This window comes from Pseudomonas sp. AM4(2022) (assembly GCF_036346515.1).
Classification (GTDB): domain Bacteria; phylum Pseudomonadota; class Gammaproteobacteria; order Pseudomonadales; family Pseudomonadaceae; genus Aquipseudomonas; species Aquipseudomonas paracarnis.
Genome location: NZ_JAOTNW010000001.1, coordinates 342551 through 396853 on the forward strand (window position 1 = coordinate 342551; position 54303 = coordinate 396853).

Here is a 54303-nt window from a genome sequence, read left to right on the forward strand (position 1 = left end):
AAAGCGGTCCGAGGGCAACCCGGCGGCCGATAATGCCGCAATCAGCGCGCAGGCTCCTGGAACAGGCACTACATTGATACCAGCGGCGCGCGCCTGGCGGACCAGGTGGTAACCAGGATCGGAAATCAGGGGCGTGCCCGCGTCGGAAATCAGCGCCACGTCATCACCCGCCAAGAGACGCGTGATAAAGCGGCTACCCTCTTCACGTTCGTTGTGTTCGTGGCAGGCCGCTAATGGCGTGCTGATACCAAAATGCTGCATCAACCGTTGGGAGTGCCGCGTGTCTTCTGCCGCGATCAATTTCACCTCGCGCAACACCTTCAGCGCCCGGGCACTGATGTCGTCCAGGTTGCCAATGGGCGTCGCCACCACAAAAAGCGAGCCAGCAGTGGAATTCAAAGGACCTGGAGCAGTCAAAGCGCACACCTCGATGGTTGGCAAAAGCCACATTGTAGCGCGTAGACGCCTTGAAAATATGCCATCACGGCCGATGCCGTTTCAGCCAACGTCAGCTATTGGCAACATTTGCACGACCTAAATCCACGGTTTAACGCCATGAACATCGCGCCTGGGCCAGTGCTTGGGTACACTTCCACGCTAATTTGATCGGTATCAGGAACACTTACATGATCGCTTGCCTGCGGCTGCTCTCCGCCCTCTGCCTCGCTGCCTTGCTGGCCGCTTGCGCCAGTTCGCCCTCCTCCAGTCTTGGCGAACTGCCACGCACGCCCGATGCCAGTATCGAGCAACTGCTCGAACAGGCGACGAACGCCAAGACGCCAGAAAAAGCCGCGTTGCTGCGCCTGAGCGCGGCGGACCTGGCCTACCAGCAGAACAATCCCGGCCGCTCCTCGCAGATCCTTGCGCAAGTGCCCCTGGATGCCCTGAAGCCAGCCGCGCAAGTATTTGCCAGCACCCTGGCCGCAGAACTGGCCATGGGGCGTAACCAGCCCAAGGCGGCCTTGGCAGCGCTGAACCACCCTAGCCTGCAAAACCTGAAGGAACTGCCGACCGACCAGCAGATCCGCACCGGCACCGTGCATGCTCGCGCCTATGAAGCCGACGGCCAGACCCTCGCCGCCGCTCGCGAGCGGGTGGCCATGGCGCCCCTGCTGACGGGTGAGGCTGCCAGCAACAACCACGAGGCCATCTGGGTATTGATTGCCGCGCTGCCAGCCGAACAGCTGCAAGCTACCGGCAACCCGACGCTCGATGGCTGGATCACTCTGGCCCAGGCGGTCAAGGGCGCCGGTACGCTGGAGCAACAACAAGCCGCCATCGACACCTGGCGCGCGCAGAACCCGGGCCACCCGGCGGCTGTGCAACTGCCAGCGCCGCTGACCAAACTCAAGGAACTGGCCAGCCAGCCCCTGAACAAGATCGCCCTGCTGCTGCCGCAGGAAGGCCCGCTGGCTGCTGTGGGCAAAGCGCTGCGCGAAGGCTTCATGGCGGCTCACTACCAGGCCGAACAAGCCGGGCAGAAGCCGCCAGTCATTGAGTTCTATGACAGCTCGCGTCTGACCTCCCTCGACGACTTCTACGCCAAGGCCCAGGCCGCCGGTGTACAACTGGTGGTCGGCCCGCTGGAAAAACCGCTGGTCAAGCAACTCAGCGCACGCCCGCAGTTACCGATCACCACCCTGGCCCTGAACTACAGCGAGACCGATCAAGGCCCGGCGCAGTTGTTCCAGTTCGGCCTGGCCGCTGAAGACGAAGCCCGCGAAGTGTCGCGCCGTGCCCGTGCCGATGGCCTGCACCGCGCAGCCGCCATGGTGCCCCGTGGCGAATGGGGTGAGCGTGTCTACAAAGCGTTTCGCCAGGATTGGGAAGCCAATGGCGGCACCGTCATGGGCGTTGAATATGTCGATCAGCCTGTGGCCCTGGCCCAGCAGATCGCCGATCTGTTCCAACTGCGCAAGAGCGAAGGCCGCGCCAAGAGCCTGCAGAGCACAGTCGGCACCGACGTAGCCGCCCAACCTTCGCGTCGCCAGGACATCGAGTTCATCTTCCTGGCCGTCACGCCGCAACTGGCCCAGCAGATCAAGCCGACCCTGAACTTCCAATACGCCGGCGATGTGCCGGTGTATGCAACTTCCCACGTGTTCAGTGCCAGCGGTGACCGTAACCAGTACCTGGACATGACCAACGTGATGTTCTGCGAAACCCCTTGGCTGCTTAATACCACCGACCCACTGCGTAACCAAGTGGCCGCGCAATGGCCGCAAGCCAATGGCAGCCTGGGCCGCCTCTACGCGATGGGCGTCGATGCCTACCGCCTGGCGCCACGCCTGGGCCAGCTCAAGGCACTGCCGGACACCCGTGTCGACGGCCTCTCGGGCAACCTGGGCATCAGCGCCAACCAGCGCGTCGATCGCCAGATGCCGTGGGCGAAGTTCGTCGGCGGCGACATTCAGCGCCTGCCCGATACCCCACGCTGATGCCCGAGCGGTCCAGCGCACAAAGCGGCAAGGATGCCGAACTGCATGCACTCAACTACCTGCAACAACAGGGTCTGCGCCTTCTGGCGCAGAACTGGTTATGTAAACGCGGCGAGCTTGATCTGGTCATGCTTGACGGCGATACAGTAGTATTCGTCGAAGTCCGCTACAGAAAACACGCACAATGGGGTGGCGCGCTCGCCAGTATCGACGGGCGCAAGCGTCAAAAGCTGATACTCGCTGCGCAGTTTTTTCTGCAAAAAGAGCATCGCTGGGCTGACTGCCCCTGCCGTTTCGATGTGGTTGCCATGAAAAGCACCCCGTCAGGCACAGCTGATCTGACCTGGCTTAAAAATGCCTTCGACAGCTGATTCGCCGGGCACCTTCACCACTCACTTTTGCTCTTTGCTTTGCGGGCTGCACATTACCTGTGCCAAACAGCCGCGCTACTTAAGGTCACACAGATGGACATGCAATCCCGAATTCGCCAGCTTTTCCAGGCCAGCATCGACACCAAGCAACAGGCGATGGACGTACTTGCACCGCACATCGAGCAAGCCAGTCAGGTCATGGTCAATGCCTTACTCAACGAAGGCAAAATGCTTTCGTGCGGCAACGGTGGTTCGGCCGGCGATGCCCAGCATTTTTCCTCCGAGCTGCTCAACCGTTTCGAACGCGAGCGCCCGAGCCTGCCGGCCATTGCGTTGACCACCGACTCGTCGACGATCACCTCGATCGCCAATGACTACAGCTACAACGAAATCTTCTCCAAGCAGATCCGCGCCCTCGGCCAGCCGGGCGATGTATTGCTGGCGATTTCCACCAGCGGCAACTCGGCGAATATTATTCAAGCGATCCAGGCCGCACATGATCGCGAAATGATTGTCGTAGCCTTGACCGGTCGCGACGGCGGCGGCATGGCTTCGCTGCTGCTGCCAGAGGACGTGGAGATTCGCGTCCCGGCCAATGTCACTGCACGTATCCAAGAAGTTCATCTGCTGGCGATCCACTGCCTGTGCGATCTGATCGACAGCCAACTGTTCGGGAGTGAAGAATGACCGTTAATCGCCTCAGTCTTTTAGCCATTACGCTGTGCGTCGCCATCAGCGGCTGCAGCTCGGCTATCACCGCTACACGGGACACCCCTATCCAGGACGACCGGGGCACACGCACCTTCGGCAGCACCATCGATGATTCGCTGATCGAAACCAAGGTCAAGGTCAACGTCGCCAAGGCTGCTACCGACCTGGGCAACGGTGCCTCGCGCATCGTGGTGACCAGCTTCAACGGCGTGGTCCTGCTCGCAGGCCAAACGCCCCGAGCCGATCTCAAGGCCCAGGCCGAGCAAGCCGCCGCCGGTGTGCAACGCGTCAAGAAGGTCCACAACGAACTGCAGGTCATGGACCCGATCACCCTCCTGGCCATCAGCAACGATGCCTTGCTGACCACCAAGATCAAGGCCCAGATGCTCACCGACAGCGCCGTCCCAGGTTCACGGATCAAGATCGTCACCGATAACGGCATCGTCTACATGATGGGCCTGCTGACCCAGGCAGAGGCCACCCGCGCCGCCAACCTGGTGCAGGGCGTGTCGGGCGTACAGAAGATCGTGAAGGTGTTCGAATACATCGACTGATGTAGACACACAGCCACAAAAAAGGGCGCCGTGCATTGACTGCACGGCGCCCTTTTTTGTGCCTAGCGTTTACTGGTATTGCTGGTACGGATTGCCTTGGAACTGGTTGTTCTGCTGTGGCGCCTGCTGCTGACCAGGCTGGCCGTATTGCTGGCCAGGGATCGGGCCGAGGTTGACCTCGACACGACGGTTCTGGGCGCGGCCATTCACGTCGGCGTTGCTGGCAATCGGGTTATCCGGGCCGGCACCGCGCGCGCTCAGGTTGGCACCGTTGACACCTTGGGAGGTCAGGTAGTTGGCCACGCTCTGCGCACGGCGCTGGGACAGGTCCATGTTCAGTTGACGGCTACCGGTGCTGTCGGTGTAGCCAACGATCTGGATGGTGTTCTGGTTGAACTGCTTGAGGGAGTTGGCCAGGTTGTTCAGCGGCTGATAGAAGCTGCTGGAGATCGCGTCCGAGTTGGTGGCGAAGGTGATGTTGCCCGGCATGATCAGCTTGATCTGGTCACCCTGGCGCTGCACTTCCACACCGGTGTTGGCCATGCTTTCACGCAGCTTTTTCTCTTGCTGGTCGGCGTAGTAGCCATAGCCCGCCGCACCGGCACCCGCAACGACTGCGCCAATCAGCGCGCCCTTGCCACGGTTGTTATGGTCGATGGCCGCACCGGCCAATGCACCCGCCAGCGCACCGAGGCCGCCGTACTTGGCGGTTTTGCTCATGCCGCTTTCGGAACCATTGCTGGCCTGCCCCTGGCTGCCGTCATAAGGGTTAGGTGAAGCGCAGCCAGACAACAGGGCTACGGCGGTAGCGACAACAAGCAGACGACGCGGAGTGAACATGAAGGAAGCTCCTACTTTTGCATTCTGTGATGCAGAGGACATTGGCAATGGACCTGTGCCGAGTTTGGAACGCGACAAACGGCAAAAATTCCGTGGTGAGGTGCGTAAAGCATAGCTGTCTTTGGCTCGGCCCTGTGTCTGTGGCGAGGGAGCTTGCTCCCGCTGGGGCGCGAAGCGGCCCCGCTTTTTGTTTATGGGACTGCTGCGCAGTCCAGCGGGAGCAAGCTCCCTCGCCACAGTCCTGACTGATAGGCCCGATCACGCACGCACGAACGGATTCTCGCGCATCTCATCCCCTAGACACGTATCCGGCCCATGCCCAGTGACCACCATCGCGCCTTCGTCCAGCGTATACAAGCGCTGCTTGATCGACCGCACGATCGTCGCCTGGTCGCCTCCCCATAAGTCCGTGCGCCCCACGCCGCGACGAAACAAGGTATCGCCGGCGATCAACAGCTTCGCGTCAGCAAACCAGAAACTCATCGAGCCCGGCGTATGCCCTGGGGTGTGCAAGGCTACGCCACAGCCGCAGGCCAATTCTTCGTCATGCTCCAGCCAGCGATCCGGCGATGGCACCGGGACGTAGGGCACGCGAAACATCTGGCATTGCATTTCCAGGTTGTCCCATAAAAATTGATCATCTTTGTGCAGGTGCAGCGTGGCGCCGGTCTTTTCTTTCAATTGGCCGGAGGCCAGGAAATGATCGAGGTGAGCATGAGTGTGGATAATGCTCACCACCTTCAGGCCCAGCGCATCAAGGCGTGCCAGGATCAACTCGTGATTGCCGCCGGGGTCGACTACGATGGCCTTTTTAGTGATCGGGTCGCCAATGATGGTGCAGTTGCACTGCAACGGGCCGACGGGAAAGGTTTCGCGAATCAACGGTTGTTTTTCAATAGTCATGGGTGTCCTGCAAGCTCTCTGGCGCGTTCCAAGTGCAGTATGGTGTAGCTTGCCCCTGCTCTGGAAGGAGTCGATTGCGCGATCTATCCGCTGCTAAGCTACACAAGCGCCATTGAAATCCCCTGCTGCAGTCAGTCGCATTTGGAGCAACACCCATGGCGAATCAACAGATCATCTGCGAACACTGCGACTGCGTGTACGAGAAAGTCACGCTCGCCAAACATCAAAAAGCCCTGTGTGTGCGTTGCTCTGGCGTGCTGCAGCGCTACAACGGCCTGTCGGTGCAACAACGCCTCGCCCTGACGGTGACCGCTGCAGTGCTGTGGACCTTTGCCAATTTTTATCCAGTGATGAGCATCAGCCTGCAGGGCTTGAAAAACAGCGCGACCCTCTGGGATTCAGTCGTTGCACTGAGCCTGGGGCCGATCACGTTCATTGCCTTGGTAGCGGCGATTTCCATCATTATCGCGCCGGTGTTTCAACTGCTGTTGCTGATCTGGGTGCTGAGTTTCGCCCTGGCCGGCAGGCGCTCGCCGGCGTTCAAGCTGTGCATGCGCTGGCTCGAAGCGCTCAGGCCCTGGAGCATGCTGGAGGTGTGCCTGTTGGGCGCGATGGTCGCGGTGTTCAAGCTGGCCGGTATGCTGGATGTGATCCCTGGCACCGGCCTGTTTGCCTTGGCCGCCCTGAGCCTGTTGCTGATCCGTATTGCCGGGCGCGATGTGCGCGACCTGTGGGACACCGTATGAATTCACCGCCCACCGCCAGCGAGCTGAACCTGTGCCTGTGCCACACCTGCGGCCAGCCCTGCGACATGCGCCTTGAGCCCACCGAGTGCGATCGCTGTGGCGCCGCGCTGCATCGGCGCAAGGTGCAGTCCCTGACCCGAACCTGGGCCTACATGCTCACTGCCCTCGCCTTTTATGTCCCGGCCAATTTATTGCCGGTGATGAACACCACCATGCTCGGCTCGGGCGCAGACAGCACCATCATGAGCGGCGTGCTGGAGTTCTGGCAGCATGGCGCCTGGGACATTGCGCTGATCATTTTCATCGCCAGCATTGCCGTGCCGGGCATCAAGTTCCTGTCGCTGGGGCTGCTGCTGGTCACCGTGCAGCGCAATAGCCAGTGGGCGCGCAAGGAGCGTTCGAAGCTGTTTCGGTTTATCGAACTGATCGGCTACTGGTCGATGCTCGATGTCATCGTGGTCGCCCTGGTGGCCGCGCTGGTGAAGTTTCAAGCCCTGGGCACGATAGAACCGCGCCTGGGCATTCTGTTTTTTGGCCTGGTAGTTGTGTTTACGATGCTCGCGGCCATGAGTTTTGATCCCCGGCCAATCTGGGAAAACCCACATAACGAGGAGACCTCGGATGAGCTCATCCAAGGCTGACACCCCTGCGGGGCAACCCGTGATCAAGACGCGTCGTTTCAGCGTTTCGCTGGTCTGGATCGTGCCGATTGTCGCCGTGCTGGTGGGGATCTCGCTGGTGATTCACAGCGTCATGCAACAAGGGCCGACCATCGTCCTCAACTTCAAGACCGGCAGCGGCCTGGTTGCCAACAAAACCGAGGTCAAATACCGCAACGTGGTGATCGGCCAAGTAACCGCCGTGGCTCTGAGTGATGACCAGAAAAGCGTCAATGCCACCGTCGAGCTGGTCAAACAGGCCGAAAGTTTCACCCGCGAAGATTCGAAATTCTGGGTGGTGCGCCCGCGCATCGGCGCAGGCGGCGTGTCGGGCATCGACACGTTGTTGTCCGGCGACTACATCGGCGCAGACATCGGCCAATCCGAGACCCGCGCCAAGCACTTCACCGGTTTGGAAAACCCGCCGCCCATCACCTACGGCGAGCCGGGCAAGCGCTTCACGCTGCACACCCAGGCCCTGGGCTCCCTGGACATCGGCTCCCCCGTCTATTACCGGAAGATCCCGGTGGGCCAGGTGGTGGCCTATGAGCTGGACAACGAGGGCAAGGGCGTGAATGTCGAAATCTTCGTGCATGCGCCCAATGACGTGTACATCACTGAAAACACGCGTTTCTGGAATGCCAGCGGCGTCGACTTGAGCGTTGGCGCCAACGGTTTCGCACTGAAAACCGAATCCTTGTCGTCCATGTTGATGGGCGGGATTGCCTTCCAGGCCCCGCCCTACAACCCCAATGACAAACCGGCCGAAGAAAGTCGCAGCTTTGAGTTGTTCGAAGACCAGCAAAGCGCCCTCGCCCCGCCCAACGGCAAGGGGCAATACATGGTCCTGCGCTTCGATCAGGCCCTGCGCGGGCTGAAAGTCGACGCACCGGTGGAGTTCCTCGGCGTCGAGTTCGGCAGGGTTGTATCGATCAACCTGGATTTCGATGCGAAGAAACGCACCTTCCCGGTCAACGTCGGCATCGTGATCTACCCGCAACTGCTCGGCGAGGCCCACACCAAGCTGCTCAAAGCCATGAACAATAACCCTGACGATGAGGCAGCCGGCGTACGCCTGATCGGCACCTTCATCGAAAACGGCCTGCGCGCCCAGGCCCGCAGTGGCAACTTGCTGACCGGCCAGCTCTACATCGCCCTGGACTTCTACCCCAAGGCGGAAAAAGTCGCGTTCGACCCGAACCAGCGCCCCGTGGGCATCCCAACGATCCCGGGCAACCTGGAACAACTGCAGGAGAAGTTCGAAGGCATCGTCAACAAGATCAGCCAACTGCCTGTCGAGCGCATTGCCGGCAACCTCGACGCCAGCCTGGTCGAACTGCGCAAAGGCCTGGCGCAATTCAACGCCAAGACGCTGCCGGGTGTGCAGACGACCTTGACCGACGTGAGCAAGACCCTGCAATCGGCCAGTTCCACCCTGGCCGAAGACTCGCCGCAGCGTGAGCAACTGACCCAGACCCTCGACGAGTTGGGGCGCATGTCGCGCTCCCTGCGCGAGCTTTCGGATTACCTGGGCCGGCATCCGGAGTCGCTGATTCGCGGCCGCCCCGATAACGCCGCACCGACGGACCTGCAAGGGCCACCCCGCAAATGACCATTGGAGCCGCCATGACAATGCCGCTGAAGATCACGTTGCTGAGCGCCCTGCTGCTGCTCGGTGCCTGTCGCAGTGAACCCATCGCTTTTCATACCCTGACCCCGGCGCACTGGAGCCCGAGCGCACGAGCAGATGCCGGCGGTGTGCGCATTGAGAGCATCAGCGTGCCGCCCCAGGTCGACCGCGCGCAGATAGTGATCCGCCAGGGCGACAGCGGCCTGGCGATTCTTGAAACCCAGTGGTGGGCCGCCACCCTCGCCGATGAGCTTAAGAGCGCCTTGGTGGATCAGTTGGCCAACAGCAATGCCCGGCAAGCCGTGGCTTTGCGCGTAGATGTGCAGCGTTTTGACTCGGTACCGGGGCAGTACGCGCTACTCGATGTGCGCTGGCGCCTGAGGCAAGTCAATGGTGATCGCCCCGCCTTGACCTGCCGCACCACCTTGCAATCACCCGCCGGGCTGAGCATCGACGAGTTGGTGGTGGCGCATCAGAACAACCTCAAGCGTTTTGCGGCGCTGATCAATCAAACCGTCGACACCTCGCTCAAAGGCTGCCCGACCACGCCATAAACCCTGGGCTCAGGCCAGCAAGCCCATGGACTTGGCCCGCGCCACCGCCTGGGTACGACGCTCCACGCCGAGCTTGCTGTTGATATGGCTGGCGTGGGTCTTCACCGTGTGCAGGGAGATGAACAGCTGGTTGCTGATTTCCTGATTTGAACAGCCTTGGGCAATCAGTTGCAGAACCGCCAGCTCTCGGGTGCTGAGGGTTTCCTGTTGAGGTGTGGCTTCAACTGTGCTGGCTTGGGGCAGCAACGCCAGCAAGCTCTGGTTGAGCAGCCCATGGGGATCTTTGCCCAACTGCTCGCGCATCCACTGCGGGTAACCCTCCAACAACCGTTGAAACGGCTGCAACGCACCGCCCGAACCGGCTTCCAGGGCACGGGCGAATACCGGCCTGGCCTTGGCCTCCTGGCCGTTCTCTAGAAGCAACTGCACCTGCTGGACCAGCGCCATCAGGGCAATCATCTGGCGCCCACTGTCATGGGCCTGCTGGGCCAGCGCTTCCAGGCGTTGCAGCGCGCTGTCGGGTTGATGGCGCGTGGCATCGAGTGCGGCTTGTTGCAGCTCGATATGTTGCGGCAGGTGTGGATGAAACTCGGGGGCGGCCGCGGCGTGCTCGCCGTTGTAGGTCTGCCCCAGGCGGGCCAGCCAGGCGTCGGCCAGGTCAGTGCGCCCTTGGGCCAGCCAGAGCTCGCATTTGATCAGGGTGATCATCGCCAGGTAATAGATCGGCGGCACATCCCAGATGTGCATCAAGCGTTCGGCCTCGGCCAGTTCGGCAAAGGCATTGGCAAACTCCCCTCGCCGCCCTTCGAAGCTGGCGATGACACAGTGCCCGATCAGCACGCTGATATCGCGGCAGGCGCGGGCCTCGGCCAGGCCGGCGCGCAAACGCGCCAGGCCGGCTTCGGGCTGGTAACGCACCAACAGCAGGTAGCCTTCGTAAAGCGACAGCCGTGCGCGCACGGCATACAGGCGCTGGGGCGCCAGCCCATGCAGGCGCTCAAGGCCCTGGCGGACTTCATCCAGGGAACGCAGGATCTCCCCCCGCGCCTGCAGCACCCGCGCCCGGTCGTAATGGGCCAAGGCTTCAAACAAGGGGTTACCAACGCGCTGCGCCAGTTCCAACGATTCGCGGTTCAGGCCACGGGCGCGCCACAGGTCGGCATCGACAATCGCCAGGTTGGACAGGGTCGAAAGGCACATCAGGCGCTGGCCGTAACGCTTTTGCGGCAAGCTTTCCAACGCTTCGTTGCAATAGCGCTGGGTCAGCTCACGGTCCCCGCGCCCACGGGCAATAATCCCGCTCAGCGCCAACCATTGGGCCAACATGGATTTTTGCGCGGTGGCCGATGGCGCCGGCAGGAAGCGGCTGAGGTAACTGGACAGCTCCTGCGCTGCATCCAATTGGCATGCCAGCCCAAGCGCCCAGCTGTACAGCACGATCAAACGCGGCGTGCTGATCAGCAGGCTGTCGGGCAGGTCCATCTTCCAGCGCAGCAGCATGCCGATGTTCTGCTCCGCCAACAGTTGCTCCTCGGACAGGTTCTGCACCAGGTTAGCCGCCACATCCAGATGCCCGGCCCGCAGCGCCTGCTCCACCGCCTCGTCGATCAAGCCCTGGGCGTTAAACCAGCGGCAGGCGCGCAGGTGCAAGCTGGCCGGCGGCAAGGTGGCGCTTTTCTCGCGGCGGGTGCGCAACAGGTCGGAGAACAAATGGTGATAGCGGTACCAGTGCCCTTGCTCATCCAACGGCACCAGGAACACTTGATGAGCCTGCAAATAGCGCAGGATTTCTACGCTGTCATGGGCCTCGCGGACGGCGTCGCATAGTTCGCTGCAAAAGCGCTCCTGTGGTGCGGTGTCGTACAAGAACGCTTGCACCTCCGCAGGCAGGCAGTCGATAACCTCTTCGAGCAGGTAATCGCGAATCAGCCCTTCGCCACCGTGCAGGCTTTGCGGCAAGGCGCCCTCACTGCCAGCTTCGGAGGCCGCCAACAGCCAGAAACGCAGGCCGGCGACCCAGCCCTCGCTACGGCGGATCAGGTTTTCCAACGCCTCACCGCGCAACGCATTGCTGTGCCCATCCAGCACCGCCAGGGCCTCGTCGTGGGTCAAGCGCAGGTCTTGCTCATGCAGTTCCAACAGGTGTCGCGACAGACGCAAGCGTGCCAGGTGCCAGTCCGGGCGCTGCCGGCTGGTGACCAGCACCACCAGGCCATCAGGCAAATGATTGAGAAAAAACTGCAGGCAGCGATCCAGCACCGGGCCCTGGGCCAGGTGATAGTCATCCAGCACCAGCAATAACGGCGAGCGTGCAGACAGGTGCACTGCCAGTTCGTCGAGCAGGCCATCGAGCCATTCTTCGAAGGCAAAGGGTTGGTGACGCTGGCGCATTTTCAGCAAACCCAGGGATTGGGCGCCGAGTTGCGGGAAATACTGTTGCAAGCCGTCGAGCAGCCGCTCCAGGAAACGGCCGGGGTCGCTGTCCCGAGGGCTCAGGCCCAACCACAGGCTTTGCCACTGGTCTGGCAAGCCCTGGCAAAACTCCACCGCCAACGAACTCTTGCCGAACCCCGCGGGCGCGCTGACCAGCAACAGTCGCCCATCGAGGCCCGCATTCAGCCGTTCGCACAGGCGCGGGCGCAGCACGTAGCCGTCAGGCAGCGGGGGCCGGTAGAAGCGGCCTTCCAGGGGCGGCATCACCACACTGGCAGGCCCATGGGTTCGGGACAGATCAGTCATCGCCGGGCTCTTGTAGAAGGCTGTTGTCGGCATTGCAGATGTCCGCAGACTAGCGGTAAAAGCGGCGGGATTGTAGATCTTTGCAACAAATGGCTGAAAAAGAACTGCGACAAGAAATATCCCGTCCAGCCGCCAAGCAAGAAGTAGGAGCGAGCTTGCTCGCGAAGCACTCAAAAAAAACGCGCCCATCCAGGATGGGCGCGTTCTCGTTGACGACCTTCGCGAGCAAGCTCGCTCCTACAGGTTAGCGAACACCATCCTGGCGCAGGGCCGCGGGGGTGAAGTCGCTGGTGCTGGCGGTGAAGCCGAAGTCATAGGCCTGCTTCTCTTCGTTCTTCATGCCCAGGGCCAGGTAGCGGCCGGACTGCAGGTCGTAGAGGGTTTCCAGGGCGTACCACGGCACTTGCTTGTCGTAGTAGTTCTCGCCATGGGCCTCGGCGACGCGCCACAGTTGGCCGCGACCGTCGTAGTGGTCGATCACCGCTGCTTGCCAGGTGTCTTCGTCGATGTAGAAGTCACGCTTGGCGTAGATGTGGCGCTGGCCTTCCTTCAAGGTGGCGACCACATGCCAGACACGGCGCAGCTCGTAGCGAGCCAGGTCCTGGTTGATGTGGCCAGCCTTGATGATGTCGGCGTACTTGAGCTTGGGATCGTCGATCTTGTAGCTGTTGGAGGCAATATAGATTTCTTTCTTGCCTTCCAGCTTCCAGTCGTAGCGGTCCGGCGCACCGTTGTACATGTCGAGGTTGTCGGAGGTGCGCAGGCCATCGGCGGCAGTACCCGGCCCGTCATAGGACACTTGCGGCGCCCGACGCACACGGCGCTGCCCGGCGTTGTAGACCCAGGCCGAACGCGGCTCTTTGACCTGGTCCAGGGTTTCGTGCACCAGCAGTACACCACCGGCCAGGCGCGCTGGCGCAGTCACTTGCTGCTTGAAGTAGAACAGCACGTTGCCTGGGTTTTTCGGATCGAAGTCCTTCATCTTGTCGCGGAACACGAACTGGTCGCGGAAATACACCAGGCTGTAGGATCCGTTGGTTTGGGGGGTGGCCTGGGTGACCAGACGGGTCACGCTGCCGCCTCGATAACGGGTGATGTGGTTCCAGATAACCTCAACGCCGCTCTTGGGAATCGGGAACGGGATGGCGGTTTCGAAGTTTTCCAGGCCGTTGCCGCCGGACACCAGGTTGGTGGTGGTGGCGTTTTTCTTGATCGAGGCAAACACCTCAGCCGGCACGGTGGCGCCGCGATGGGTTGGGTACACCGGCATCTTGAAACTGTCGGGGTAACGCTTGAACATCGCGTATTGCCCGGGGGCCAGCTTGTCTTTGTACTGCTCGACGTTCTGCGCGGTGATGGTGAACTGCGGTTGCTCGCTGGCATACGGGTTGGCGAGGAAACCACGGGCGTCCACCGCGCCGGCATTGGTCGGCAATGGCGACCATTTTGGAATGGTGCCGGCCGCGTTACCAGCCATCTCGGCGCCCATCGGGGTCAGGGTCGTGCCGAGCTTGGCGGCTTCATCTGCCGAGACTGCCGCCATGACGTTACTCGCCAGGATCGACAGCCCAAGCACACCCACGTGCAACAGACTTTTTGTTATTTTCATGCTCTGGTCTTCCTGAATACATGCCACTTGAAAAGAGTGTGCTTAGAAGTTGGCGCCGAAGCTCAAGGCGACAAAGTCGCGGTCATCCACGGTGCTGAACTTGCCACCAAAGAAGTTGGTGTACGCCAGGCTCGCGGTGTAGGTGTTCTGGTATTCGGCATCCAGGCCCAGGCTGACCGCCTTGCGACCCTCTTCAAAGTTGCCGCCAGGGCCTGGCGAGTAACCTTTGACGTCATGGGACCAGGCCACGTTGGGCTTGAGGTTCACGCCCGCGAACACGTCCGGGTATTCCCAGATGGCACGGGCGCGGTAGCCCCATGACGTTGCGGTGGTATAGCCGTCGTTATTGCAATTGGTGTTCAAGCCAGCAGCGTTGGGCAAGCCGGCGCCGTTGGCGGTGGAGTTGTTGAGGGCGTTGCAGAACCCACCTGGCAGCGTGCCTGGGCCGAATACCGGGTCGCGGCCATAACGAGCCTGGGATTTGCTTTCCAGGCCACCCACGTGGGTCACGCCGATTTCACCGACGGTGGTGAGGCGGCTGGCGCCCATGACCTGGTCGAAGAAGTGCGTGAAGGTGGTCTGGAACTGGGTGACTTCCTTGCGGTTGTAACCGTGCAGGTCCTGGCCCGGCGTGCCCTTGAGCACGGACGCATTGCCAAAGCCCGGGATCGGCGTGACACCGGCGAACAGAATGTCAGTGGTGCTCAACTGCACCGGTGCATTCGGACGGTAGCTCAACTCACCACTCCAGGCGGTGCCGGTAGGCAAGGTGGTGGAGAAGCTCAGGCCGTAGAGGCGAATATCTTCCGGGTACTCGACGAAGTAGTTCGAGCTGCCCGCCACGATCAACGGCCGCAAGGCCCCCAGTGGCCCCAGCGGACGCGTGTAGGCCGCCGATGGCGCGCCCTGCGCACTGAAAATCGGCGCACGGCTGTGGTAGTTCATGAAGTAGGCGCCGAATTCGGTATCCAGCGGTTCGAAGTTGTAGCGCATGGCCACGCCGAACTGGCCGCTGTCGCGGGCATCACGGTCCGGCCCACGGCGCACCAGCACGCCCTCGCTGTTCACGTCCACACCCAAGGCACCCAGAGTCGGCAGGGCGGCGGCAGGAATGGTGGAACGCTTGTTCAGTACCCGCAGGTTATTGCTGCAACCATCGGAGATCACGTCCGGCTGCGAGAAGAAGGTGCCGCAGTTATCGGTAACGGTTTGGTCCCACTCCAACTGGTAAAACGCCTCGGCCGACAGGTTGTCGGTGAGCGACTGGGACACGTAGAACATGTTCACCGGGATCAAGCCTTCCTTGATCTCGGCCCCCGGACGACGAAACGCCGACACGTCGATCGGGTTGATGGAGTTGATGCCGCCGCCGATGAAGGTACTTTCGCCCCAGCTCACGACCTGCTTACCAAAACGCACGGAACCCGGCGCATCGGCAATCGAGTAGTTGTGGTAGACGAATGCATCGAGAATCTGCCCGCCCGAAGACTTGGCGCCTTCCTTGCGGTTGTTGTCGCTGATGTCCTTGAACGGACGGCTTTCGTCCTTGAGTTCGAAGTCGTACCAGTATTTGCCCCGCACAAACACACCGGTGTCGCCGTACTTCAGTTCCAGGTCGTGGATGCCCTTGAAGATCTTCGAGAACGTCTCGCCGCGCTTGAAGTTCAGGTGGCCGTCGTCGGAGGTCTGGGACAAGCCCTTGCCGCCGTTGTTGGCACCGATCAGGTCACGATTGGGTTTGGCCGTGGACCAACTCGCCCCCACGGAAAGCGACGAGTCAAAGCTCCCTTCGATTTCACCAATGTTGAAACTGACGCCGAATGCCGGCCCGGCGAGCGTAGAAGCGAGGCTGACGGCCAGGGGCAGTCTTGCCCGGCGCCAGAACTGGTTTACTGAGGTCATCGACGCTACTCCATGTGCATATTTTATTGTTATGGCAGTGAGCCCTTTCTTCAGATGTAACGGCCGGGATACAACGATTCCAATGCCGAATCGCCACCGAGCCTCCATGGCTCGAAGCGCAACATCCGCGAAAAACTCTGAAAGGGACTATAGCCAGAGGGGGGGTAGTGCTTGATCCCTCTAAAGTGTGATTTGCATCACCAACCTGTCTGCCACAACCCTTTCGCCACGCCGACGAAGGTCGACGTCGGAAGAATGGCTGAAATTCGGCAAATCACAAGTAAAGGCTTGATATAGAGCATTGCCGCGCCCGAACGGGCGCGGCGAAAGGGTTTAGAGCGTGGACAGGAACGTGCTGTTGTTGGCCTGCCACTCGATGATGTCGACGCGGATACGTTTCTTGTCGAGCTTGCCGACACTGGTCTTGGGAATTTCAGTAACAACGGCGATCTGGCTCGGGATCGCCCACTTGCTCAAATGGCCCAGCTCGACAAAAGGCTTGAGGTGTTCCTTGAGCTCTCGCGCATCGATCACATGCCCTTCACGCACCACTAACAAGGCGAAGGGGCGCTCGCCCCATTGCGGATCGGCAATGCCCACCACCGCCACCTCCCGCACCGCCGGGTGGCGGCTGACCAGGTCTTCCAAGGCCAGGGAAGAGATCCATTCACCGCCGGTCTTGATCACATCCTTGATGCGGTCGCGGATATCAATCACGCCGAAGGCATCCAGCGTGGCCACATCACCGGTGTGCAGCCAGCCACCGGCCCATAGCTCGGCGCCCTTGTGCGGCTCGTTGTAGTAACCCTCGGTCAGCCACGGCGCGCGCAGCACCAGTTCGCCCTGGGTTTCGCCATCGGCGGGTAAGAAACGACCGTCGGTGTCCATGATTGCCGCCTCGACCAACGGGCCCGGCACTCCGGCCTTGATGCGGTAGGTGGTGCGCTCGTCTTCGCTGCCGGCCATCAACTCATCATTAAGGTGAGCGCAGGACACCAGCGGCCCGGTCTCGGACATGCCATACGCGGCGGTCAGTTGAATGCCACGGGCCTTGGCGGCTTCGTACAGCGAACGATTGAGGGCGCTGCCGCCGATGACGATTTTCCAACCGCCGAAATCCACGCTCTGCGCAGCCTTGGCGTTGAGCACCATTTGCAGGATGGTCGGTACGCAGTGGGAGAAAGTCACCTTCTCCTTGCGCCACAGTTCCACCAGGTATTCCGGGTCGTAGCGGCCGGGGTACACCTGCTTGAGCCCAAGCATGGTCGCCACATACGGCAAGCCCCAGGCGTGTACGTGGAACATCGGCGTGATCGGCATATATACATCGTTGGTGCCCAGCAGGCGCACACTGTCGACGCTGCCCATGATGGTCGCCACGCCAATGGTGTGCAGCACCAGTTGCCGATGGGTGAAGTACACGCCCTTGGGGTTACCGGTGGTGCCGGTGGTGTAGAAGGTGGTGGCGACCGAGTTTTCGTCGAAATCCTCGAAGTCATAGGTGGGGCTGGCGGCGGCCAGCAGGGTTTCATACTCACCCACCAGGTTGGGTAGCTCGGCGGTGTGGGTGTCACCATCGGTAATCAACAAGGTTTTGTCGACGGTGGTGAGCTGCCCGGCAATGGCCTGATAGAGCCCCACGAACTCACTGTTGACCAGCACAAAGCGGTCTTCGGCGTGGTTCATGGTGTACAGAATCTGTTCTGGCGACAGGCGCACGTTGATGGTGTGGATCACTGCGCCGATCATCGGGATGGCGAACATGCACTCCAGGTAGCGGTGGCTGTCCCAGTCCATCACCGCCACGGTATCACCAGCCTTGACCCCGGCTTCGGTCAGCACATTGGCCAGGCGCGCAACGCGCTCGATCAGCGTCGGGTAGCTGTAGCGCAGCTTGTCGCGGTAGATAATTTCCCGGGTTTTCTCGTAGCGAGTCCCGGACATCAGCAGACGCTTGATCAACAGTGGGTATTGGTACGCACCTTCGGCGGGCGGGATAACACGGGTCTGCAACATAAGAATCCCTTTAATGACTGCTCGGTCTTGGCTTGAAGACCTGCACTGTAGAGCGCTTATGTTTCAGCCAAATCAGCCAAAGGAATGATTTGCAGGGACCCGCAAATGCTAGCGTTACGCCACTACCGCGAACCTACTGAGACCCAATGTGGGAGCGGGCTTGCTCGCGAATGCGGTGATTCAGTCAACGATATACCGGCTGACACTCCGCATTCGCGAGCAAGCCCGCTCCCACATTTGGACTGTGCTTACTTGAGAAAAATGATTATTTCATGCTGGTAAAGGCCAGCTTCACCCCGATGGCAATCAACACCGCCCCCATGGTCCGATCAAACCAGTGGCCCATCTTCGCAAACCCGGCACGCACGCGTTGCTGGCTGAACAACATGGCCACCAGGCAAAACCATAAGGCCGTGGCCACCGCCAGGTACACACCGTAACCAGCCTGTACCGCCAGCGGCGTGTGGGGGTTGATCACCACGGTGAACAGTGACAGGAAGAACAGCGTGGCCTTGGGGTTCAAGCCATTGGTCACAAAACCTGCGGTAAACGCGCCGCGTGGGGTGCGCTCGCCCGCTTCACGGTGCAGCTCGCCCTCGGCGGTGGGCTTGGCCGGCTGCGCACGCAGGGCCTTGAAGCCGATATATAGCAGGTACGCCGCGGCAGCCCATTTGAGCGCATTGAACAACACGATGGACTGGGACACGATCAAACCGATCCCCAACAGCGAATAACCCACATGCACGAAAATCGCCGTGCCGACGCCCAGGGCCGTCCAGGTGCCGGCACGGCGGCCGTGGGTCACGCTTTCACGCACCACCACGGCGAAATCCGGGCCGGGGCTGGCCACCGCCAATAAGTGAATCAAGGCTACGGTCAAAAACTCGGCGACGTACATGCTCACTCCATTAAGTAACTGATTATTTCATCTGATAGGCTCGGCAGATTACGCCTTCGAACCTCGTCGCAAAAGGTACAGTTGATCATGAACAATCGCCGCGCCGTCTTCCTCGACCACCCTTCCCTGGACTTGGGCGACCTCGACCTCAGCGGTTTGCATGACTGCTTCAGCCAGTTGCAGTTGTTTGAACAGACCACGCCAGAAAATGTGCGGGAGCGCTTGCAGGGCGCCCAAGTCGCCATCAGCAATAAAATCCCGCTCACGGCCCAAACCCTGGCGGCCTGCCCCGAGCTCAAGCTGATCCTGGTATCGGCCACCGGCACCAACAATATCGACCTTGAAGCCGCCCGCGCCCAGGGGATTACCGTGAGCAACTGCCAGGGCTACGGCACGCCGTCGGTAGCACAACATACGATCATGCTGTTGCTCAACCTCGCCACGCGCTTGAAGGACTACCAACAGGATGTGGCCGCTGGCAAATGGCAGCAGGCCAAACAGTTTTGCCTGCTGGACCATCCGATCGTCGAACTGGAAGGCAAAACCCTCGGCCTGCTCGGCCATGGTGAATTGGGCAGTGCCGTGGCACGCCTGGCCGAGGCATTCGGCATGCGCGTGATGCTCGGCGCGATACCTGGGCGCCCTGCCCGCGCCGACCGTTTGCCGCTGGACGAATTGCTGACCCAGGTCGATGCGCTGACCCTGCATTGCCCACTCAATGAACACACCCGCGACTTTATCGGCGCTCGCGAACTGGCCTTGCTCAAGCCCGGCGCATTTGTGGTCAATACTGCGCGCGGTGGTTTGATCAATGAACAGGCCCTGGCCAATGCGCTGCGAAGTGGTCACCTTGGCGGCGCAGCGACTGACGTGCTGAGTGTCGAGCCGCCAGTCAATGGCAACCCGCTGCTGGCTGGAGACATTCCACGCTTGATCGTCACACCCCACAACGCCTGGGGCAGTCGCGAAGCACGGCAGCGCATCGTCGGCCAACTCACGGAAAACGCCCAGGGCTTTTTCAACGGCGCCCCGCTGCGCGTCGTCAGTTGATAAACTGCGCCCCTTTTCAAGGAGCAGACTATGGATCCGCGCAGTGAAGTACTGCTTCGCCAGGCCGAACTTTTTCAAGGCAACCTGCTGCTCGTAGGTTTGCCTGCCGACGATTTGCTTGGGCGCCTGCCCAATGCCCACGGCTGGTGCTGGCATGCCGGTGACCAGGCGGCGCTCAATGCGCGCTTCGCAGAGCGCAGCCAGTTTGGCGTGACGGTGCCCGAGCGCGCTTTTGATGCGGCGGTGATTTTCCTGCCCAAGTCCAAAGACCTCACCGACTACCTGCTCAACGCCGTGGCCGCTCGCCTGCCTGGCGCCGAGCTGTTTCTGGTGGGCGAGAAAAAGGGTGGTATCGAAAGCGCCGCCAAGCAGATGGTTCCGTTCGGCAAACCGCGCAAGCTCGATAGCGCACGGCATTGCCAGCTGTGGCAGGTCACCGTCGCCAACGCGCCGCAAGCCGTGGAGCTTGAGAGCCTGGCGCAGGTCTTCGACGTACCGCTGGCCGAAGGCCCGCTGAAGGTGGTGAGCTTGCCCGGTGTGTTCAGCCACGGCCGCCTGGACCGCGGCACCGAACTGCTGTTGGAACATCTGGACAAACTGCCCAGCGGTCATTTGCTCGATTTCGGTTGCGGCGCCGGAGTGTTGGGGGCTGCGGTCAAACGCCGCTACCCGCATAACACGGTGACGATGCTGGATGTGGATGCCTTTGCTGCCGCCAGCAGTCGCCTGACGCTGGCAGCGAACGGCCTGGAAGCCGACGTGTTGACCGGTGACGGTATCGACGCGGCGCCCATGGGTTTGAACGCTATTTTGAGCAACCCGCCGTTCCATGTCGGCGTGCACACCGATTATTTCGCCACGGAGAACCTGCTGCGAAAAGCAGCGAAACACCTGGCAAAAGGTGGTGAACTTCGCTTGGTTGCCAATAGCTTCCTGAAGTACCAGCCACTGATCGAAGAGCATTTGGGCATCTGCGCGATCAAGGCCGAAGGCAACGGTTTTCGCATTTACCGCGCCAAGCGCCCCTGACGGAGGTTTGAAAAAGAACGCTTGCCGAATGGGTTTTGCCTAGGCAGAATCCGCAGCGTCCTAGGGGAGTAGTCTCCCACGAGCCCATGCTCGTCCGGCATACGTCAACATACTTGGTCAGCAGACCATGGCGTATGCGACCCAGGAGTCCGCACAGACGGACCGGGGTTTGACAAGACCTATGACACGCACACCTTACCCGGGGCGGGAAGGCTGTACGTGTCATAGCCGTGTCGACCCGCCCCTGGAAACTAACCTGATGCTGGATTCACTACTCGTTCCTACCGCAATCGTTGCCCTGGCCGAAATCGGCGACAAGACGCAACTGCTCGCACTCATCCTTGCTGCTCGCTTTCGCAAGCCCTGGCCGATCATCGCCGGCATCGTCGCCGCGACCCTGGCCAACCATGCGGCGGCCGGTGCCGTGGGCGCCTGGTTCGGGAGTTTCTTCTCGGATGCGGTGCTGCACTGGATCCTCGCCGCGAGCTTCTGCGCCACGGCGCTGTGGACCCTGGTGCCGGACAAACTCGATGATGACGAAGCCAGTACCACCCGTAAGTTCGGGCCCTTCCTGACCACCTTGATTGCGTTCTTTCTCGCCGAAATCGGTGACAAGACCCAGATCGCCACGGTGATGCTGGCCGCGCAATACCCGGAATTGTGGCTGGTGATTATCGGTACCACCCTGGGCATGTTGATTGCCAACGTACCGGTGGTGCTGGCAGGGAATTTTGCCGCGGAGAAACTGCCGCTGACCTTGATTCGTCGATTGGCGGCAACAGCGTTCTTCATCCTGGCGATTATTGCGGTATACAAGGCCATGCAAAGCAGCGGCTGGCTGTAAACCGATCAGAACGAGAGGAGCGGGCTTGCCCTACATACGTGTAGGAGCGAGCTTGCTCGCGAAAAACTCAGCGGCGCCGCGTTTATTCAGGCAGCACGCGTTATCGTTGACGTTTTTCGCGAGCAAGCTCGCTCCTACAGGATCAGGACTTCTTGGCCTGCTGGTAGAGCGGCATCACCTTCGGAATCGCCGCCTGCAAGGACGCGATGCGGCTGTCGGAAGCCGGGTGCGTGCTCATGAATTCCGGCGGTGCGCCTTCCGAAGCCTTGGCCATCTTGTTCCACAACGTGATGGCCGCGTTCGGGTTGTAACCAGCGCGGGCGGCCAGTTCCAGGCCGATCAGGTCGGCTTCGTTTTCATTGCTGCGGCTGTTGGGCAAGGTCATGCCGTAGTTGGCCACGGTATCGGCCAGTGCCAGGCTGTCCTGGCCGAGACCGAATATTGCCCCGGCGCCCTGCTTGGCCATCTGGATACCGTAAGCCTTGGACATGGCTTCGCGGCCGTGCTCACGCAAGGCGTGGGCGATTTCATGGCCCATCACGGCGGCCAGTTCGTCATCGGTGAGCTTGAGGTTGTCGATCAAGCCGCTGTACACCAGGATCTTGCCGCCAGGCCCGCAGTTGGCGTTCATCTCATCGCTTTTGATCAGGTTCACGTCCCAGTTCCACTGGGCCGCATCCGCGCGGAAAGTCGGAGCCTGGGCGATCAGGCGCTTGGCAATGGCCTGCACGCGCTTGGCGTTGGCGCTGGTCTTGTCCAGCACCCCTTTGCTGCTGGCTTCACCCAGGGTCTGCTGATAAGACTGGGCATACATTTGGTCGACTTCCTGGCTCGACAGCATGCTGAACATGTACTGCTTGCGCTCCACCCCAACGGCGCCGCCGCTGGTGGTATTGACCGACTGACAACCCGCCAGCAGCATCGCTGCAACCAAACCGCTTACCACCAATGACTTCTTCATGAACACGCTCCCTGAAAACATGGCGCGTATCGTAGGCGGTCATTGGTATCTGCGCCAGATACACCAGACGTTTAACCGCTGAATTTCAGATACATCCGAACGCGACCGGACTGGCAAAGCTCACGCCGGGGTCAGGCACTCGGGCCCATTGAGCTTCGGATCGTTGACCATATTGGCCAGCACCCGCTCGCGCAGCACGGCAGGCTCAGCCGCCAGCAGGCCCTGCAATACATGCAGCGGTGTCTCGGGGTCGAGCCAGGCGGCCTGCCCTGCCGCGTCCAGAATCAACGGCCGGCGCTGGCTTTGCGCCGCTTGGGTAACCACCGCCGTGCTCAGCCATACCTGCTCCTGCACCGGATACGCTTCCCACACTGCGGCAAAGAACAACGTGGAGCCCTCCCCCGGTGTGAGCCAGTACGGGCGCTTGCGCTGGGTGCCGCGCCACTCATAAAAGCCATTGGCGGGCAGCAGGCATCGGCGCTGGCGGAATGCTTCGCGAAACATCGGTTGTTCGGCCAGGGTTTCAGCGCGGGCGTGGGCCGGGGTGCGCGACAGGTCTGTCAGCCAGGGCGGCGTCAGGCCCCAGCGGGCACGCGCCAGGGTGAGTTGGCCCTCGCTCAAGCGCTGGATCAGCACCGAATCATTGGGGGAGATGTTCCACTGGGCCTGCTGGTCGGCGGGGAAGCCGGGCAAGGCAGCAAAGGCAGGGTTCCAGCGAAACAGGGCATAACGTCCACACATGGGGCAACACGACTCTTGGGTAAACCGACGGACAGCCTAACAGACCAATACGTCGGGGAAGCTGTCGGGTTCGTCGCCGGGCAACGGTTGGGCGCCGATATAGGCGGTGATCAGCTCGCGGGCACAGGCGGCCTGGTCGTTGTCGACCTCCAGCCCCAGCAAGCCAAATATCGGCAACTCGCCCGTGCCCCCGAGCAAATGGCGCCCCACCAGATGCGCCTCGATGCCTTCACTGGCAAGCATCTGCTGCAGCAACTCGCCCTCCATGAGATTTTCCGGTTCGTAGATTCGCTGCATGGGCGTACCTGTTATTCATTTTCGCTACGGGTTTCAAGCATCCACTCATCACCATGGACTTGCAGGTCGAACGTGATCGGCCGGCAACACACTTGGCAGTCTTCTATATAGGTCTGGTCACCACCGGACAAATCCACCGTTGTCTCGACCGCTTCGCCACAATAAGGACAATCGTACAGCGCACTTTCGAGCATCGCAGTCTCCCAGGTGACTTGTGCGTATAATCGCCGGTCTATTTACAGGGCTATTCTTGGCCGGCCCCTTATTCGGACCGCACCCTGGCATTTCCTTTTACTTACCCTAGCCGTTTCTAACAAGAGAGCATGATGGGCGAATTCGATACCATCCGACCTTACAACGACAGCGAAGTCCCGGCAGTGCTGGCGCGTCTGTTCAGTGACAAGGCCTTTCTGGACATACTGACCCACTTCCGCTTCCCGCGCTTTGCCGGCGCCTTGGGCTGGCTGCTCAAGCCGATGATCGCGCGCAAACTACGCCGTGAGTTCGCCGGCGTCACCACCGTGGCTACGCTGCAAGACAAAGTCGAGTACTACGTCGACCACACCATTGACCGGGCGACCGACGGCGTGACCTATACCGGCGTCGAACAATTGAAATCCGGCACCGCCTATCTGTTCCTGGCCAACCACCGCGACATCGTGATGGACCCGGCCTTCGTCAACTACGCCGTGTACCACGCCGGCCTGCCGACGCCGCGCATCGCCATCGGTGACAACCTGCTGCAAAAGCCGTTTGTCAGCGACCTGATGCGCCTGAACAAGAGCTTCATCGTGCACCGTTCGATCACCGGGCGAAAGGAGAAGATGGCCGCTTACAACCTGCTGTCGGCCTACATCAACCATTCGATCCGCAACGACTGCCAGTCGATCTGGATCGCCCAGGCTGAAGGCCGGGCCAAGGATGGCGATGACCGTACCGAATCGGCGATCCTCAAGATGTTCCACGTCAGCCGCAAGGACGAGCCGTTTGCCGAGGTCATCCAGTCATTGAACCTGACGCCGGTGTCCATCAGCTACGAGTACGACCCCTGCGATGCCGCCAAGGCCCGCGAGCTGTATATCCGCGCCACCACCGGCACCTACACCAAGGCACCGGGCGAGGATGATGTGAGCATTGCCCTGGGCATCACCGGCTATAAAGGCCGGGTGCACGTGAACTTTGCGCCGCCGATCACCGAGCGTTTTGAAGACACCAAGCTGCTGGCAGTGGAAATGGATCGGCAGATCCTCGGTGGTTACCGCTTGTTTCCGGTGCATTACCTGGCGTACGCGCAGTGGAGTGATGCCGACCCACAACTGCAGGTGCCCAAGGCGGCGGACGTGTTCCCGGCCGATGAGCTGGCCAAGGCCAAGGCGGAATGGGAGCGGCGCTTGAACGAGTGCCCGGCGGAGCACCGACCTTATCTGGTGGTGCAGTATGCGACGCCGGTACGCAACCAATACCGAGTCAAGGCCGGGATTCCTCTGTAAGCATCCATCCAAAATATGTGAGCAGGCTTGTGTGGGAGCGGGCTTGCTCGCGAATGCGTTGGATCAGTTAAAGATGCGCGGGCTGATACACCGCCTTCGCGGGCAAGCCCGCTCCCACATTTGATTTTGCAGTGGAATTAGAAGTGGGTGCTCAGCCAGGAGATGGCCAGGGCCAGGCCAAGGCAGGCGAACCCGACGCGGTACGCCAGACGATGCGCCCGTTCGGTGCGTGTATCCAGAAACAACATCGGCTGGTCGATAGCGCGCTCTTCGCTGCGCAGGGCCAGGTCGGCCATCGCACGTTGCGCATGCAGGCGGGTGATGAACAACACCCAGGCGCCCGAGCAGGCAACCAACAGGGCAACAATATTGATGAGCAGTGCGGGCAGCGCCATCGCAAACCTCGGTGAACCAGTCTTCGGGTATCAGTCCAGATACATACCTGAACGACAGTCGCCTCCTGCGCCTTAGATGCTCCTTCCCCATTGACGGCTAATGTATCCAGTAATTTACGCCGTCACCTGAACGTCACCTTAACAAGCCACTCTGTTGCCCTTCGACGCTTGAGGAGCTTGTCATGTTGCATGCGCAAAACCAGGATCGGCTGTATCTGATCGCCCAGAGCGAGGAGCAGGAGGCGCTGATCGGCAGCCTCGCGTTCAACGTTCAGGACCGCCATTGGCTGGTGTATTGCGCCCTCGGCGGACACCAGCACGCCGACCTGCCGGAGCTGGATCTGCTTACCGGTGTGAGCATGCTGGATTTTTATGTCGATACAGCGGCATGACAAAACCACAGGCACAAAAAAACCGGGCTCAGCGATGAGCCCGGTTTTTTTGTGAGCGGCTTATTGCGCGCTGAGCAGTTGGCCGATGCTTGGGTCCTTGAACAGACGGGTCAAGGCATCGCTGAGCACGTCGCTGACCAGCTTGGTGTTGGTTTCCTGGTTGGGCGACATGCCGAAACGCTGGTTGAGCGAGGCAGCGTAGCGGCCACTGTAACGGCGGGTGCCGGCACTGACGTCAGACTTGAAGGTCGCGCCGATGGAAGCCTCGGTCACATACAGGCCGTCTTTGGGCGACTGGTATTTCAGCTCGGCCAGGGTCACGGTCAGTTGTGGCACGCCTGGGGAGTTGGTCGGCGTAAAGCCCAACAAACGCACGGCGGCTTCAGCCTGGGCCTGCAACTTGGGCAGCACATCCTGGCCGGTCACCGAAATCAGTGCGGTCTCCGGATACAGGCCGCCACGCGAGCCCAGGGTCGGCGACGGACGACCGTCAACCACGCGTACCGAGACCGGCTGGCCGTGGCCTACCGCAGCCAACGGCGCAGTGACTTTAGGTTGCGGGCTGAGTTGTTGCGGGCTGTTGGCGCAGCCGACAAGGGTCAAACTGGTCACAGTGATCAAACCGAACAACAGGCGTTGCAACATCGCATTTCTCCAGGACTAGGTGCAGACAGGTCGCCAGTATAACGGTGCACGCGCGCCACTCACCAGCGATCCTGAACGGTGGCTGAAGCCCCGGTGCAAATTACAAATTCGCATAAATTCGTCACCCCAGTGTCATGCCACACTGGCAACCTTCAAGCATGTAACACACCAGGTACACAGCCATGCGCCTTCTCAAGACCCTGTTCATGTCACACGCCCGCCATCGCCACTTTGCCTTGCTCGATGCCAAAGGCCATTGCCAGGCATTCAAGCAATGCAGCCTGCCGCCCGTCGGTGAAGGCTGGGTGGAAGTGACAGAGACTCACCTGGGCTGGATGCACCGCCCACTGCCGGCCAGCGCCCGCGTCAGCCCGCAGGTTTTTCGCGCACAACACCGGCAAGCGTTGGCCTCCTGACCGGGGCTCTAATAAAAGTCATAAAACACGCCCATTTCCCTGACGTTCTTCGCTACAATCTCCCCCCGATTATAAGGACGTCTCCTGATCGGGCCTCGCAGCATCGTTAATGCCCAGGCATTAGCCCCCAAAATCGCCCACAGAGAGCCGCCCACACAGATCGAGTGAAGCTGGCGTGCTTGCTGTTTCCTTTGCAAACCACCCCGTCTTTTATCGAATCTGCCAGAGCTGCCATTGCGCTCGGCCACTTGAGTTGTTTGCCCGTTTTGTCGCATGTCGGCAGAGGTTTGCGGGCCAGGTGCCAGGCTGGGGCAGCCCTTTTTTGAGGTTCACGTCTTCAAAAGAGCGTGAAAAAAACGGGTTTTCACAACTTCACAAGAGTGTGGCGAGCAAATGAATAGTTTGGCGTTTGTACAAGCACCATCAGCGTCTGGGTCAGCCCAATTACACAGGATCGAGCCTTCCTCAAAAACCGGAGCTTGAGCCTGTCCGCTACGGATTGGTTGCACGAATCGCACGCTTTGACCATAAGTCGAATTGCCACAGGCGCCCATGAATGCGTTCATAGGCAGATTAGCCCGGCAGGAAGCGTGTGCTGAAGTTGCAAAGAATTGCGAATCGGACATGGCGATCCTGGCCATGGGTAACCTGGGGCAACACGTGAACCGCCCCGTCACTCCTGGCAGCCATGCCGACAATTTGGTGCTGCAGATTTTGGAGACGCGTTAAATGGCGCATAACGAAGCAGTCGACGTAGTACTGGTAGGGGCCGGCATCATGAGTGCCACCCTGGCCGTACTCCTCAAAGAGCTCGACCCCGGCCTCACGCTGGAAGTCGTTGAGCTGATGGACTCGGGTGCCGCGGAGAGTTCCAACCCGTGGAACAACGCCGGTACCGGCCACGCGGGGCTGTGCGAGCTGAACTACACGCCGCAGGCCGCCGATGGTTCCATCGACATCAAGAAAGCCGTGCACATCAACACCCAGTTCGAGGTGTCGAAGCAGTTCTGGGCTTACCTGACCAAGAAGGGCACCTTTGGCTCGTCCAAGTCGTTCATCAGCCCGGTGCCGCACCTGAGCTTCGTGCAGGGCGACAAAGGCGTGGCCTTCCTCAAGAAGCGCTTTGAGACCCTCAGCCAGCACCACGCGTTTTCGGACATGCACTACACCGAAGACCGCAGCGAAATGGCCGAGTGGATGCCGTTGATGATGCCGGGCCGCCCGCTCGACGAAAAAATCGCCGCCACCCGCGTGATGAACGGCACCGACGTCAACTTTGGCGCGCTGACCAATCAGTTGCTCAGCCACCTGACCAGCTCGCCGGACGCCCAGGTCAAGTACTGCAAACGCGTGACCGGCCTCAAGCGCAACGGCGCAGGCTGGACCGTGAGCATCAAGGACGTCAACAGCGGTAACAGCCGCGACGTGGATGCCAAGTTCGTATTCCTCGGCGCTGGCGGTGCGGCGCTGCCGTTACTGCAGGCTTCGGGCATCGAAGAGAGCAAAGGCTTCGGCGGCTTCCCGGTGAGCGGCCAGTGGTTGCGCTGCGACAACCCGGAAGTGGTCAAGCAGCACCAGGCCAAGGTCTACAGCCAGGCTGCCGTGGGTTCGCCGCCGATGTCCGTGCCGCACTTGGACACCCGCGTGGTGGATGGCAAGAAATCCCTGCTGTTCGGGCCATACGCCGGTTTCACCACCAAGTTCCTCAAGCACGGCTCGTTCCTTGACCTGCCGATGTCGATTCGCGCCGGCAACATCGGCCCGATGCTGGCCGTGGCCCGCGACAACATGGACCTGACCAAGTACCTGGTCAGCGAAGTGCGCCAGTCCATGGAACAGCGCCTGGAATCCCTGCGTCGCTTCTACCCTGAGGCGAAAGCCGAGGACTGGCGCCTGGAAGTGGCCGGCCAGCGCGTGCAGATCATCAAGAAAGACCCGAAGAAAGGCGGCGTGCTGCAATTCGGCACCGAGCTGGTGGCGGCCAAGGACGGTTCGCTCGCGGCGCTGCTGGGCGCGTCCCCAGGCGCTTCGGTCACCGTGTCGATCATGCTCGAGCTGATTGAACGCTGCTTCCCGCAGAAGGCTGCCGGTGAATGGGCGAGCAAGCTGCACGAGATCTTCCCGGCGCGGGAAAAGGTCCTGGAGACCGATGCCGAGCTGTATCGCCAGATCAACACGCAGAACAACATCAGCCTTGAGCTGGTGGAACCTGTAGGAGCGAGCTCGCTCGCGAAAAACGTCAACGATAACGCAGCGCAAGTGGATTAACGCAGCGCTCTCAGGTTCTTCGCGAGCAAGCTCGCTCCTACCGTTAAAAGCCAAACGCCCCGGACTCTTATGAGGCCGGGGCGTTTTTTTGTGGCTCGGATAATCAGCCGCGGGCGTTGTCGATCAGCTCGATGTATTCGGCGGCGTTGCGCTGGTCTTTGATCAGGTCGACGAAGGTCTGGCCATGCTCGTCCTTGCCATCCAGGTCCAGGCCTGCTTCTTTGAAAAAGCCCAGGAAACGCTCGAAGTCGTCGATACGCAGGCCGCGATAGGCCTTGATCAGTTTGTGCAGGGATGGCGACGTCGCATCAACCGGCTCGAAGTCCAGGAACAACTTGATCTGGTCGTCACCGATTTCGTCGCCGATCACCTGTTTCTTATCTTTACGCATTACCGACTCCAGCCTGCAGACATTTACACGGGACTGGAAGTCTACCTGCGCGAAGCCGGATGTGGGAGGGGGCTTGCCCTAATACCTGTAGGAGCGAGCTTGCTCGCGAAAAGCTCAAAGGCGCCGCGTTTATGCAGGAAGCACGCGTTATCGTTGATGTTTTTCTGTAGGAGCGAGCTTGCTCGCTCCTACAGACGGCCACGTTTGGATTTCAATCGAACTGGGCGAGCATCCAGCGATGATACTCAGCCATACCCGCCTCACCTTCGCGGGGTGCCCAGTCGGCCAGCTCACCCTCACCCACAGCGCGGTAAGGGCCAGCCTTGCACTCAAACATCACGCTGTCCGGTTCAAGCACTACCAGGCCATGGAACACGCCGGGCGACAGGTCGACACCCTGGCATTCTCCGCCCGCTTCCAACACACGCGTGCTCAACACTTCGCCCGTCTCGCTGAAAATCAGGATTCCCAGGCGCCCTTTGAGCACCAGCAAAGTCTCAGCCTTATCGGCGCTCAGGTGACGGTGAGGCTGTACATAGGTGCTGGGCTGCAAACCGACGGCCATGCGATGACAAGGCTCTTGCATCTCATGAAAGTTAACGTTTTGACGGCCACGGGGATTGGCGGCCGCTTTCTCGGCCAACTCGGCAAACAGCGTCTGATCAAGAAAGCGGGCCATCGATTACATTCCTTTAACGGCGTAGATGCCATTGGCGTTACGCCAGTAGCCCTTGTAGTCCATGCCATACCCGAAGATATAGCGGTCGACGCACGGCAGCCCAACAAAATCGGCCTTGAGTTCAGGGCGGGCTTTGCGGTCGTGGTCTTTATCGATCAACACAGCGGTATGCACTTTGCGCGCGCCGGCATGTTTGCAGAAATCGATGATAGCGCCCAGGGTGTGACCTTCATCGAGAATGTCATCGATGATCAACACGTCACGGTCGATGAACGACACTTCCGGCTTGGCCTTCCAGAACAAGTCGCCGCCGCTGGTCTCATTGCGATAGCGGGTGGCGTGCAGGTAAGAGGCTTCCAACGGAAACTGCAGGTGAGTCAGCAATTTACCGGCGAAGATCAGGCCACCGTTCATCACACAAAAGACCACCGGGTTGGTGTCGGCCATTTCGCGGGTGATGTGCGCGCCAACCTTGGCGATCGCTGCTTCGACTTGCGCTTCGGTGTACAGGCAGTCAGCCTCGTGCATGATTTGACGGATATGCTCGAGATCAGCAGACATGGCGCTCTCCAAGGGGGTGCTGTGGCAAGAAAAGCGGGCGAAGGTACGCTTCTCGTGCGCTCCAATCAAGCCTTTATGGACTAACGTACTTGATGTCTATAGGACAACACCCTCGGATAGATTAATCTAGGCCGGTTTTTTTGCCCGCCGCCGGAGCCTTTCCTATGCCCACTCGCGAGATCCGCCACCCGCTGATCCGACACAAACTCGGCCTTATGCGCCGTGCCGACATTAGCACGAAGAACTTCCGTGAGCTTGCTCAGGAAGTCGGAGCGTTGCTCACTTACGAAGCCACCAAGGATTTGCCTCTGGAAACCTACGAGATCCCCGGTTGGGCCGGTCCCGTACAAGTGGAGAAAATCGCCGGTAAGAAAATTACCGTGGTGCCGATCCTGCGCGCCGGTATCGGCATGCTCGAAGGTGTACTCAGCCTGATTCCGGGCGCCAAGGTCAGCGCCGTGGGCGTGGCCCGCAATGAAGAAACACTGCAGGCCCACACCTACCTGGAAAAACTCGTCCCGGAAATCAACGAACGCCTGGCCATGATCATCGACCCGATGCTCGCCACCGGCAGTTCCATGGTCGCCACCATCGACTTGCTGAAAAAGGCCGGCTGCAAGGACATCCGCGCCATGGTGCTGGTGGCCGCGCCCGAAGGCATCGCCGCCGTCGAGAAAGCCCACCCGGACGTGCAGATCTACACCGCGTCCATCGATGAGCGGCTGAACGAACACGGCTACATCATCCCGGGCCTTGGCGATGCGGGCGACAAGATCTTCGGCACCAAGCAGAAGGACGCGTGAGCATGCAGGATGAATTCAACGACCCGCTTTGGCGCCAGATCCTGTCTGGCGCACAAATGCTCTTCGTAGCATTTGGCGCGCTGGTGTTGATGCCGCTGATCACAGGTCTTGATCCAAACGTCGCGCTGTTTACCGCAGGCCTGGGCACGTTGTTGTTCCAGGTGGTGACAGGGCGGCAGGTGCCGGTATTTTTGGCATCGAGCTTCGCGTTCATCACCCCGATCATTCTCGCCAAGGGCCAGTTCGGCCTGGCGGCGACCATGGGCGGGGTGATGGCGGCCGGTTTCGTCTATACGTTCCTGGGCCTGGCCGTGAAGGTCAAGGGCACCGGCTTTATCGATCAGCTGCTGCCACCGGTGGTCATCGGCCCGGTGATCATCTCGATCGGTCTGGCCATGGCGCCGATTGCCGCCAATATGGCCATGGGCAAGTCCGGCGACGGTGCGGAGCTGATCCACTACCAGACCGCCATGCTGATCTCGATGCCAGCGCTGCTCACCACCTTGATCGTGGCGGTGTTCGGCAAGGGCATTTTCCGCCTGGTGCCGATCATTTCCGGCGTGCTGGTGGGTTTTGCCATGTCGTTCTACTTTGGTGTGGTCGACACGGCGAAGATCGCCGCCGCACCCTGGTTCGCCCTGCCCCACTTCACCGCGCCGGAGTTCAACTGGCAGGCGATCCTGTTTATCGTCCCGGTAGCACTGGCCCCGGCGATCGAGCATATCGGTGGTGTGATTGCGGTAGGCAGCGTGACCGGCCGCGATTACCTGAAAAAACCTGGCCTGCATCGCACGCTGCTGGGTGACGGTATCGCCACCACGGCTGCCGGCATGTTTGGCGGCCCGCCGAACACCACCTACGCCGAAGTGACCGGCGCCGTGATGCTGACCAAGAACTACAACCCGAAAATCATGACTTGGGCAGCAGTGTTTGCCATCAGCCTGGCGTTCATCGGCAAGTTCGGCGCGCTGCTGCAGAGCATCCCGGTACCGGTGATGGGCGGGATTCTGTGCCTGCTGTTCGGCTCGATTGCTGCGGTGGGGATGAACACGCTGATTCGCCACAAGATCGACCTGGGCGAGGCGCGCAACCTGGTGATTGTGTCGGTAACGCTGGTATTCGGGATTGGCGGTGTGCTGGTCGGCACCGGCACCGGCCCGGATGATTTCGGCCTCAAGGGCATCGCCCTGTGTGCGGTGGTGGCAATTGGTTTGAACTTGCTGCTGCCGGGCAATGATGGCTGGAAGAACAAGAAGCCGGATGATGAGCCGCTGATCTAACCAACGCCACAAACCAAATGTGGGAGCGGGCTTGCTCGCGAAGGCGCAGTGTCAGTCAATAGTTGTGTGACTGATAAACCGCTTTCGCGAGCAAGCCCGCTCCCACATTTTTGATCTCCTGTGCGACTTAGAGCTCGCCGAGCCCGTCGATCAGCGCCTGGTTCTGCTCCGGCGTCCCGATGCTGATCCGCAGGAACTGGGCAATCCGCTCCTGCTTGAAGTGCCGCACAATCACCCCTTGCTCCCGCAACTTGGCGGCCAACCCTGCAGCGTCATGCCGCGGGTGACGCGCGAAGATGAAGTTCGCCGCCGACGGCAACACCTCAAACCCCTTGCCCTGCAATTGCGCGACGACCTGGTTGCGGCTGTCGATCACCCGCAGGCAGGTCTTCTCAAAGTATTCGCGGTCGTCAAACGCGGCCGCCGCACCAACAATCGCCATCCGATCCAGCGGGTAGGAGTTGAAGCTGTTCTTGACCCGCTCCAGCGCTTCGATCAGGTCTGGGTGGCCCACGGCCAGGCCCACACGCAAACCGGCCAGTGAGCGCGATTTGGACAGGGTCTGGGTCACCAGCAGGTTCGGGTAACGGTCGACCAGGCTGATGGCAGTTTCGCCGCCGAAGTCGATATAGGCTTCATCGACCACCACCACAGAATCCGGGCTGGCCTTGAGAATCTGCTCCACCGCGTCCAGCGCCAGTACGCAGCCGGTGGGCGCGTTAGGGTTGGGGAAGATGATCCCGCCGTTGGGCCTGGCATAGTCAGCAGCCCGAATCTGGAACTGCTCGTCCAATGCCACCGCATCGAACGTGATGCCGTACAGGCCGCAGTACACCGGGTAGAAGCTGTAGCTGATATCCGGGAACAGCAGCGGCAGATCGTGCTGGAATAGGCCATGGAAGATGTGCGCCAAGACTTCGTCGGAACCGTTGCCGAGGAACACCTTGCCGGCATCGATCCCGTAATACTTGGCCACGGCCTGCTTGAGCAGGTCGCTGTTGGGGTCCGGGTACAGGCGCAAGTTGTCATTCAACTCGGCCTGCATTGCCGCCAGCGCCTTGGGCGATGGGCCGTAGGGGTTTTCGTTGGTATTGAGCTTGACCAGCTTGGTCAGCTTCGGTTGCTCACCGGGTACGTAAGGCACCAGGTCCTTGACGAAAGGGCTCCAGAATTTGCTCATGCCTCACTCTCCCTTGACGATGCGGTATTCAGCGCTACGGGCGTGAGCGCTGAGGGATTCACCACGGGCCAGCACCGAGGCGGTCTTGCCCAGCTCGGAAGCGCCTTGTGGCGAGCAGAAGATAATCGACGAGCGCTTCTGGAAGTCGTACACCCCCAGCGGCGACGAGAAACGCGCAGTGCCGGAGGTTGGCAACACGTGGTTGGGGCCGGCGCAGTAGTCGCCCAGGGCTTCACTGGTGTGACGGCCCATGAAGATCGCCCCTGCGTGACGGATCGACGGCAACCAGGCCTGTGGGTCCGCTACGGACAGCTCCAGGTGCTCCGGTGCGATGCGGTTGGCCACCTCAATGGCTTGCTCCATGTCACGCACCAAAATCAGCGCACCACGGCCGTTGATCGACTTCTCGATGATCTCGGCACGCTCCATGGTCGGCAGCAGCTTATTGATACTGGCGGCGACCTTGTCGAGGAACTCGGCATCGGGGCTGACCAGGATCGCCTGGGCATCTTCGTCGTGCTCCGCCTGGGAGAACAGGTCCATGGCGATCCAGTCCGGGTCGGTCTGGCCGTCACACACCACCAGGATTTCCGAGGGCCCGGCAATCATGTCGATACCGACCTGGCCGAACACGTGGCGCTTGGCGGTGGCGACGTAGATGTTGCCTGGGCCGACCACCTTGTCGACCTTCGGCACGCTTTCAGTGCCGTAGGCCAGCGCTGCGACGGCCTGGGCGCCACCGATGGTGAACACACGGTCGACACCGGCGATGCAGGCGGCAGCCAGCACCAACTCGTTGATTTCGCCACGGGGGGTCGGCACCACCATGACCACTTCGGTCACGCCCGCGACTTTGGCCGGGATCGCATTCATCAGCACCGACGATGGATACGACGCCTTACCGCCCGGCACGTACAGACCGGCGCGGTCCAGTGGCGTGACCTTCTGACCCAGCACCGTGCCATCGGCCTCGGTGTAGCTCCAGGAGTCCTGCTTCTGTTTTTCGTGATAGCTGCGCACCCGCGCCGCAGCGACTTCCAGGGCTTCGCGCTGTGGCGCGGTGATGCGCGTGAGGGCCAGCTCCAGGCGTTCACGCGGCAGGATCAGATCGGCCATGGACTGCACGTCCAAGCCGTCGAACTGGCGGGTGAAGTCCACCAGCGCCGCATCACCGCGCTCGCGCACGGCCTTGATAATGTCGAGCACCCGCTGGTTGACCGAGTCGTCGGACACGCTTTCCCAGCTCAGCAGATGATCCAGATGATGGGCGAAATCCGGGTCGGCAGCGTTGAGTCGGGCAATTGCAGTGGACGTGGTCATAGCGAGGGCCTCAATAGAATTGGCAAAAACTCAGGCGCCCTAAACTAGCAGTCGTTTCCGCTTGGGCACCTGAGAATTCTGGCTATGAGGCGGATAGACGGGCGTAGCTCTTCAGCTACGCGGGTGAGTCAACCGCGGTGTCGAGACTCCACTGCCTTGCGCAGGGTGTCGATCAACGCCTGGATACGGGCGTGCTGCATCTTCATCGAAGCTTTGTTGACGATCAGGCGGGAGCTGATGTCGGCGATGAAATCCTGGGGTTCCAAACCGTTGGCGCGCAGGGTGTTACCGGTGTCGACCACGTCGATGATCTTGTCGGCCAGGCCAATCAGCGGCGCCAGCTCCATGGAGCCGTAGAGCTTGATGATATCGACCTGACGGCCTTGTTCGGCGTAATAGCGCTTGGCGACGTTGACGAATTTGGTGGCGACCCGCAGGCGGCCTTTGGGTTCGACATCACCGACGCGGCCAGCGGTCATCAGTTTGCACAGGGCGATGCGCAGGTCCAATGGCTCGTACAGCCCCTGGCCGCCGTATTCCATCAGCACGTCCTTGCCGGCAACACCCAGGTCGGCAGCGCCATGTTCAACGTAGGTCGGCACGTCGGTAGCCCGCACGATCAGCAGGCGCACGTCGTCCTGGGTCGTGGGGATGATCAGCTTGCGGCTCTTGTCCGGATTCTCGGTCGGCACGATGCCCGCTTCAGCCAGAAGCGGCAACGTGTCGTCAAGGATGCGGCCCTTGGACAGTGCGATGGTCAACATGGGAAATGTCAGTCCTTCATCAGGCTATTGCTGTCCGGTCGCAAACGGCGCCAGACACAGATCGAGGCCATGACAGTCTCGATTTGAAACAAACCAGTTAACAACAAACTGTGGCGAGGGAGCTTGCTCCCGCTGGGACGCGAAGCGGCCCCCGAAGAGCGGGACTGCTACGCAGTCCAGCGGGAGCAAGCTCCCTCGCCACAAACAGGGGGTTAGCCCGGTACGCGGCGGATTTTTGCGCCGAGCATCTGCAGTTTCTCTTCAATGCACTCGTAACCACGGTCTATGTGGTAGATGCGGTCGATCAGGGTGTCACCTTCGGCGCACAGTGCCGAGATCACCAGGCTGGCCGAGGCACGCAGGTCGGTTGCCATTACTGGCGCGCCCTTGAGCTTGTCGATGCCGGTGACGATAGCGGTGTTGCCTTCGACCTGGATCTTGGCGCCCATGCGGTGCAGTTCATACACGTGCATGAAACGGTTTTCGAAGATGGTCTCGATCACGGCACCGGTGCCTTCGGCAATCGCGTTCAAGGAGATGAACTGCGCTTGCATGTCGGTCGGGAACGCCGGATACGGAGCAGTACGCACGTTGACAGCTTTTGGCCGCTTGCCGTGCATGTTCAGCTCGATCCAGTCTTCGCCGGTGGTGATCTCTGCGCCGGCTTCCTTGAGTTTTTCCAGGACGGCTTCAAGGATAGTCGGATCGGTGTCCTTGACCTTCACACGGCCACCGGTCACGGCAGCGGCAACCAGGTAGGTGCCGGTCTCGATGCGGTCAGGCATGACTTTGTAAGTGGCGGTGTGCAGACGCTCTACACCGTCAATAGTGATGGTGTCGGTGCCAGCGCCGGAAACTTTGGCGCCCATGGCGTTGAGGAAGTTGGCCAGGTCGACCACCTCCGGCTCACGCGCGGCGTTTTGCAGCACGCTGCGGCCTTTGGCCAGGGCAGCGGCCATCATAATGTTCTCGGTACCGGTGACGCTGACGGTATCGAAGAAGAAGTTCGCGCCACGCAGGCCGCCTTCCGGCGCCTTGGCCTTGATGTAGCCGCCTTCGACGTCGATGACTGCGCCCATGGCCTCAAGGCCACGGATGTGCAGGTCGACCGGACGCGAACCAATGGCGCAACCGCCAGGCAAAGCCACTTCGGCTTCGCCGAAACGGGCAACCATCGGGCCCAGCACCAGGATCGACGCACGCATGGTTTTCACCAGTTCGTACGGGGCGATCAAGGTCTTGATGGTGCGTGGGTCGATTTCGACCGCCAGCTTCTCGTCGATCACCGGCTCAATGCCCATGCGACCGAACAGTTCGATCATGGTGGTGATGTCGTGCAGGTGCGGCAGGTTGGCCACAGTCACCGGGCCATCGCACAGCAGGGTCGCTGCCAGGATCGGCAAGGCGGAGTTTTTCGCACCGGAAATGCGGATCTCGCCATCAAGGCGGGCACCGCCGGTAATAATCAATTTATCCATAAGAATCTCGACGCCTTGGGGGCTCAGGTGCGCTCGGCCCAGGCCGCGCGGCTGAAAAATTTCATAGTGACCGCATGGATGCTGCCATCGGTGATCCATGGGTTCAAATGGGCATAGATCTGCTGCTGACGCTTGACCGGGCTCAATGCCGCCAGTTCATCGCTAATCACGTTCAGCTGGAATTTGCAGCCTTCGCCTTCAACTTCTACAGTCGTTTCAGGCAGCTTTCCTTCAAGGAAGCTCTTAACTTCTAGGGCCTGCATGCTCAACCTCTATCGGCGCCCAGTGCGCACGGGTCGCACATCATACAAAAAAGCCCCGCGCCTGCGAACCCCGCATAGCAGGACTCTGACGGGGGGCTTCTTTAATAATGTGTATTAAGGATGCGCCAACAGCTCGGTCAAACCGGAAACTTCGGCAATTTCGCGCATGTCTTCTGGCAACGCACGGATGCTGACCGGTTTTTTCGCCGCCTCGGCATCACGCATGAAGCACAGCAACAACGACAGGCCAACACTGCTGGACTTGGTCACTGCCGAGCAATCGAGCACCAGCTCTGGCGCCTTGCTGGCCTTGATCAGCGCCTGGCCCCGCTTGCGCAGGTCAGGCCCGGTGCGGTAATCCAGCACGCCGCTGAGGAACAGCTCGCCGGCATCGCCGATACGAACAGCCGACTCGGTCATTGCGCAGGCTTCCCGGCAGCTTTGTCGGTTTCTTCCTTGGCCTTGGCCACTTCACCGGCCCAACCATTGATGGTCTTGTCCAGGTCGTTGCCATTGCGCTGCATTGCGTCGGCGAACTGATCACGGAACAGCTTGCCGATATTGATACCGTTGATGATCACGTTGCGCAGTTTCCACTCGCCGTTGATCTTCGTCAGGGTGTAGGACACTGGGTACACGGCGCCATTGCTGCCGGAGACTTTCATCCCGACTTCGGCACGGTCGCCCGACTCGTCCTTGGGCGCGTCAACGATAATGCCCTGGTTGTTGTATTCCAGCAGAGCGTTACCGTAGAACTGGAACAGGCCCTTCTTGAAGTTTTCCTGGAACGTCTGCATCTGCGCAGGCGTAGCCTTGCGCGAATACTTGACCGTCATGATGCTTTTGGAAATACCTTCAGCGTCGACCACAGGACCAACGATCGTGTTGAGCGCGTTGTAGAACTTGGAAGGGTCTTGCTTGTACTGTTCTTTATTAGCCTTGAGGTCAGCCAGCATTTTGCTGGTGGTGTCCTGCACCAAATCGTGGGCAGAACCTGCCGCGTTGGCCATCATCGGCAATGCTGCAAGCAGTACCAGCAGGCCACGTCGCAAGGTAGAGATCATGAACAGATTCCTCATTTGGCGTCTTTATTGACCGTATTGAGCAAAAATTTCCCGATCAGGTCTTCAAGCACCAGCGACGACTGCGTGTCGTGGATGGTCGAACCATCCTTGAGCAGGGCTGTTTCCCCGCCTACGCTGACACCGATGTACTTCTCGCCCAGCAAACCCGCAGTGAGGATAGATGCCGTGGAGTCAGTTGGCAGATTATCTACCTTCTTGTCCAGTTGCATCGTCACCCGACCGGTGAAGCTGTCGCGATCCAGATCGATTGCCGTGACTTTGCCGATGGTGACACCGGCCATGGTCACTTTGGATCTGACCGTCAAACCGGCGATATTGTCGAAGTACGCGTAAAGTTTATAAGTATCGGCGGTAGGGCTGGCCGACAGGCCGCTGACTCGCAGGGCCAACAACAGTAAAGCCAGGATGCCAGCCAGCAAGAAAAGGCCGACACCGATTTCCACAGTGCGGTTTTGCATCAGAAATCTCCAAACATCAAGGCGGTCAAAATGAAGTCAAGGCCCAGTACCGCCAGCGAGGCGTACACAACGGTCTTGGTGGTGGCACGGCTGATCCCCTCTGAAGTGGGCTCACAGTCATAGCCTTGGAATACGGCAATCCAGGTCACCACAAAGGCAAAGACAATGCTCTTTATGATGCCGTTGAGCACGTCACCGGTGAAGGTCACGCTGTTTTGCATGTTGGCCCAGTAGGAGCCGTCGTAGACCCCCAGCCAGTCAACCGCCACCCACGAACCACCCCAGATACCTACCACGCTGAAGATCATCGCCAGCAGTGGCAGGGAAATGAAGCCGGCCCACAGGCGCGGGGCAACAATGTACTTGAGCGGGTCCACGCCGATCATTTCCAGGCTGGACAGCTGCTCGGTGGACTTCATATTGCCGATTTCAGCGGTCAGCGCCGAGCCCGCACGCCCTGCGAACAACAAGGCGGTGACCACCGGGCCAAGCTCACGCAACAGGGTCAGGGCCACCATCTGCCCTACCGCCTGCTCCGAGCCGTAGCTGGACAGGATATTGAAACCCTGCAGGGCCAGCACCATGCCGATGAACACGCCGGAGACCACAATGATCACCAGGGACATCACCCCCACCGAGTGCAGCTGCTTGACCAGCAGGCCAAAGCCGCCGCCGATGCCGCCGCGCCCCAGCAAGGCGTGGAACAGGAAAATGGTCGAACGCCCCAGCACTTCGACGATGTCGATGCCCGAGCGACCGAAAAGGCGAACCTTCTCGATTAAAGATGTCTTGCGCATCAGCGCTTCCCCAGAAGATCTGAGCGGTAGTCCGCTGCCGGAAAGTGAAAAGGCACCGGGCCATCGGGGTTGCCGGTCATGAATTGGCGAATGCGCGGGTTATCGGCGTTCATCAACTCTTCAGGCGTACCCTGCCCCAGCACCTGACCATCACCCACTACATATAGGTAGTCGGCAATGCTCGCGGTTTCGGCCAGGTCGTGGGACACCACGATGCTGGTGATCCCCAATGCGTCGTTGAGCAGGCGGATCAGGCGCACCAACACGCCCATGGCGATCGGGTCCTGCCCCACGAATGGCTCGTCATACATGAGGATCTGTGGGTCGAGGGCAATGGCCCGCGCCAGGGCGACCCGGCGCTTCATGCCGCCGGACAACTCGTCCGGCATCAGGTCAATGGCGCCGCGAAGGCCCACGGCCTGCAGCTTCAGCAACACGATGTCACGAATCATTTCATCGGAGAGCTGGGTGTGCACCCGCAGCGGGAAGGCCACGTTTTCGAACACATCGAGGTCGGTAAACAGCGCGCCGCTCTGGAATAGCACGCCCATATGCTTGCGCGCATCGAACAGATCGCTGCGCGACAGCGTCGGCAGGTTCTGGCCGTTGACCCACACTTCCCCGGCACTGGGGCGCAATTGCATGCCCATCAGGCGCAACAGGGTGGTCTTGCCGCAACCGGAAGGCCCCATGATGCCCGTGACCTTGCCGCGAGGAATGCGAATATCGACGTTATTGAAGATGCTGCGCGTCCCGCGCTTGAAGGTAAGACCCTTCAGCTCGACCGCGTAGGCGTTATCGGCACTCATCTAATCTCCTTGGGGATGCAGCCTTTCACTCAGACACCATGTGTGCGACTTTGGTTTTCAACAGATGCGCAATAGTAAGGCACATGGGTTGGCCGGACCGAACTGGCGGCGAACTATATCACCGCTGGTACAGAGCGCCCAAGGCCGGAACAGCGCTGGTTCAGATTTGAGACAGGGAAAAAAGGTTGCTTGCTGTGTTGCCGACGGTGTTTTTCAGTTATCCCGCGCACAAAGCCTGACGAACTTGCGTGAGGGAATCGATCATTACCGCTATAATCGCCGACTTTTCGTCAGGCTATACGATTTCAGACATGAGCCAATCCAGCGACCTTATTCAATCCGCACAACGCACCATACGCCTTGAGCTTGAAGCCGTAGAAGGCTTGCTGGCCCATATCGACGCGGATTTCGTGCGCGCCTGCGAGATGATTCTGGCCAGCAAGGGCCGCGTTGTGGTGGTCGGCATGGGCAAGTCCGGCCACATTGGCAACAAGATCGCGGCGACCTTGGCGAGCACCGGCACCACTGCGTTTTTCGTGCACCCGGCCGAAGCCAGCCACGGCGATATGGGCATGATCACCAAGGATGACGTGATTTTGGCGCTGTCCAACTCCGGCACCACCAACGAAATCGTGACCCTGTTGCCGCTGATCAAGCGCCTGGGCATCCAGATGATCAGCCTCACGGGCAACCCTGAGTCAACGCTGGCCAAGGCCGCCGACGTCAACCTGAACGTGCACGTGGCCCACGAGGCCTGCCCGCTGAACCTGGCGCCCACCTCCTCCACCACCGCCGCACTGGTAATGGGCGATGCACTGGCGGTGGCGCTGCTGGAGGCTCGCGGGTTTACCGCTGAAGACTTCGCATTTTCCCATCCCGGTGGTGCGCTGGGCCGTCGCCTGCTGCTGAAAGTGGAAAACGTCATGCACAGCGGCGCCGAACTGCCGAGCGTTCCACGCGGCACCCTGCTTCGGGATGCGCTGATGGAAATGACCCGCAAGGGCTTGGGCATGACCGCCATCGTCGAAACCGATGGCCGGCTGGCCGGGATATTCACCGACGGTGACCTGCGCCGAACCCTGGACCGCACCATTGATATCCATACCGCCACCATCGACGCCGTAATGACCCCTCACGGCAAGACCGCCCGCGCCGAAATGCTCGCGGCTGAAGCGTTGAAAATCATGGAAGACCACCGGATAGGCGCACTGATCGTGGTCGACCACGATGATCGGCCGATCGGGGCCCTTAACCTTGGCGACTTGCTGCGCGCAGGAGTGATGTAAATGACCAGCGACCTGATGCAACGCGGTAAAAACATCAAACTGGCGATTTTCGACGTTGACGGCGTGCTGACGGATGGCCGCCTGTACTTCCTCGAAGACGGCAGCGAATTCAAGACTTTCAACACCCTTGACGGCCAAGGCATCAAGATGCTGATGGCGGCGGGCGTGCAAACCGCAATTATCAGCGGTCGAAAAACACCGGTTGTGGAACGCCGCGCACAAAACCTCGGTATTCCTCACCTGTATCAGGGCCGCGAGGATAAACTGGTGGTGCTGGACGAGCTTCTTGGCCAACTCAACCTAAGCTATGAACAGGTCGCCTATCTGGGCGACGACCTGCCAGACCTGCCGGTAATCCGCCGAGTGGGCCTGGGCATGGCCGTCGCGAATGCCGCGGCGTTTGTGCGCGAACACGCCCATGGCATCACCACCGCCCGTGGCGGCGAAGGTGCCGCCCGCGAGTTCTGCGAGTTGATCCTGCGTGCCCAGGGCAGTCTTGAAGCGGCCCACGCCGCCTACCTATAGAGCGTTATATGCTGAGCAAAAAGATTCGCAACTTCCTGTTATTCGGGGTCATCGCCGCGCTGTTACTGGCGGTGGGCTACTGGAATATCAGCCCGGAGCGCTTTCTCGACAAGCCTGTTGCGCAGGTTGACGAAGGCCTTATCGACTATTACGCCACCAATGCCTACAGCATTCAGTACCTGCCCGACGGTAAGGTGCAGTATGAGATGACATCGGACAAAGTCGAGCACTTGAAGGCTTCCGAGGTCAGCCTGCTGACCAATCCGGACCTGAACCTGTATCGCGGCACTGAATTTCCCTGGCACGTCACCAGCAAGCGTGGCGAGGTCAACCACGACGGCACCGAAGTTGAACTGATCGACTCGGTTCGCGTCGCACGTACAGACGCACAGAACCGTGACACCATCATTACCAGCAGTCGTATGACCGTATTCCCACAGAAGCAATATGCGCAGACCGAGCAAGACGTTAGAATCGACGGCGCTGGCGGTGTATCGACTGGCAAGGGAATGAAAGCGTATTTGAAAGAAAGCAGGATACACCTGCTATCGAACGTAAGAGGACAGTATGAGGCTCGTTAAAACCCTCCCTATTTTGCTCGGTCTGGGCGCAGCACTGGGAAGCGTGAGCGCCTGGGCTCTGCCGAACGATAGCCAGCAACCGATCCATATTTCGGCTGACGATGCACAGCTCGATGACAAGAAAGGTGTTGCTACCTACACCGGTGGCGTAATCATCACCCAGGGCTCGATGAAGATCACCGGCAACACGGTGACCCTGACGCGTACCCCCGCAGGCGACATTGACGTGGTGACGTCGGTGGGCAACCTGGCTTACTTCGAACAGCAGCAGTCGGCGACCGATACCGGCAAGATGAAGGGCTACGGCAAGACCATCCAGTATCACGCCCTGCAGAACCGCATTGTCCTGATCGATCAGGCCAAGGTGCTCAGCCCCGATGGCAACTCCACGGAAGGTGAGAAAATCACCTACGACACCGTGAAACAGATCGCTAATGCCGGTCGCGCCAATGGCAATAAGGTCACCTCGCCACGCCCGCGCATCGACATGGTTATCCAGCCGAAGAAGAAGGCCGAGTAATGGCAACCCTGAAAGCCCAGCATCTGGCCAAGGCCTATAAAAGCCGCCAGGTGGTACGCGACGTCAGCCTGTCGATCGACAGCGGCCAGATCGTCGGTTTGCTCGGCCCAAACGGTGCCGGCAAAACCACTTGCTTCTATATGATCGTCGGGCTGGTCCAGGCAGACCAGGGTCGTGTATTGATCGACGACCTGGATGTCAGCCATCAACCCATGCACGGTCGTGCGCGGGCAGGTATCGGCTATCTTCCCCAGGAAGCGTCGATCTTCCGCAAACTGTCGGTAGCCGACAACATCATGGCGATCCTCGAGACCCGCAAGGAACTCGATCGCGATGGCCGCCGCCAGGAGCTGGAAAGCCTGCTGCAGGAATTCCACATCAACCATATTCGCGACAACCTCGGCATGAGCCTGTCCGGTGGTGAGCGGCGCCGCGTGGAAATCGCTCGCGCCCTGGCGACCGCGCCGAAATTCATCCTGCTGGATGAACCCTTTGCCGGTGTCGACCCGATTTCGGTGGGCGACATCAAGCAGATCATCCATCACCTCAAGGCCAAGGGCATTGGCGTGCTGATCACCGACCACAACGTGCGCGAAACCCTCGATATCTGCGAGACCGCTTATATCGTCAACGATGGCCAGCTGATTGCCGAAGGCGATGCCGAGACTATCCTGGCTAACGAGCTGGTGAAGGAAGTGTACCTGGGTCACGAGTTCCGCCTGTAAACACAGGGGTATCGCGCTTTTCCCTGGAGCGCGCGGGAGTCAATAGAAACCTCGGTTTTTTTATTGTTACCGCGCTCTAGGCAAAGGCCCCGAGATCAGGCATATAATTTGCTTATGTTTGGCGCTCACGCGCCCTGTCGTGGATGGCGCATTGCGCCGGCGAATAAGGTGTTAAGCCCCTGCCATGAAACCATCGCTAGTCCTGAGAATGGGCCAGCAGCTGACGATGACACCGCAGCTGCAACAGGCCATCCGCCTGCTCCAATTGTCGACCCTGGACCTGCAACAGGAAATCCAGGAGGCTCTGGAGTCCAATCCGATGCTCGAACGCCAGGAAGAAGGCGACGACTTCGACAACGCAGATCCGCTGGCCGACAACATCGAGCAAAAACCCAATCCCGACGTGCAGGAACCCTCCTATCAGGAAACCGCCCCGACGGTGGACAACCTGGAGGAAGGCGACTGGAACGAACGCATTCCCAACGAGCTTCCCGTGGACACCGCGTGGGAAGACGTCTACCAAACCAGCGCCAGCAGCCTGCCGAGCAACGATGATGACGAGTGGGACTTCACTACCCGCACGTCGGCGGGCGAGAGCCTGCAGAGCCACTTGTTGTGGCAACTGAACCTGGCGCCGATGTCCGATACCGATCGCCTGATCGCGGTCACCCTGATCGACTGCATCAACAACCAGGGCTATCTGGACGAAACCCTCGACGAGATCCTCGAGGCCTTCGATCCGGAACTGGATATCGAACTGGACGAAATCGAAGTCGTCCTGCACCGCATCCAGCAATTCGAGCCCGCCGGCATTGGCGCCCGCACACTCAGCGAGTGCCTGCTGCTGCAACTGCGCCAATTGCCGGCCAAGACGCCATGGCTCACCGAAGCGCAACGCCTGGTCAGCGACTACATCGACCTGCTGGGCAGTCGCGACTACAGCCAACTGATGCGCCGCATGAAGCTCAAGGAAGATGATTTGCGCCAGGTCATCGAACTGGTGCAGAGCCTCAACCCGCGCCCAGGCTCGCAGATCGAATCCAGCGAAGCCGAATACGTAGTGCCTGACGTCATCGTGCGCAAGGACAACGAACGCTGGCTGGTAGAGCTGAACCAGGAGTCGGTACCGCGCCTGCGGGTCAACCCGCAATACGCAGGTTTTGTGCGCCGCGCAGACACCAGCGCCGACAATACCTTCATGCGCAACCAGTTGCAGGAAGCCCGGTGGTTCATCAAGAGCCTGCAAAGCCGCAACGAAACCCTGATGAAAGTCGCGACGCAAATCGTCGAACACCAACGCGGTTTCCTGGAATACGGCGACGAGGCCATGAAGCCTCTGGTGCTGCACGACATCGCCGAAGCCGTCGGCATGCACGAATCGACGATTTCCCGGGTCACCACGCAGAAATTCATGCATACCCCACGGGGTATTTATGAGCTGAAATACTTTTTCTCCAGCCACGTCAGCACCTCCGAAGGCGGCGAATGCTCGTCCACGGCGATCCGCGCGATCATCAAAAAACTGGTTGCTGCGGAAAATCAGAAAAAGCCGTTGAGTGACAGCAAGATCGCTGGTTTACTGGAGGCACAAGGCATTCAGGTCGCCCGTCGAACCGTCGCCAAGTACCGCGAGTCCCTAGGGATCGCGCCTTCCAGCGAGCGTAAGCGTTTGATGTGACGGGCGGGCCACAGCGTTCCAGTGGTGGGTATTCCTGCCCACCGCTTTATGCACTGGCAACGAAGGAGAAGCTGTATGCAAGTCAACATCAGTGGACACCAGCTGGAAGTCACCAAGCCCCTGCGTGAATACACCGAGAGCAAGCTGAACAAACTTGCGGGGCATTTTGACAAGATCACTAACGTGCAGGTCATCATGGAGGTCGATAAGCTCAAGCAGAAAATCGAGGCCACCCTGCACGTACCGAATGCCAAACTCGTCGCCAATGCGGAACATGAAGACATGTACGCGGCGATCGACTCGCTCTACGACAAGCTCGACCGCCAACTCATAAAGCATAAGGAAAAGAATCTGCACCTGATGCAAGGTACAGGTCGTTAACCCTCCCCCATGATCCAACTTCAAACCATCCTGACCCCCGGCCGTTCCCTCGTGAACGTGCCGGGCGGCAGTAAAAAGCGCGCCCTGGAACAAATTGCCAACCTGATCAGCAGCCAAGTGCCTGAGCTGGAGATGCAAGATGTTTTCGAGGCTCTGATTGCCCGTGAAAAACTCGGCTCCACCGGTTTTGGCAACGGCATCGCTATTCCTCACTGCCGCCTCGAAGGCTGCCAGACCCCGGTCAGCGCCTTGCTGCACCTGGAAAAACCCATCGACTTCGACGCCATCGACGGCGCTCCGGTTGACCTGCTGTTCGTGCTGCTGGTCCCGCAAGCCGCCACCGATGCGCACCTGGAACTGCTCCGGCAGATAGCCAGTATGCTCGACCGCAAGGAAGTACGTGACAAGTTGCGCAGTGCCAGCAGCAACGAGGCGCTGTATCAGGTCGTCCTGGATGAACAAAACGGGCAGTAATCATGCGTTTGATCATCGTCAGCGGCCGTTCCGGCTCAGGTAAAAGCACCGCCCTCAATGTGCTTGAGGACAACGGTTTCTATTGCATCGACAACTTGCCCGCCGGCCTGCTGCCGGAGCTGGCAGAACGCGCCCTCATCCATACCGAATTGGCCCAGCCTTTGGTTGCCGTGTCGATTGACGCCCGCAACCTGCCCAGCCACCTCTCGCGGTTCCCGGAACTGTTGGAGGAAGTGCGCGCCAAGCACATTCATTGCGATGTGCTGTACCTGGATGCCGACGAAGAAACCCTGCTCAAGCGTTTCTCCGAAACCCGTCGACGCCACCCGCTCAGCAGTGCCAACCGCTCACTGGCCGAAGCCATTGAAGACGAGACCAAACTGCTGGGGCCGATCATTGATCTGGCCGACCTGAAGATCAACACCACCAGCCTGAACCTGTACCAGTTGCGTGACGCGATCAAGTTGCGCCTGCTGAATCAGCCCGAGCCGGGCACGGCGTTCCTGGTTGAGTCGTTTGGCTTCAAGCGTGGCATGCCGGTCGATGCCGACCTGGTGTTCGATGTGCGCTGCCTGCCCAATCCTTACTGGAAGCCGGAATTGCGCGATCAGTCGGGGCTGGATCAGCCTGTCGCCGACTACCTCGCCGCGCAGCCGGATGTGGAAGAGATGTTCCAGGACATCTCCAGCTACCTGCTTAAATGGTTGCCGCGTTTTGCCGCCAGCAATCGGGCCTATGTCACCATTGCCATTGGCTGCACCGGCGGCCACCACCGCTCGGTCTATTTAACCGAACGGCTGGGCCAGGTGCTGCAACAAACCCTCAAGAACGTCCAGGTTCGCCACCGCGACCTTAGCTGAAAGGAACACCACTGCGATGCCGGCTCGGGAAATTGAAATCATCAACAAGCTGGGCCTGCACGCCCGGGCGTCGGCTAAATTCGTCGGCGTGGCCGGGCAATTCCCCTGCCAGATTCGTGCTGGGCGTACGCCAGAGTCCATGGTCGATGGCAAAAGTATCATGGCGATGATGATGTTGGCGGCCGGCAAGGGCACCAAGATCCATCTGAGCACCGAAGGCGAGCAAGAAGACGAAGCAATGGCCGCACTGGTCGAGTTGATCAACAACTACTTCGACGAAGGCGAATAACCCCTACCGTAGGAGCGAGCCTGCTCGCAAAAAACGTCAACGATAACGCGGGCATCCTGATTTAAAACGCGGTGCTCTTGCGTTCTTCGCGAGCAAGCTCGCTCCTACAGGGAGCCACCCTCAGCCCAACGCTGTATCCATCACCATCATCAGGCAAAACCCGAGGCACAGCCCAAGGCTGGCGAGCTTCTCATGGCCATTGCGGCGCGACTCGGGGATGACTTCATGAGTCACTACCAGCAACATTGCCCCGGCGGCCAGCGCCAAACCCAACGGCAATAGCACTTCGGCAAGGCTCACCAGCCATGCGCAGAGCACCGCAAATACCGGTTCAACCAAGCCCGATGCAGCGCCAATCAAAAAGGCTTTGATCCGCGACATTCCCGCCCCAGCCAATACCAACGCAATCACCAGCCCTTCAGGTACATCCTGCAAGGCAATGCCCATGGCGAGACTGTCGGCATCCGCCATGCCTCCGCCCGCAGAAACGCCCACAGCCATGCCTTCCGGGATGTTGTGCGCGATGATGGCAAACACGAATAACCAAATACGCGGCGGGATAACCGGTTTGTCCGGTGTACCCACCAGCATTTCCGGGCTGGCGCCAGAAACCTTGCGATCTACGAGGTACAGGCCGAACGCCCCGAGCATGATGCCGAAGCTGATCAAGCCACCGGCGCCCCAAGGTGAAAGTCCCAGGCTTTCGGCGGCGGCAATACCCGGCACGACCAGGGAAAACGCAGTCGCCGCCAGCATCACACCGGCACCAAAGCCCAGCAGGGTGTCGCTCAGCGCCATCGGCATGCGCCGAATCACCAACACCGGCACCGCGCCCAGCGCCGTGCCGAGCGCGCAGATTGCTCCACCCTGCAAAGCGCGCAGGATGCGCGGCTCCAGGTTCAACCAGGCCAGCCCATGGGCCACCAATAACGCAGTACCTGCCAACAGCAGCAGCGTGCCAAACGCATAACGAAACATTCGTACGCTACCGATCGCCAGTGTTTGAGTGCCCATAGTCGGCCTTAGATCTTGTTATGGAGTGAGTGTCAGGCCAAGGCCGCCTGATAGCGCGCGGCAACTTCCGGCCAGTTGATGACGCTGTAAAAGGCATTGATGTACTCGGGTCGTCGGTTTTGATATTGCAGGTAGTAAGCGTGCTCCCAAACATCCAGGCCGAGGACCGGTGTGTTGCCGCTCATCAGCGGGCTGTCCTGGTTGCCGCTGCTTTCCACCACCAGCGTTTTCTGTGGGGTAACGCTCAGCCAGGCCCAGCCGCTGCCGAAACGCGTCAATGCCGCCTTGGTAAACGCGTCCTTGAAGCTGTCGAAGCCGCCAAGTTGCTCGTCGATGGCCTTGCCCAGCGCGCCCTCGGGTTTGCCTCCCCCTGTAGGTGACATGACCGCCCAGAACAACGAGTGGTTCGCATGCCCACCTCCTTGGTTGACCACGGCAGCGCGCAGTTTCTCCGGCAATGTTTGGACGCTGGACACCAACTTCTCCACCGGCCAGCCAGCGAACTCAGTGCCCTCGACCGCGGCATTGAGGTTATTGATGTAGGTCTGGTGGTGCTTGGTGTAGTGAATTTCCATGGTTTGCGCGTCGATATGCGGCTCGAGGGCGTCGTAGGCGTAAGGCAAGGCCGGCAAGGTATAGGTCATATCAATGTGCTCCATAGTGGGACGTGGACGTTGGCGTCGCAGCACTGCCCAGCAGCCGATGAGTGCGTGGGTATTCGCCGTGATCGCTGATGAAATTCAGCAGTTCGACGTAGGTCTTGCTGCTCTGGCGCAACGCGGCCTCGCGCAATGACGGGCTGAGGCGTGGGTCCTGCATGGTCTGTAAGAGGCGCTGATGGATAGCGCAGAGGTATTCCGCGCTTTCCTCTGGCTGGTTCAGGCGCAAGTGCAGGTCCGCCAGGTTGTGATGGGAAATGACACAGGCCGCCACTGCTTCGTCGGCATCCGCCCAGCGTTCGAACAACACTTGGGCCAGGGCCAGGGCTTGCAGATAGGCCTCGCGAGCGTCAACCAGCTCACCTGCCATAAAGCAGCGATTGGCCCGTTCGATCGTGCGTTTCCAGTGCTCCATGGTGCGCCTCCAAAGCAGGGTCGTTGATTACACGCCGCCGGCGGTGAGCTTTTCCGGGTCCAGCAGGACTTCCAGTTGGCTGCGAGGCAGGTCGGTGTGTTCGAGGGCGACATCGATCACCGGGCGGCCTTGCTGATACGCCTTCTTGGCGATTTCAGCGGCTTTCTGGTAGCCGATGATCGGGTTAAGTGCGGTGACCAGGATCGGATTGCGCGACAGCGCTTCCTTGAGCTTGGGCTCGTTGACCTTGAAGCTGGCAATGGCCTTGTCCGCCAGCAACCGGCTGGAGTTGGCCAGCAACTCAAGGCTGCTGAGCAGGTTTTGGGCAATGATCGGCAACATCACATTCAGTTCGAAATTGCCCGATTGACCGGCCACCGTGATCACTGTGTCATTGCCGATGACCTGGGCGGCCACCATGGCTGTCGCCTCCGGGATTACCGGGTTGACCTTGCCCGGCATAATCGACGAGCCCGGCTGCAGCGCTTCCAGTTCGATTTCACCCAGGCCAGCCAATGGGCCGGAGTTCATCCAGCGCAGGTCATTGGCGATCTTCATCAGCGACACCGCCGTGGCTTTCAACTGGCCAGAGACTGCAACGGCGGTGTCCTGGGAGCCAATCAGCGCAAACAGGTTCTTGCCGGGCGTGAATTTCACACCGGTCAAAAGGCTCAGTTGCTGGCTGAAGCGCCCGGCAAACTCGGGGTGTGCGTTGATCCCGGTACCGACCGCCGTGCCGCCCTGAGCCAATGCTTGCAGCGCCGGCAGCAGGTCCTGCAAGTGGCCGATATTGGCCTTGAGCTGCTGCGCCCAGCCGTTCAGCACCTGGCTCATGCGCACCGGCATGGCGTCCATCAAATGCGTGCGGCCGGTCTTGATGAACGGGTGAACCGCCTCGGCTTTTTGCTCGATGACCTGCACCAGATGCAGCAGGGCCGGCAGCGTTTGCTCATGCAGCACCAACGCGGCACTGACGTGGATGGTGGTGGGGATGATGTCGTTGCTGCTCTGGCTGCAATTCACATGGTCGTTGGGGTTAACCGCCTCGCCCAGCAAACGGCTGGCAAGCGTCGCGATCACTTCGTTGGCGTTCATGTTGGAGCTGGTGCCGGAGCCGGTCTGGAAGATATCCACCGGGAAGTGCTGCATGTAGTCGCCTTCCAGCAAACCTTGGGCGGCATCGACAATGGCCTTGCCCTGCCCTTCGCTGATTTGCTTGAGGTCGACGTTGACCTTCGCGGCGGCGGTCTTGGCCAGGATTAGGGCGCGGATGAATTGCGCCGGCATGGGTTGATGACTGATCGGAAAGTTGTTCACCGCACGCTGTGTTTGTGCGCCATACAAAGCTTCTTGCGGCACATGCAGTTCGCCCATGCTGTCGCGTTCGATACGGGTGTTACTCATCATTAGATCCTTGCACCAAGTCAGAAACGGAAATCGAAGGCAGTAATTCGCAGCTCGCCAATTGCCAGGCAAAGGTCTGCCAGCGCTTGAGGCGGCAGGCACAGTGGGAGAGTTTTTCCAGGTCGCGCAGTGGCCGCCAGGCCTGGTCCAGGCACAGGGAGCGCCAATGCCAGGGCAAGGCGACATCAGCGGCGGTGTCGATCAACAAGCGGAATGAGGTTTCGGCGATCGTCCACGGATGGGTTGCGGTGCAACACGCCAGGTACCGACCTTCGTTCAGGTAATGCTCAATCAGGCGGGGTTCATTGGGATCCAGGCCACAGCGAATCTGGCGGCTCATCCAACGCCAGCTTTCCAGATAGGGATCCTCATGCAGGACAGAACTCATGAGCCACACTCATTCGGTAATGATATTTATTATTAAATGATATTGAGAATCAAAACAAGAGCAGCCCATTAATCCTGCCAAAAGAGGCGCAATAAAAAAGGCGCGCCATCTTTGCGATGGCGCGCCTTTCAGGACGTGCGGGAGGGATTAGCTGCCAGCGACCGTCATGCGTTCGATAAGCACCGAACCCGTGCGGATATTGCTGCGCAGTTCAAGGTCGTTACCCACGGCAACGATCTGCTTGAACATATCGCGCATATTGCCGGCGATGGTCACTTCCTGGACGGCGAACTGAATCTCGCCATTCTCCACCCAGAAGCCCGCCGCACCACGCGAGTAATCACCAGTAACCATGTTCAGGCCATGGCCCATCAATTCAGTCACCAGCAACCCACGCCCCATCCGCCGCAACAACGCCGCCTGGTCTTCATCACCGTGGGTCACGAACAGGTTATGCACGCCGCCCGCGTTAGCGGTGCTTGGCAAGCCCAGCTTGCGACCGGCATAAGTGCCCAGCACATAGGACACCAGCTCACCCTTCTCGACAAACGGCTTGGCATAGGTCGCCAGGCCATCGCCGTCGAACGACGAACTGCCCATCGCGCGCATCAGATGCGGGCGCTCGTCGATGGTCAACCACTCAGGAAACAGTTTCTGGCCGATGGCGCCCTCAAGGAACGAAGATTTGCGATACAGGTTGCCACCGGAGATCGCCCCCAGGAAGCTGCCGAATAAACCACCGGCCAGTTCTGCGGAAAACAGCACAGGCACTTCGCAGGTCGGCACCGGGCGCGCGCCCAGGCGGCTCGCAGCCCGTTGCGCCGCACGCAGGCCAATGCTTGCAGGGTCGGCCAGTAAATCGCCTTGGCGGTTTACGTCGTACCAGTAATCACGCTGCATCTGCCCGTTGGCTTCGGCAATCATCACGCAACTGAGGCTGTGACGCGTGGAGGCATAACCACCGATAAAGCCATGGCTGTTGCCGTAGACGCGGCAACCCTGATGGGTGCTCAAGGTGGTGCCGTCAGCATTCTTTATGCGGGCATCGGCATCGAAGGCTGCCGCTTCGCAGGTCAGCGCCAGCTCGATGGCTTGCTCAGGGGTGATATCCCAGGCATGGAACAGGTCGAAATCCTGCACATCCTTGGCCATCAGCGCCTTGTCGGCCAGGCCCGAGCTTTCATCCTCGGACGTGTGCTTGGCAATCGCCAGTGCTGCGGCGACGGTCTCGCGAATCGCCTCAGGGCCACTGGCGGAAGTGCTGGCCGAGCCTTTGCGCTGGCCCGCATACAAGGTAATGCCAAACCCTTGGTCGCGATTGAATTCAACCGTTTCCACTTCCCGCTGGCGCACCGAAGTCGACAACCCTTGCTCCAGCGACACCGCCACTTCACAGGCGCTGGCCCCCTGGCGCTTGGCCTCGGCAAGGATCTGCTCGACTTGTTCCTGCAGTGCCGGTAACGCTTGTGGACCGACGCTTTGGGCTGCACTCATGGTTTTCTCCACTCAAATTCTGCTTTCGGTAATGGCCATCGAGCGACCGGGCCGGACAAGCGGCCCCCGACTGGTTATCATGGCGGCGTTTCTTTGCGGACTGCCACCATGGTTGATTCTTACGACGACTCCCTCGATGGGGAGAAAAGCAAAACCCAGGTCAAACGTGAGCTGCATGCTCTGGTTGACCTTGGCGAGCGCCTTACAACGCTCAAAAAGGATTTGGTTGCCAAACTGCCACTGACCGACGAAATGCGTCGGGCCCTGGCCGATGCGCCCAAGCACACCGCGAATATCGCGCGTAAACGGCACATCTCGTTTATCGGCAAACTGATGCGCGACCAAGACATTGACGCCATTCTGACTTTGCTCGATCAAACCGATGCCTCCACTCGCCAGTACAACGAACGCTTCCACAACCTGGAACGTTGGCGTGACCGCCTGATCTCGGGCGATGACGCGGTGCTGGAGAAATTCGTACTGGACTACCCGGACGCGGACCGCCAGCAATTGCGCTCCCTGATCCGTCAGGCCCAGCACGAGATGGCGCATAACAAGGCGCCGGCCACCAGCCGTAAAATCTTCAAGTACATCCGTGAGCTGGACGAGACTCAACGCGGTCTGCGCTGATCCTCTTCCCCGGG

61 protein-coding genes and 1 riboswitch (1 of these 62 running past the window's edge) are annotated in these 54303 nt (G+C 60.2%); of the genes, 28 read left to right on the forward strand and 33 right to left on the reverse strand.

Annotated features, from left to right (window positions below):
- Positions 1 to 450, reverse strand: the 5' portion of a protein-coding gene (gene rsmI / locus ODQ19_RS01485) for a 16S rRNA (cytidine(1402)-2'-O)-methyltransferase (RefSeq protein ID WP_202691132.1). The gene continues 456 nt to the left of window position 1, outside the view; only the first 450 of its 906 coding nucleotides appear in the window; it begins with the start codon at positions 448 to 450; the stop codon falls past the left edge of the window.
- 176 nt (positions 451 to 626) lie between these two features.
- Here rsmI and ODQ19_RS01490 point away from each other — a divergent pair, with 176 nt between their 5' ends.
- The 4 genes from ODQ19_RS01490 (at position 627) to ODQ19_RS01505 (ending at position 4074) form a co-directional block, all read left to right on the forward strand.
- On the forward strand, positions 627 to 2438 hold the full coding sequence (locus ODQ19_RS01490) for a penicillin-binding protein activator (protein WP_330209181.1): 1812 nt from the start codon (positions 627 to 629) through the stop codon (positions 2436 to 2438).
- A complete protein-coding gene (locus ODQ19_RS01495; RefSeq protein WP_330209182.1) occupies positions 2438 to 2809 on the forward strand; it encodes a YraN family protein in 372 nt (123 codons plus the stop codon). Before ODQ19_RS01490 ends, ODQ19_RS01495 begins: the two co-directional genes overlap by 1 nt.
- A 93-nt stretch (positions 2810 to 2902) precedes the next feature.
- Complete coding sequence (locus ODQ19_RS01500; RefSeq protein ID WP_007904374.1) at positions 2903 to 3496, forward strand: phosphoheptose isomerase; 594 nt, start codon at positions 2903 to 2905, stop codon at positions 3494 to 3496.
- Positions 3493 to 4074, forward strand: coding sequence for a BON domain-containing protein (locus tag ODQ19_RS01505; protein WP_003188655.1), 582 nt, complete (start codon positions 3493 to 3495; stop codon positions 4072 to 4074). The genes ODQ19_RS01500 and ODQ19_RS01505 overlap by 4 nt, the downstream gene beginning before the upstream one ends.
- 69 nt (positions 4075 to 4143) lie before the next feature.
- Here the strand turns inward: ODQ19_RS01505 and ODQ19_RS01510 are convergent, their stop codons facing one another.
- Both ODQ19_RS01510 and ODQ19_RS01515 read right to left on the reverse strand, forming a co-directional pair.
- Positions 4144 to 4914 (reverse strand): OmpA family lipoprotein, encoded by a 771-nt coding sequence (locus ODQ19_RS01510; protein ID WP_019816951.1) that lies wholly within the window; start codon positions 4912 to 4914, stop codon positions 4144 to 4146.
- A 258-nt stretch (positions 4915 to 5172) separates the two neighbouring features.
- Entirely contained in the window at positions 5173 to 5817 is a 645-nt protein-coding gene (locus tag ODQ19_RS01515) for an MBL fold metallo-hydrolase (RefSeq protein WP_330209183.1), read from the reverse strand.
- A gap of 155 nt (positions 5818 to 5972) precedes the next feature.
- On the opposite strand from ODQ19_RS01515, the gene ODQ19_RS01520 reads away from it, so the two are divergent.
- From ODQ19_RS01520 to ODQ19_RS01535, 4 genes are read left to right on the forward strand one after another with little or no spacing between them, the layout of a single operon-like run.
- On the forward strand, positions 5973 to 6563 hold the full coding sequence (locus ODQ19_RS01520) for a paraquat-inducible protein A (protein ID WP_014716964.1): 591 nt from the start codon (positions 5973 to 5975) through the stop codon (positions 6561 to 6563).
- The gene (locus ODQ19_RS01525; RefSeq protein WP_330209184.1) at positions 6560 to 7204 is read left to right on the forward strand and encodes a paraquat-inducible protein A; all 645 of its coding nucleotides are present in this window, start codon (positions 6560 to 6562) and stop codon (positions 7202 to 7204) included. Before ODQ19_RS01520 ends, ODQ19_RS01525 begins: the two co-directional genes overlap by 4 nt.
- Complete coding sequence (locus tag ODQ19_RS01530) at positions 7185 to 8834, forward strand: PqiB family protein (protein ID WP_003188647.1); 1650 nt, start codon at positions 7185 to 7187, stop codon at positions 8832 to 8834. Before ODQ19_RS01525 ends, ODQ19_RS01530 begins: the two co-directional genes overlap by 20 nt.
- 14 nt (positions 8835 to 8848) lie before the next feature.
- The gene (locus tag ODQ19_RS01535; protein WP_330209185.1) at positions 8849 to 9406 is read left to right on the forward strand and encodes a PqiC family protein; all 558 of its coding nucleotides are present in this window, start codon (positions 8849 to 8851) and stop codon (positions 9404 to 9406) included.
- A gap of 9 nt (positions 9407 to 9415) precedes the next feature.
- On the opposite strand, the gene ODQ19_RS01540 is transcribed toward ODQ19_RS01535, so the two are convergent.
- The 5 genes from ODQ19_RS01540 to ODQ19_RS01560 all read right to left on the reverse strand — a co-directional run bounded on the left by ODQ19_RS01540 (position 9416) and on the right by ODQ19_RS01560 (position 18570).
- Complete coding sequence (locus ODQ19_RS01540) at positions 9416 to 12145, reverse strand: LuxR C-terminal-related transcriptional regulator (protein WP_330209186.1); 2730 nt, start codon at positions 12143 to 12145, stop codon at positions 9416 to 9418.
- 244 nt (positions 12146 to 12389) lie between these two features.
- Entirely contained in the window at positions 12390 to 13754 is a 1365-nt protein-coding gene (locus ODQ19_RS01545; RefSeq protein WP_116667170.1) for a DUF1329 domain-containing protein, read from the reverse strand.
- A 42-nt stretch (positions 13755 to 13796) separates the two neighbouring features.
- Positions 13797 to 15656, reverse strand: a complete 1860-nt coding sequence (locus ODQ19_RS01550) for a DUF1302 domain-containing protein (RefSeq protein WP_003188640.1) — start codon at positions 15654 to 15656, stop codon at positions 13797 to 13799.
- 333 nt (positions 15657 to 15989) lie between these two features.
- Positions 15990 to 17672: a fatty acid--CoA ligase gene (locus tag ODQ19_RS01555; RefSeq protein ID WP_330209187.1), complete on the reverse strand. Its 1683-nt coding sequence runs from the start codon at positions 17670 to 17672 to the stop codon at positions 15990 to 15992.
- Between the two features lie 265 nt (positions 17673 to 17937).
- Entirely contained in the window at positions 17938 to 18570 is a 633-nt protein-coding gene (locus ODQ19_RS01560; protein WP_057701570.1) for a LysE family translocator, read from the reverse strand.
- An 84-nt stretch (positions 18571 to 18654) separates the two neighbouring features.
- On the opposite strand from ODQ19_RS01560, the gene ODQ19_RS01565 reads away from it, so the two are divergent.
- The 3 genes from ODQ19_RS01565 (at position 18655) to ODQ19_RS01575 (ending at position 21493) form a co-directional block, all read left to right on the forward strand.
- Complete coding sequence (locus tag ODQ19_RS01565) at positions 18655 to 19620, forward strand: 2-hydroxyacid dehydrogenase (RefSeq protein ID WP_330209241.1); 966 nt, start codon at positions 18655 to 18657, stop codon at positions 19618 to 19620.
- Positions 19621 to 19650: 30 nt separating this feature from the next.
- Positions 19651 to 20649, forward strand: a complete 999-nt coding sequence (locus tag ODQ19_RS01570; RefSeq protein WP_330209188.1) for a class I SAM-dependent methyltransferase — start codon at positions 19651 to 19653, stop codon at positions 20647 to 20649.
- Between the two features lie 50 nt (positions 20650 to 20699).
- Positions 20700 to 20820: riboswitch (yybP-ykoY riboswitch) on the forward strand.
- An 88-nt stretch (positions 20821 to 20908) separates the two neighbouring features.
- On the forward strand, positions 20909 to 21493 hold the full coding sequence (locus tag ODQ19_RS01575; RefSeq protein ID WP_073843267.1) for a TMEM165/GDT1 family protein: 585 nt from the start codon (positions 20909 to 20911) through the stop codon (positions 21491 to 21493).
- A 142-nt stretch (positions 21494 to 21635) separates the two neighbouring features.
- On the opposite strand, the gene ODQ19_RS01580 is transcribed toward ODQ19_RS01575, so the two are convergent.
- The 4 genes from ODQ19_RS01580 to ODQ19_RS01595 all read right to left on the reverse strand — a co-directional run bounded on the left by ODQ19_RS01580 (position 21636) and on the right by ODQ19_RS01595 (position 23686).
- Positions 21636 to 22454, reverse strand: a complete 819-nt coding sequence (locus tag ODQ19_RS01580; protein WP_014716953.1) for a M48 family metallopeptidase — start codon at positions 22452 to 22454, stop codon at positions 21636 to 21638.
- A 120-nt stretch (positions 22455 to 22574) separates the two neighbouring features.
- Entirely contained in the window at positions 22575 to 23195 is a 621-nt protein-coding gene (locus tag ODQ19_RS01585) for an SOS response-associated peptidase (RefSeq protein ID WP_116667166.1), read from the reverse strand.
- 36 nt (positions 23196 to 23231) lie between these two features.
- Complete coding sequence (locus tag ODQ19_RS01590) at positions 23232 to 23492, reverse strand: putative signal transducing protein (RefSeq protein ID WP_032893538.1); 261 nt, start codon at positions 23490 to 23492, stop codon at positions 23232 to 23234.
- A gap of 11 nt (positions 23493 to 23503) precedes the next feature.
- A complete protein-coding gene (locus tag ODQ19_RS01595) occupies positions 23504 to 23686 on the reverse strand; it encodes a CPXCG motif-containing cysteine-rich protein (RefSeq protein WP_116667165.1) in 183 nt (60 codons plus the stop codon).
- 132 nt (positions 23687 to 23818) lie between these two features.
- On the opposite strand from ODQ19_RS01595, the gene ODQ19_RS01600 reads away from it, so the two are divergent.
- Positions 23819 to 24982, forward strand: a complete 1164-nt coding sequence (locus ODQ19_RS01600; protein WP_186559221.1) for a 1-acyl-sn-glycerol-3-phosphate acyltransferase — start codon at positions 23819 to 23821, stop codon at positions 24980 to 24982.
- Positions 24983 to 25119: 137 nt separating this feature from the next.
- Here ODQ19_RS01600 and ODQ19_RS01605 read toward each other — a convergent pair whose 3' ends face one another.
- Entirely contained in the window at positions 25120 to 25377 is a 258-nt protein-coding gene (locus ODQ19_RS01605) for a hypothetical protein (protein WP_014716948.1), read from the reverse strand.
- A gap of 182 nt (positions 25378 to 25559) precedes the next feature.
- Between ODQ19_RS01605 and ODQ19_RS01610 the strand changes: the two genes are divergently transcribed.
- Positions 25560 to 25769: a hypothetical protein gene (locus ODQ19_RS01610; protein WP_003188620.1), complete on the forward strand. Its 210-nt coding sequence runs from the start codon at positions 25560 to 25562 to the stop codon at positions 25767 to 25769.
- 60 nt (positions 25770 to 25829) lie between these two features.
- Here ODQ19_RS01610 and ODQ19_RS01615 read toward each other — a convergent pair whose 3' ends face one another.
- On the reverse strand, positions 25830 to 26414 hold the full coding sequence (locus ODQ19_RS01615) for a YajG family lipoprotein (RefSeq protein ID WP_014716946.1): 585 nt from the start codon (positions 26412 to 26414) through the stop codon (positions 25830 to 25832).
- Positions 26415 to 26596: 182 nt separating this feature from the next.
- Between ODQ19_RS01615 and ODQ19_RS01620 the strand changes: the two genes are divergently transcribed.
- Both ODQ19_RS01620 and mqo read left to right on the forward strand, forming a co-directional pair.
- Positions 26597 to 26830: a hypothetical protein gene (locus ODQ19_RS01620; RefSeq protein ID WP_116667163.1), complete on the forward strand. Its 234-nt coding sequence runs from the start codon at positions 26597 to 26599 to the stop codon at positions 26828 to 26830.
- A gap of 729 nt (positions 26831 to 27559) precedes the next feature.
- A complete protein-coding gene (gene mqo, locus ODQ19_RS01625) occupies positions 27560 to 29098 on the forward strand; it encodes a malate dehydrogenase (quinone) (protein WP_330209189.1) in 1539 nt (512 codons plus the stop codon).
- 103 nt (positions 29099 to 29201) lie between these two features.
- Here mqo and ODQ19_RS01630 read toward each other — a convergent pair whose 3' ends face one another.
- The 3 genes from ODQ19_RS01630 to ODQ19_RS01640 form a co-directional block, all read right to left on the reverse strand.
- Complete coding sequence (locus ODQ19_RS01630; protein ID WP_003188614.1) at positions 29202 to 29489, reverse strand: PA4642 family protein; 288 nt, start codon at positions 29487 to 29489, stop codon at positions 29202 to 29204.
- Positions 29490 to 29700: 211 nt separating this feature from the next.
- On the reverse strand, positions 29701 to 30168 hold the full coding sequence (locus ODQ19_RS01635; RefSeq protein ID WP_020301262.1) for a WbuC family cupin fold metalloprotein: 468 nt from the start codon (positions 30166 to 30168) through the stop codon (positions 29701 to 29703).
- A gap of 3 nt (positions 30169 to 30171) precedes the next feature.
- Positions 30172 to 30729: a hypoxanthine-guanine phosphoribosyltransferase gene (locus ODQ19_RS01640; RefSeq protein ID WP_003188610.1), complete on the reverse strand. Its 558-nt coding sequence runs from the start codon at positions 30727 to 30729 to the stop codon at positions 30172 to 30174.
- Between the two features lie 164 nt (positions 30730 to 30893).
- Here ODQ19_RS01640 and upp point away from each other — a divergent pair, with 164 nt between their 5' ends.
- Together upp and ODQ19_RS01650 are read left to right on the forward strand one after the other, a co-directional pair.
- On the forward strand, positions 30894 to 31532 hold the full coding sequence (gene upp / locus ODQ19_RS01645; protein WP_017138223.1) for a uracil phosphoribosyltransferase: 639 nt from the start codon (positions 30894 to 30896) through the stop codon (positions 31530 to 31532).
- Between the two features lie 2 nt (positions 31533 to 31534).
- Positions 31535 to 32812, forward strand: coding sequence for a uracil-xanthine permease family protein (locus ODQ19_RS01650; RefSeq protein ID WP_330209190.1), 1278 nt, complete (start codon positions 31535 to 31537; stop codon positions 32810 to 32812).
- Between the two features lie 127 nt (positions 32813 to 32939).
- Here the strand turns inward: ODQ19_RS01650 and hisC are convergent, their stop codons facing one another.
- From hisC to ODQ19_RS01700, 10 genes are all read right to left on the reverse strand, one after another.
- Positions 32940 to 33992, reverse strand: coding sequence for a histidinol-phosphate transaminase (gene hisC / locus ODQ19_RS01655; RefSeq protein WP_116667161.1), 1053 nt, complete (start codon positions 33990 to 33992; stop codon positions 32940 to 32942).
- A gap of 3 nt (positions 33993 to 33995) precedes the next feature.
- The gene (gene hisD, locus ODQ19_RS01660; protein WP_054919317.1) at positions 33996 to 35312 is read right to left on the reverse strand and encodes a histidinol dehydrogenase; all 1317 of its coding nucleotides are present in this window, start codon (positions 35310 to 35312) and stop codon (positions 33996 to 33998) included.
- Between the two features lie 128 nt (positions 35313 to 35440).
- Positions 35441 to 36076 carry an ATP phosphoribosyltransferase gene (gene hisG, locus ODQ19_RS01665; RefSeq protein ID WP_003188599.1) on the reverse strand — a complete coding sequence of 212 codons (636 nt, stop codon included), beginning with the start codon at positions 36074 to 36076 and terminating at the stop codon, positions 35441 to 35443.
- 212 nt (positions 36077 to 36288) lie between these two features.
- A complete protein-coding gene (gene murA / locus ODQ19_RS01670; RefSeq protein ID WP_005784861.1) occupies positions 36289 to 37554 on the reverse strand; it encodes a UDP-N-acetylglucosamine 1-carboxyvinyltransferase in 1266 nt (421 codons plus the stop codon).
- A gap of 23 nt (positions 37555 to 37577) precedes the next feature.
- Positions 37578 to 37817: a BolA family protein gene (locus ODQ19_RS01675; RefSeq protein WP_330209191.1), complete on the reverse strand. Its 240-nt coding sequence runs from the start codon at positions 37815 to 37817 to the stop codon at positions 37578 to 37580.
- Positions 37818 to 37931: 114 nt separating this feature from the next.
- Positions 37932 to 38237, reverse strand: coding sequence for an STAS domain-containing protein (locus tag ODQ19_RS01680; protein WP_116667159.1), 306 nt, complete (start codon positions 38235 to 38237; stop codon positions 37932 to 37934).
- A complete protein-coding gene (locus tag ODQ19_RS01685) occupies positions 38234 to 38881 on the reverse strand; it encodes an MlaC/ttg2D family ABC transporter substrate-binding protein (RefSeq protein WP_014716940.1) in 648 nt (215 codons plus the stop codon). The genes ODQ19_RS01680 and ODQ19_RS01685 overlap by 4 nt, the downstream gene beginning before the upstream one ends.
- Before the next feature lie 11 nt (positions 38882 to 38892).
- A complete protein-coding gene (mlaD, locus tag ODQ19_RS01690) occupies positions 38893 to 39360 on the reverse strand; it encodes an outer membrane lipid asymmetry maintenance protein MlaD (protein ID WP_003188593.1) in 468 nt (155 codons plus the stop codon).
- Positions 39360 to 40157 (reverse strand): lipid asymmetry maintenance ABC transporter permease subunit MlaE, encoded by a 798-nt coding sequence (mlaE, locus tag ODQ19_RS01695; RefSeq protein ID WP_003188592.1) that lies wholly within the window; start codon positions 40155 to 40157, stop codon positions 39360 to 39362. Before mlaE ends, mlaD begins: the two co-directional genes overlap by 1 nt.
- Positions 40157 to 40966, reverse strand: coding sequence for an ATP-binding cassette domain-containing protein (locus ODQ19_RS01700; RefSeq protein WP_003188590.1), 810 nt, complete (start codon positions 40964 to 40966; stop codon positions 40157 to 40159). The genes mlaE and ODQ19_RS01700 overlap by 1 nt, the downstream gene beginning before the upstream one ends.
- 311 nt (positions 40967 to 41277) lie before the next feature.
- On the opposite strand from ODQ19_RS01700, the gene ODQ19_RS01705 reads away from it, so the two are divergent.
- From ODQ19_RS01705 to ODQ19_RS01750, 10 genes are all read left to right on the forward strand, one after another.
- Complete coding sequence (locus ODQ19_RS01705) at positions 41278 to 42252, forward strand: KpsF/GutQ family sugar-phosphate isomerase (RefSeq protein ID WP_032893550.1); 975 nt, start codon at positions 41278 to 41280, stop codon at positions 42250 to 42252.
- Positions 42253 to 42777, forward strand: coding sequence for a KdsC family phosphatase (locus ODQ19_RS01710; RefSeq protein WP_003188588.1), 525 nt, complete (start codon positions 42253 to 42255; stop codon positions 42775 to 42777).
- 8 nt (positions 42778 to 42785) lie between these two features.
- Positions 42786 to 43358, forward strand: coding sequence for an LPS export ABC transporter periplasmic protein LptC (gene lptC, locus ODQ19_RS01715; protein ID WP_330209192.1), 573 nt, complete (start codon positions 42786 to 42788; stop codon positions 43356 to 43358).
- Positions 43345 to 43878, forward strand: a complete 534-nt coding sequence (gene lptA, locus ODQ19_RS01720; RefSeq protein ID WP_116667158.1) for a lipopolysaccharide transport periplasmic protein LptA — start codon at positions 43345 to 43347, stop codon at positions 43876 to 43878. The genes lptC and lptA overlap by 14 nt, the downstream gene beginning before the upstream one ends.
- Entirely contained in the window at positions 43878 to 44603 is a 726-nt protein-coding gene (gene lptB / locus ODQ19_RS01725; RefSeq protein ID WP_003188582.1) for an LPS export ABC transporter ATP-binding protein, read from the forward strand. Before lptA ends, lptB begins: the two co-directional genes overlap by 1 nt.
- A gap of 184 nt (positions 44604 to 44787) precedes the next feature.
- Positions 44788 to 46281 carry an RNA polymerase factor sigma-54 gene (locus ODQ19_RS01730; RefSeq protein ID WP_330209193.1) on the forward strand — a complete coding sequence of 498 codons (1494 nt, stop codon included), beginning with the start codon at positions 44788 to 44790 and terminating at the stop codon, positions 46279 to 46281.
- Between the two features lie 75 nt (positions 46282 to 46356).
- Entirely contained in the window at positions 46357 to 46662 is a 306-nt protein-coding gene (gene hpf / locus ODQ19_RS01735; RefSeq protein WP_003171804.1) for a ribosome hibernation-promoting factor, HPF/YfiA family, read from the forward strand.
- A gap of 9 nt (positions 46663 to 46671) precedes the next feature.
- Positions 46672 to 47136, forward strand: a complete 465-nt coding sequence (ptsN, locus tag ODQ19_RS01740) for a PTS IIA-like nitrogen regulatory protein PtsN (RefSeq protein ID WP_032877784.1) — start codon at positions 46672 to 46674, stop codon at positions 47134 to 47136.
- Positions 47137 to 47138: 2 nt separating this feature from the next.
- Complete coding sequence (gene rapZ, locus ODQ19_RS01745) at positions 47139 to 47996, forward strand: RNase adapter RapZ (RefSeq protein ID WP_005784834.1); 858 nt, start codon at positions 47139 to 47141, stop codon at positions 47994 to 47996.
- 16 nt (positions 47997 to 48012) lie between these two features.
- Entirely contained in the window at positions 48013 to 48285 is a 273-nt protein-coding gene (locus ODQ19_RS01750) for an HPr family phosphocarrier protein (RefSeq protein ID WP_032893555.1), read from the forward strand.
- A 120-nt stretch (positions 48286 to 48405) separates the two neighbouring features.
- Here the strand turns inward: ODQ19_RS01750 and ODQ19_RS01755 are convergent, their stop codons facing one another.
- The 6 genes from ODQ19_RS01755 to pmbA form a co-directional block, all read right to left on the reverse strand.
- Complete coding sequence (locus ODQ19_RS01755; protein WP_116667154.1) at positions 48406 to 49299, reverse strand: ZIP family metal transporter; 894 nt, start codon at positions 49297 to 49299, stop codon at positions 48406 to 48408.
- A 32-nt stretch (positions 49300 to 49331) separates the two neighbouring features.
- Entirely contained in the window at positions 49332 to 49943 is a 612-nt protein-coding gene (locus ODQ19_RS01760) for a superoxide dismutase (RefSeq protein WP_116667153.1), read from the reverse strand.
- A gap of 1 nt (position 49944) precedes the next feature.
- Positions 49945 to 50373: a hypothetical protein gene (locus tag ODQ19_RS01765; protein ID WP_003188573.1), complete on the reverse strand. Its 429-nt coding sequence runs from the start codon at positions 50371 to 50373 to the stop codon at positions 49945 to 49947.
- 27 nt (positions 50374 to 50400) lie between these two features.
- A complete protein-coding gene (locus tag ODQ19_RS01770; protein WP_330209194.1) occupies positions 50401 to 51777 on the reverse strand; it encodes a class II fumarate hydratase in 1377 nt (458 codons plus the stop codon).
- Positions 51770 to 52165, reverse strand: coding sequence for a hypothetical protein (locus ODQ19_RS01775; protein ID WP_003188570.1), 396 nt, complete (start codon positions 52163 to 52165; stop codon positions 51770 to 51772). Before ODQ19_RS01775 ends, ODQ19_RS01770 begins: the two co-directional genes overlap by 8 nt.
- Positions 52166 to 52312: 147 nt before the next feature.
- A complete protein-coding gene (gene pmbA / locus ODQ19_RS01780) occupies positions 52313 to 53659 on the reverse strand; it encodes a metalloprotease PmbA (protein WP_044271627.1) in 1347 nt (448 codons plus the stop codon).
- A gap of 108 nt (positions 53660 to 53767) precedes the next feature.
- Between pmbA and yjgA the strand changes: the two genes are divergently transcribed.
- A complete protein-coding gene (yjgA, locus tag ODQ19_RS01785) occupies positions 53768 to 54289 on the forward strand; it encodes a ribosome biogenesis factor YjgA (RefSeq protein ID WP_116667150.1) in 522 nt (173 codons plus the stop codon).
- Positions 54290 to 54303: the final 14 nt, after the last annotated feature.

Excerpts from the sequence above, each read along its gene's own strand:
- ODQ19_RS01490 (WP_330209181.1), top strand. The coding sequence starts at position 627 with ATGATCGCTTGCCTGCGGCTGCTCTCCGCCCTCTGCCTCGCTGCCTTG.
- ODQ19_RS01495 (WP_330209182.1), top strand. The coding sequence starts at position 2,438 with ATGCCCGAGCGGTCCAGCGCACAAAGCGGCAAGGATGCCGAACTGCAT.
- ODQ19_RS01500 (WP_007904374.1), top strand. The coding sequence starts at position 2,903 with ATGGACATGCAATCCCGAATTCGCCAGCTTTTCCAGGCCAGCATCGAC.
- ODQ19_RS01505 (WP_003188655.1), top strand. The coding sequence starts at position 3,493 with ATGACCGTTAATCGCCTCAGTCTTTTAGCCATTACGCTGTGCGTCGCC.
- ODQ19_RS01510 (WP_019816951.1), bottom strand. The coding sequence starts at position 4,914 with ATGTTCACTCCGCGTCGTCTGCTTGTTGTCGCTACCGCCGTAGCCCTG.
- ODQ19_RS01515 (WP_330209183.1), bottom strand. The coding sequence starts at position 5,817 with ATGACTATTGAAAAACAACCGTTGATTCGCGAAACCTTTCCCGTCGGC.
- ODQ19_RS01520 (WP_014716964.1), top strand. The coding sequence starts at position 5,973 with ATGGCGAATCAACAGATCATCTGCGAACACTGCGACTGCGTGTACGAG.
- ODQ19_RS01525 (WP_330209184.1), top strand. The coding sequence starts at position 6,560 with ATGAATTCACCGCCCACCGCCAGCGAGCTGAACCTGTGCCTGTGCCAC.
- ODQ19_RS01530 (WP_003188647.1), top strand. The coding sequence starts at position 7,185 with ATGAGCTCATCCAAGGCTGACACCCCTGCGGGGCAACCCGTGATCAAG.
- ODQ19_RS01535 (WP_330209185.1), top strand. The coding sequence starts at position 8,849 with ATGACAATGCCGCTGAAGATCACGTTGCTGAGCGCCCTGCTGCTGCTC.
- ODQ19_RS01540 (WP_330209186.1), bottom strand. The coding sequence starts at position 12,145 with ATGACTGATCTGTCCCGAACCCATGGGCCTGCCAGTGTGGTGATGCCG.
- ODQ19_RS01545 (WP_116667170.1), bottom strand. The coding sequence starts at position 13,754 with ATGAAAATAACAAAAAGTCTGTTGCACGTGGGTGTGCTTGGGCTGTCG.
- ODQ19_RS01550 (WP_003188640.1), bottom strand. The coding sequence starts at position 15,656 with ATGACCTCAGTAAACCAGTTCTGGCGCCGGGCAAGACTGCCCCTGGCC.
- ODQ19_RS01555 (WP_330209187.1), bottom strand. The coding sequence starts at position 17,672 with ATGTTGCAGACCCGTGTTATCCCGCCCGCCGAAGGTGCGTACCAATAC.
- ODQ19_RS01560 (WP_057701570.1), bottom strand. The coding sequence starts at position 18,570 with ATGTACGTCGCCGAGTTTTTGACCGTAGCCTTGATTCACTTATTGGCG.
- ODQ19_RS01570 (WP_330209188.1), top strand. The coding sequence starts at position 19,651 with ATGGATCCGCGCAGTGAAGTACTGCTTCGCCAGGCCGAACTTTTTCAA.
- ODQ19_RS01575 (WP_073843267.1), top strand. The coding sequence starts at position 20,909 with ATGCTGGATTCACTACTCGTTCCTACCGCAATCGTTGCCCTGGCCGAA.
- ODQ19_RS01580 (WP_014716953.1), bottom strand. The coding sequence starts at position 22,454 with ATGAAGAAGTCATTGGTGGTAAGCGGTTTGGTTGCAGCGATGCTGCTG.
- ODQ19_RS01585 (WP_116667166.1), bottom strand. The coding sequence starts at position 23,195 with ATGTGTGGACGTTATGCCCTGTTTCGCTGGAACCCTGCCTTTGCTGCC.
- ODQ19_RS01590 (WP_032893538.1), bottom strand. The coding sequence starts at position 23,492 with ATGCAGCGAATCTACGAACCGGAAAATCTCATGGAGGGCGAGTTGCTG.
- ODQ19_RS01595 (WP_116667165.1), bottom strand. The coding sequence starts at position 23,686 with ATGCTCGAAAGTGCGCTGTACGATTGTCCTTATTGTGGCGAAGCGGTC.
- ODQ19_RS01600 (WP_186559221.1), top strand. The coding sequence starts at position 23,819 with ATGGGCGAATTCGATACCATCCGACCTTACAACGACAGCGAAGTCCCG.
- ODQ19_RS01605 (WP_014716948.1), bottom strand. The coding sequence starts at position 25,377 with ATGGCGCTGCCCGCACTGCTCATCAATATTGTTGCCCTGTTGGTTGCC.
- ODQ19_RS01610 (WP_003188620.1), top strand. The coding sequence starts at position 25,560 with ATGTTGCATGCGCAAAACCAGGATCGGCTGTATCTGATCGCCCAGAGC.
- ODQ19_RS01615 (WP_014716946.1), bottom strand. The coding sequence starts at position 26,414 with ATGTTGCAACGCCTGTTGTTCGGTTTGATCACTGTGACCAGTTTGACC.
- ODQ19_RS01620 (WP_116667163.1), top strand. The coding sequence starts at position 26,597 with ATGCGCCTTCTCAAGACCCTGTTCATGTCACACGCCCGCCATCGCCAC.
- mqo (WP_330209189.1), top strand. The coding sequence starts at position 27,560 with ATGGCGCATAACGAAGCAGTCGACGTAGTACTGGTAGGGGCCGGCATC.
- ODQ19_RS01630 (WP_003188614.1), bottom strand. The coding sequence starts at position 29,489 with ATGCGTAAAGATAAGAAACAGGTGATCGGCGACGAAATCGGTGACGAC.
- ODQ19_RS01635 (WP_020301262.1), bottom strand. The coding sequence starts at position 30,168 with ATGGCCCGCTTTCTTGATCAGACGCTGTTTGCCGAGTTGGCCGAGAAA.
- ODQ19_RS01640 (WP_003188610.1), bottom strand. The coding sequence starts at position 30,729 with ATGTCTGCTGATCTCGAGCATATCCGTCAAATCATGCACGAGGCTGAC.
- upp (WP_017138223.1), top strand. The coding sequence starts at position 30,894 with ATGCCCACTCGCGAGATCCGCCACCCGCTGATCCGACACAAACTCGGC.
- ODQ19_RS01650 (WP_330209190.1), top strand. The coding sequence starts at position 31,535 with ATGCAGGATGAATTCAACGACCCGCTTTGGCGCCAGATCCTGTCTGGC.
- hisC (WP_116667161.1), bottom strand. The coding sequence starts at position 33,992 with ATGAGCAAATTCTGGAGCCCTTTCGTCAAGGACCTGGTGCCTTACGTA.
- hisD (WP_054919317.1), bottom strand. The coding sequence starts at position 35,312 with ATGACCACGTCCACTGCAATTGCCCGACTCAACGCTGCCGACCCGGAT.
- hisG (WP_003188599.1), bottom strand. The coding sequence starts at position 36,076 with ATGTTGACCATCGCACTGTCCAAGGGCCGCATCCTTGACGACACGTTG.
- murA (WP_005784861.1), bottom strand. The coding sequence starts at position 37,554 with ATGGATAAATTGATTATTACCGGCGGTGCCCGCCTTGATGGCGAGATC.
- ODQ19_RS01675 (WP_330209191.1), bottom strand. The coding sequence starts at position 37,817 with ATGCAGGCCCTAGAAGTTAAGAGCTTCCTTGAAGGAAAGCTGCCTGAA.
- ODQ19_RS01680 (WP_116667159.1), bottom strand. The coding sequence starts at position 38,237 with ATGACCGAGTCGGCTGTTCGTATCGGCGATGCCGGCGAGCTGTTCCTC.
- ODQ19_RS01685 (WP_014716940.1), bottom strand. The coding sequence starts at position 38,881 with ATGATCTCTACCTTGCGACGTGGCCTGCTGGTACTGCTTGCAGCATTG.
- mlaD (WP_003188593.1), bottom strand. The coding sequence starts at position 39,360 with ATGCAAAACCGCACTGTGGAAATCGGTGTCGGCCTTTTCTTGCTGGCT.
- mlaE (WP_003188592.1), bottom strand. The coding sequence starts at position 40,157 with ATGCGCAAGACATCTTTAATCGAGAAGGTTCGCCTTTTCGGTCGCTCG.
- ODQ19_RS01700 (WP_003188590.1), bottom strand. The coding sequence starts at position 40,966 with ATGAGTGCCGATAACGCCTACGCGGTCGAGCTGAAGGGTCTTACCTTC.
- ODQ19_RS01705 (WP_032893550.1), top strand. The coding sequence starts at position 41,278 with ATGAGCCAATCCAGCGACCTTATTCAATCCGCACAACGCACCATACGC.
- ODQ19_RS01710 (WP_003188588.1), top strand. The coding sequence starts at position 42,253 with ATGACCAGCGACCTGATGCAACGCGGTAAAAACATCAAACTGGCGATT.
- lptC (WP_330209192.1), top strand. The coding sequence starts at position 42,786 with ATGCTGAGCAAAAAGATTCGCAACTTCCTGTTATTCGGGGTCATCGCC.
- lptA (WP_116667158.1), top strand. The coding sequence starts at position 43,345 with ATGAGGCTCGTTAAAACCCTCCCTATTTTGCTCGGTCTGGGCGCAGCA.
- lptB (WP_003188582.1), top strand. The coding sequence starts at position 43,878 with ATGGCAACCCTGAAAGCCCAGCATCTGGCCAAGGCCTATAAAAGCCGC.
- ODQ19_RS01730 (WP_330209193.1), top strand. The coding sequence starts at position 44,788 with ATGAAACCATCGCTAGTCCTGAGAATGGGCCAGCAGCTGACGATGACA.
- hpf (WP_003171804.1), top strand. The coding sequence starts at position 46,357 with ATGCAAGTCAACATCAGTGGACACCAGCTGGAAGTCACCAAGCCCCTG.
- ptsN (WP_032877784.1), top strand. The coding sequence starts at position 46,672 with ATGATCCAACTTCAAACCATCCTGACCCCCGGCCGTTCCCTCGTGAAC.
- rapZ (WP_005784834.1), top strand. The coding sequence starts at position 47,139 with ATGCGTTTGATCATCGTCAGCGGCCGTTCCGGCTCAGGTAAAAGCACC.
- ODQ19_RS01750 (WP_032893555.1), top strand. The coding sequence starts at position 48,013 with ATGCCGGCTCGGGAAATTGAAATCATCAACAAGCTGGGCCTGCACGCC.
- ODQ19_RS01755 (WP_116667154.1), bottom strand. The coding sequence starts at position 49,299 with ATGGGCACTCAAACACTGGCGATCGGTAGCGTACGAATGTTTCGTTAT.
- ODQ19_RS01760 (WP_116667153.1), bottom strand. The coding sequence starts at position 49,943 with ATGACCTATACCTTGCCGGCCTTGCCTTACGCCTACGACGCCCTCGAG.
- ODQ19_RS01765 (WP_003188573.1), bottom strand. The coding sequence starts at position 50,373 with ATGGAGCACTGGAAACGCACGATCGAACGGGCCAATCGCTGCTTTATG.
- ODQ19_RS01770 (WP_330209194.1), bottom strand. The coding sequence starts at position 51,777 with ATGAGTAACACCCGTATCGAACGCGACAGCATGGGCGAACTGCATGTG.
- ODQ19_RS01775 (WP_003188570.1), bottom strand. The coding sequence starts at position 52,165 with ATGAGTTCTGTCCTGCATGAGGATCCCTATCTGGAAAGCTGGCGTTGG.
- pmbA (WP_044271627.1), bottom strand. The coding sequence starts at position 53,659 with ATGAGTGCAGCCCAAAGCGTCGGTCCACAAGCGTTACCGGCACTGCAG.
- yjgA (WP_116667150.1), top strand. The coding sequence starts at position 53,768 with ATGGTTGATTCTTACGACGACTCCCTCGATGGGGAGAAAAGCAAAACC.